Annotated in this window: 46 protein-coding genes and 4 pseudogenes (2 of these 50 running past the window's edge); 23 read left to right on the forward strand and 27 right to left on the reverse strand. The window is 44.9% G+C overall.

Annotated features, from left to right (window positions below; all coding sequences use genetic code 11):
* Together QZW82_RS02845 and QZW82_RS02850 are read right to left on the reverse strand one after the other, a co-directional pair.
* A protein-coding gene (locus QZW82_RS02845) for an ATP-binding protein (protein ID WP_293144282.1) crosses the window boundary here: on the reverse strand, positions 1-809 show its start. 1,123 nt of this gene lie to the left of the window's left edge; only the first 809 of its 1,932 coding nucleotides appear in the window; it begins with the start codon at positions 807-809; its stop codon lies beyond the left edge, outside the window.
* A 248-nt stretch (positions 810-1,057) separates the two neighbouring features.
* Positions 1,058-1,924, reverse strand: coding sequence for a substrate-binding domain-containing protein (locus QZW82_RS02850; protein WP_293144285.1), 867 nt, complete (start codon positions 1,922-1,924; stop codon positions 1,058-1,060).
* A 278-nt stretch (positions 1,925-2,202) separates the two neighbouring features.
* On the opposite strand from QZW82_RS02850, the gene QZW82_RS02855 reads away from it, so the two are divergent.
* The 3 genes from QZW82_RS02855 to QZW82_RS02865 all read left to right on the forward strand — a co-directional run bounded on the left by QZW82_RS02855 (position 2,203) and on the right by QZW82_RS02865 (position 5,104).
* Complete coding sequence (locus tag QZW82_RS02855) at positions 2,203-3,213, forward strand: endonuclease/exonuclease/phosphatase family protein (protein WP_293144288.1); 1,011 nt, start codon at positions 2,203-2,205, stop codon at positions 3,211-3,213.
* A gap of 1,119 nt (positions 3,214-4,332) precedes the next feature.
* Positions 4,333-4,611, forward strand: a complete 279-nt coding sequence (locus QZW82_RS02860) for a hypothetical protein (RefSeq protein WP_293144291.1) — start codon at positions 4,333-4,335, stop codon at positions 4,609-4,611.
* An 88-nt stretch (positions 4,612-4,699) separates the two neighbouring features.
* Positions 4,700-5,104, forward strand: a complete 405-nt coding sequence (locus QZW82_RS02865) for a hypothetical protein (RefSeq protein WP_293144294.1) — start codon at positions 4,700-4,702, stop codon at positions 5,102-5,104.
* Here QZW82_RS02865 and QZW82_RS02870 read toward each other — a convergent pair.
* The 3 genes from QZW82_RS02870 to uvrB all read right to left on the reverse strand — a co-directional run bounded on the left by QZW82_RS02870 (position 5,097) and on the right by uvrB (position 7,779).
* Entirely contained in the window at positions 5,097-5,459 is a 363-nt protein-coding gene (locus QZW82_RS02870) for a DUF5615 family PIN-like protein (protein WP_293144297.1), read from the reverse strand. The genes QZW82_RS02865 and QZW82_RS02870 overlap by 8 nt on opposite strands.
* Positions 5,456-5,686, reverse strand: coding sequence for a DUF433 domain-containing protein (locus QZW82_RS02875; RefSeq protein ID WP_293144587.1), 231 nt, complete (start codon positions 5,684-5,686; stop codon positions 5,456-5,458). Before QZW82_RS02875 ends, QZW82_RS02870 begins: the two co-directional genes overlap by 4 nt.
* Positions 5,687-5,766: 80 nt before the next feature.
* On the reverse strand, positions 5,767-7,779 hold the full coding sequence (uvrB, locus tag QZW82_RS02880) for an excinuclease ABC subunit UvrB (RefSeq protein WP_293144300.1): 2,013 nt from the start codon (positions 7,777-7,779) through the stop codon (positions 5,767-5,769).
* Between the two features lie 171 nt (positions 7,780-7,950).
* On the opposite strand from uvrB, the gene QZW82_RS02885 reads away from it, so the two are divergent.
* Positions 7,951-8,424 carry a hypothetical protein gene (locus QZW82_RS02885; RefSeq protein ID WP_293144303.1) on the forward strand — a complete coding sequence of 158 codons (474 nt, stop codon included), beginning with the start codon at positions 7,951-7,953 and terminating at the stop codon, positions 8,422-8,424.
* 421 nt (positions 8,425-8,845) lie between these two features.
* Here the strand turns inward: QZW82_RS02885 and QZW82_RS02890 are convergent.
* From QZW82_RS02890 to QZW82_RS02930, 8 genes and pseudogenes are all read right to left on the reverse strand, one after another.
* Positions 8,846-9,080, reverse strand: a pseudogene (locus QZW82_RS02890) (DUF433 domain-containing protein).
* A 326-nt stretch (positions 9,081-9,406) separates the two neighbouring features.
* Positions 9,407-10,614, reverse strand: a pseudogene (locus QZW82_RS32170) (ISAzo13 family transposase).
* 152 nt (positions 10,615-10,766) lie between these two features.
* On the reverse strand, positions 10,767-11,057 hold the full coding sequence (locus tag QZW82_RS02905) for a helix-turn-helix domain-containing protein (protein ID WP_293144306.1): 291 nt from the start codon (positions 11,055-11,057) through the stop codon (positions 10,767-10,769).
* Between the two features lie 265 nt (positions 11,058-11,322).
* On the reverse strand, positions 11,323-12,102 hold the full coding sequence (locus QZW82_RS02910; protein WP_293144309.1) for a thioredoxin domain-containing protein: 780 nt from the start codon (positions 12,100-12,102) through the stop codon (positions 11,323-11,325).
* A 360-nt stretch (positions 12,103-12,462) separates the two neighbouring features.
* Positions 12,463-12,975: a hypothetical protein gene (locus QZW82_RS02915; protein ID WP_293144311.1), complete on the reverse strand. Its 513-nt coding sequence runs from the start codon at positions 12,973-12,975 to the stop codon at positions 12,463-12,465.
* A 116-nt stretch (positions 12,976-13,091) separates the two neighbouring features.
* A complete protein-coding gene (locus QZW82_RS02920; protein ID WP_293144314.1) occupies positions 13,092-13,535 on the reverse strand; it encodes a hypothetical protein in 444 nt (147 codons plus the stop codon).
* Positions 13,536-13,613: 78 nt separating this feature from the next.
* Positions 13,614-13,796 carry a CsbD family protein gene (locus tag QZW82_RS02925; protein WP_293144317.1) on the reverse strand — a complete coding sequence of 61 codons (183 nt, stop codon included), beginning with the start codon at positions 13,794-13,796 and terminating at the stop codon, positions 13,614-13,616.
* A gap of 652 nt (positions 13,797-14,448) precedes the next feature.
* A complete protein-coding gene (locus QZW82_RS02930) occupies positions 14,449-14,655 on the reverse strand; it encodes a hypothetical protein (protein ID WP_293144320.1) in 207 nt (68 codons plus the stop codon).
* A 578-nt stretch (positions 14,656-15,233) separates the two neighbouring features.
* Between QZW82_RS02930 and urtA the strand changes: the two genes are divergently transcribed.
* The gene (urtA, locus tag QZW82_RS02935) at positions 15,234-18,107 is read left to right on the forward strand and encodes an urea ABC transporter substrate-binding protein (RefSeq protein ID WP_293144323.1); all 2,874 of its coding nucleotides are present in this window, start codon (positions 15,234-15,236) and stop codon (positions 18,105-18,107) included.
* A gap of 80 nt (positions 18,108-18,187) precedes the next feature.
* Here the strand turns inward: urtA and QZW82_RS02940 are convergent, their stop codons facing one another.
* Positions 18,188-19,435, reverse strand: coding sequence for an ISL3 family transposase (locus QZW82_RS02940; RefSeq protein WP_293144326.1), 1,248 nt, complete (start codon positions 19,433-19,435; stop codon positions 18,188-18,190).
* Positions 19,436-19,694: 259 nt separating this feature from the next.
* Between QZW82_RS02940 and QZW82_RS02945 the strand changes: the two are divergent.
* Positions 19,695-20,723, forward strand: a pseudogene (locus tag QZW82_RS02945) (IS4 family transposase); the annotation flags it as partial.
* Between the two features lie 321 nt (positions 20,724-21,044).
* Positions 21,045-21,398 (forward strand): annotated as a pseudogene (locus tag QZW82_RS02950) (IS4 family transposase); the annotation flags it as partial.
* A 674-nt stretch (positions 21,399-22,072) separates the two neighbouring features.
* Here QZW82_RS02950 and QZW82_RS02955 read toward each other — a convergent pair.
* Positions 22,073-22,948, reverse strand: coding sequence for a DNA adenine methylase (locus tag QZW82_RS02955; protein WP_293144329.1), 876 nt, complete (start codon positions 22,946-22,948; stop codon positions 22,073-22,075).
* A gap of 432 nt (positions 22,949-23,380) precedes the next feature.
* On the opposite strand from QZW82_RS02955, the gene QZW82_RS02960 reads away from it, so the two are divergent.
* Positions 23,381-23,584, forward strand: a complete 204-nt coding sequence (locus QZW82_RS02960; protein ID WP_293144336.1) for a DUF751 family protein — start codon at positions 23,381-23,383, stop codon at positions 23,582-23,584.
* A 403-nt stretch (positions 23,585-23,987) separates the two neighbouring features.
* Positions 23,988-24,380: a PadR family transcriptional regulator gene (locus tag QZW82_RS02965; protein ID WP_293144339.1), complete on the forward strand. Its 393-nt coding sequence runs from the start codon at positions 23,988-23,990 to the stop codon at positions 24,378-24,380.
* A gap of 333 nt (positions 24,381-24,713) precedes the next feature.
* Here the strand turns inward: QZW82_RS02965 and QZW82_RS02970 are convergent, their stop codons facing one another.
* Entirely contained in the window at positions 24,714-25,877 is a 1,164-nt protein-coding gene (locus tag QZW82_RS02970; protein WP_293144342.1) for a transposase, read from the reverse strand.
* Positions 25,878-26,047: 170 nt separating this feature from the next.
* On the opposite strand from QZW82_RS02970, the gene QZW82_RS02975 reads away from it, so the two are divergent.
* Both QZW82_RS02975 and QZW82_RS02980 read left to right on the forward strand, forming a co-directional pair.
* A complete protein-coding gene (locus QZW82_RS02975; protein WP_293144345.1) occupies positions 26,048-26,584 on the forward strand; it encodes a cofactor assembly of complex C subunit B in 537 nt (178 codons plus the stop codon).
* Positions 26,585-26,610: 26 nt separating this feature from the next.
* Entirely contained in the window at positions 26,611-26,781 is a 171-nt protein-coding gene (locus QZW82_RS02980; protein WP_293144348.1) for a hypothetical protein, read from the forward strand.
* Positions 26,782-27,046: 265 nt separating this feature from the next.
* On the opposite strand, the gene QZW82_RS02985 is transcribed toward QZW82_RS02980, so the two are convergent.
* Positions 27,047-27,370, reverse strand: a complete 324-nt coding sequence (locus tag QZW82_RS02985) for a DUF3155 domain-containing protein (RefSeq protein ID WP_293144355.1) — start codon at positions 27,368-27,370, stop codon at positions 27,047-27,049.
* Positions 27,371-28,152: 782 nt separating this feature from the next.
* On the opposite strand from QZW82_RS02985, the gene QZW82_RS02990 reads away from it, so the two are divergent.
* From QZW82_RS02990 to QZW82_RS03000, 3 genes are all read left to right on the forward strand, one after another.
* The gene (locus QZW82_RS02990; protein WP_293144592.1) at positions 28,153-29,340 is read left to right on the forward strand and encodes a transposase; all 1,188 of its coding nucleotides are present in this window, start codon (positions 28,153-28,155) and stop codon (positions 29,338-29,340) included.
* Between the two features lie 50 nt (positions 29,341-29,390).
* Entirely contained in the window at positions 29,391-30,776 is a 1,386-nt protein-coding gene (locus tag QZW82_RS02995; RefSeq protein ID WP_293144594.1) for an ATP-binding protein, read from the forward strand.
* Between the two features lie 149 nt (positions 30,777-30,925).
* Positions 30,926-31,609 (forward strand): hypothetical protein, encoded by a 684-nt coding sequence (locus tag QZW82_RS03000; protein ID WP_293144358.1) that lies wholly within the window; start codon positions 30,926-30,928, stop codon positions 31,607-31,609.
* A gap of 219 nt (positions 31,610-31,828) precedes the next feature.
* On the opposite strand, the gene QZW82_RS03005 is transcribed toward QZW82_RS03000, so the two are convergent.
* Together QZW82_RS03005 and QZW82_RS03010 are read right to left on the reverse strand one after the other, a co-directional pair.
* Positions 31,829-32,827 (reverse strand): Npun_R2479 family HD domain-containing metalloprotein, encoded by a 999-nt coding sequence (locus QZW82_RS03005; RefSeq protein ID WP_293144360.1) that lies wholly within the window; start codon positions 32,825-32,827, stop codon positions 31,829-31,831.
* 129 nt (positions 32,828-32,956) lie between these two features.
* The gene (locus QZW82_RS03010) at positions 32,957-33,094 is read right to left on the reverse strand and encodes a hypothetical protein (protein ID WP_293144362.1); all 138 of its coding nucleotides are present in this window, start codon (positions 33,092-33,094) and stop codon (positions 32,957-32,959) included.
* A gap of 390 nt (positions 33,095-33,484) precedes the next feature.
* On the opposite strand from QZW82_RS03010, the gene QZW82_RS03015 reads away from it, so the two are divergent.
* From QZW82_RS03015 to QZW82_RS03035, 5 genes are all read left to right on the forward strand, one after another.
* Positions 33,485-35,524: an AAA-like domain-containing protein gene (locus QZW82_RS03015; protein ID WP_293144365.1), complete on the forward strand. Its 2,040-nt coding sequence runs from the start codon at positions 33,485-33,487 to the stop codon at positions 35,522-35,524.
* Between the two features lie 40 nt (positions 35,525-35,564).
* Complete coding sequence (locus QZW82_RS03020) at positions 35,565-36,341, forward strand: DUF4058 family protein (protein ID WP_293144368.1); 777 nt, start codon at positions 35,565-35,567, stop codon at positions 36,339-36,341.
* A gap of 375 nt (positions 36,342-36,716) precedes the next feature.
* Positions 36,717-36,944 carry a RusA family crossover junction endodeoxyribonuclease gene (locus tag QZW82_RS03025; RefSeq protein ID WP_293144597.1) on the forward strand — a complete coding sequence of 76 codons (228 nt, stop codon included), beginning with the start codon at positions 36,717-36,719 and terminating at the stop codon, positions 36,942-36,944.
* Positions 36,941-37,552 (forward strand): hypothetical protein, encoded by a 612-nt coding sequence (locus tag QZW82_RS03030; RefSeq protein ID WP_293144371.1) that lies wholly within the window; start codon positions 36,941-36,943, stop codon positions 37,550-37,552. The genes QZW82_RS03025 and QZW82_RS03030 overlap by 4 nt, the downstream gene beginning before the upstream one ends.
* 52 nt (positions 37,553-37,604) lie before the next feature.
* A complete protein-coding gene (locus QZW82_RS03035; protein ID WP_293144374.1) occupies positions 37,605-41,114 on the forward strand; it encodes a GAF domain-containing protein in 3,510 nt (1,169 codons plus the stop codon).
* 400 nt (positions 41,115-41,514) lie between these two features.
* On the opposite strand, the gene QZW82_RS03040 is transcribed toward QZW82_RS03035, so the two are convergent.
* The 3 genes from QZW82_RS03040 to QZW82_RS03050 form a co-directional block, all read right to left on the reverse strand.
* Positions 41,515-46,392, reverse strand: coding sequence for a CHAT domain-containing protein (locus tag QZW82_RS03040; protein WP_293144377.1), 4,878 nt, complete (start codon positions 46,390-46,392; stop codon positions 41,515-41,517).
* Between the two features lie 180 nt (positions 46,393-46,572).
* A complete protein-coding gene (locus tag QZW82_RS03045) occupies positions 46,573-46,731 on the reverse strand; it encodes a hypothetical protein (RefSeq protein ID WP_293144380.1) in 159 nt (52 codons plus the stop codon).
* A 459-nt stretch (positions 46,732-47,190) separates the two neighbouring features.
* On the reverse strand, positions 47,191-48,468 hold the full coding sequence (locus QZW82_RS03050; protein ID WP_293144383.1) for an FAD-dependent oxidoreductase: 1,278 nt from the start codon (positions 48,466-48,468) through the stop codon (positions 47,191-47,193).
* Positions 48,469-48,747: 279 nt separating this feature from the next.
* Between QZW82_RS03050 and QZW82_RS03055 the strand changes: the two genes are divergently transcribed.
* Complete coding sequence (locus QZW82_RS03055) at positions 48,748-50,064, forward strand: glycoside hydrolase family 10 protein (protein ID WP_293144386.1); 1,317 nt, start codon at positions 48,748-48,750, stop codon at positions 50,062-50,064.
* 311 nt (positions 50,065-50,375) lie between these two features.
* Positions 50,376-51,356 carry an aldo/keto reductase gene (locus QZW82_RS03060; protein ID WP_293144389.1) on the forward strand — a complete coding sequence of 327 codons (981 nt, stop codon included), beginning with the start codon at positions 50,376-50,378 and terminating at the stop codon, positions 51,354-51,356.
* Positions 51,357-51,592: 236 nt separating this feature from the next.
* Here the strand turns inward: QZW82_RS03060 and QZW82_RS03065 are convergent, their stop codons facing one another.
* The 3 genes from QZW82_RS03065 to QZW82_RS03075 form a co-directional block, all read right to left on the reverse strand.
* Complete coding sequence (locus QZW82_RS03065; RefSeq protein ID WP_293144392.1) at positions 51,593-52,804, reverse strand: M20 family metallopeptidase; 1,212 nt, start codon at positions 52,802-52,804, stop codon at positions 51,593-51,595.
* A 464-nt stretch (positions 52,805-53,268) separates the two neighbouring features.
* Positions 53,269-53,976 (reverse strand): dethiobiotin synthase, encoded by a 708-nt coding sequence (gene bioD, locus QZW82_RS03070; protein WP_293144395.1) that lies wholly within the window; start codon positions 53,974-53,976, stop codon positions 53,269-53,271.
* A 58-nt stretch (positions 53,977-54,034) separates the two neighbouring features.
* Complete coding sequence (locus QZW82_RS03075; protein WP_293144398.1) at positions 54,035-55,732, reverse strand: serine/threonine-protein kinase; 1,698 nt, start codon at positions 55,730-55,732, stop codon at positions 54,035-54,037.
* 292 nt (positions 55,733-56,024) lie between these two features.
* Here QZW82_RS03075 and QZW82_RS03080 point away from each other — a divergent pair, with 292 nt between their 5' ends.
* On the forward strand, positions 56,025-56,258 hold the full coding sequence (locus QZW82_RS03080) for a hypothetical protein (protein WP_293144401.1): 234 nt from the start codon (positions 56,025-56,027) through the stop codon (positions 56,256-56,258).
* Here the strand turns inward: QZW82_RS03080 and QZW82_RS03085 are convergent.
* A complete protein-coding gene (locus tag QZW82_RS03085; protein WP_293144404.1) occupies positions 56,197-56,655 on the reverse strand; it encodes a GatB/YqeY domain-containing protein in 459 nt (152 codons plus the stop codon). The genes QZW82_RS03080 and QZW82_RS03085 overlap by 62 nt on opposite strands.
* 80 nt (positions 56,656-56,735) lie before the next feature.
* Entirely contained in the window at positions 56,736-56,996 is a 261-nt protein-coding gene (locus QZW82_RS03090; RefSeq protein ID WP_293144407.1) for a hypothetical protein, read from the reverse strand.
* A 161-nt stretch (positions 56,997-57,157) separates the two neighbouring features.
* Here QZW82_RS03090 and QZW82_RS03095 point away from each other — a divergent pair, with 161 nt between their 5' ends.
* On the forward strand, positions 57,158-57,671 hold the 5' portion of the coding sequence (locus QZW82_RS03095) for a ribose-phosphate pyrophosphokinase (protein ID WP_293144410.1). Its footprint extends 479 nt past the window's final position; only the first 514 of its 993 coding nucleotides appear in the window; the start codon lies at positions 57,158-57,160; the stop codon falls past the right edge of the window.

Genomic DNA, 57,671 nt, shown 5'->3' on the forward strand with positions numbered 1-57,671 from the left:
ACCACAAACCACAATCGTTGTTCTGCTTGTTCGGTTTCTGTGACAGACTTGAGTATGGCGATTTTGAGAGTTGCCCGATCGAATCCTGGTAGCCCGATCGTTTTAATCAAGTAGTTTTTGCCTGCTATCTTTGTCAGTACAGGCACAGACTCTGGCTGGGGAGCTTCCCAAGGGCGATCGCGATTAAGCTGTAATGTAGAAGCAGTTATGCGATCGCCCCCGAAGGCAACCAAGTGCATTGATGTGTTACCGCGCATTTGCTGAAGTAGTGCGTCGTCAATCGCACTCCCCACAACCAAGCCAGCCAAAATTTGTGTGGAGGATTTGATCGAGATCAATCCTACCAGGGAGGGTGCAGCGCCTTTTTCTGCCAGCAAAATGCCCGATAAATTTAGTCCAGCACGAGCGGCACGATTGATGGCAGTATCTTCTAATATTGCTTGTGTAAGTGCTCCCTGCTGCGAAGATACTAAGAGTTCACCATTTGTGTCTACGATTCTGATCAAATCCAGTTTTAAGGATGCCTGGATTGGTAACATGGTACGGAGCAATAAAGGGCGATCGCCCGCAGCAACGGCCCTGATTACATTCCTGTCCTCGCTCACCCAACGAGCTTTTAAGTAGAGCAATTCTTGCTTTTGCTTCAGATCTTGTTGGAGTAAAGTAGCCCTATCTTCTATCTCCTTTTGCGCCGTTTGTTCTAAGTTCTTTCTGGCAAAATAACCAAAACCCAGGGTTCCAACCGTCCACAGGCTAAGAAATGCCACCAACAAAGGAGACAACAGCTTGACTGAGATTGGGAGTCGCACATATCTGAAGCCCTGTAACATATCTACTTCAACCTAGGATTGAGTGTAGCTAAAACGATGTAGTGTCAATTTAAACGTCGAGTTGTTTAATAAATCTAGCTTACCGTGCACTCTCGATACCAGTAAATATTTCTTAAAAAGGGGGAATCGATCGTCTAGTCCCCTCTTAACAAAGCTGGATAGAGAAGGATCGAGAAAATTGTCAACTCATCAGTAAGCTGACACTAGGTTCGCAGCTCAAGTTGATGCTATTTACTAACAACAAACCCAGACTTCTCCAAAGCAGTGGTTCCTGACGGGCTAAAAATATATTTAATCAGTCCTTGAGTAGACTCCGAAGCATTTTTATGCCAGAGAATTTCGATCGGGCGTACCATTTGATATTTGCCTGCTTTGACATTTTCGGCTGTAGGCTCAACATTGTTGAGAGTAAGACGGTTTACGGGTAGTTTATGGGAAATGGCGTAAGCCAGGGAAAAAGTACCGATGCTGTAGGGAGTGCTTTGAATCGCCTCGATTAATTCTCCTTCTTTTCGTAATACCACTGCTTGCGGTGAACTTTTCAAATCTTTTCCGAGATAGTGTTTGCGGAGGAGGCGTTTTGCTGATTCATCTTCTGGGCGATCGAGTACCACAATCTTAGCATCGGGCCCGCCCAGTTCCTTCCAGTTGCTCAAGGTGCCGCTGTAAATGGCTTTGAGGTCTTTAGTGGTCAGGTTTTTTACCCCTGTGACGCTGGGATGAGTAGCAACGAGAAGGGCATCGTGGGCGACTTCACGAAACTCTAATGTGCCATCATTTTCCTCGGGCTTTAATGTTTTAGAAATTGCACCAATATCAATAAGTTGTTGTTTGACTCCTGCAATGACTGTTTCAGATTGTCCCGGCTCTAACTGAGTGATTTTGGTGTTTTGGGAGGTGGATTCGTAATTACTAGCTAGCGTCTGAATGACACCTACTGTGCTGCTTGAACCACCGATTTTGAGGGATGCTGAGGTTGAAGCTGCTGTTATCGGAACCGTTGTCGCCGTGGAGTTACTGGTGTTTGTTGAGCAACTGGGCTGGCCAAAAAGTGCGATCGCCCCTAAAGTCATGATTAATAAGTGCGGTTTCATAGTCTAAAATTTTTGGGTAATATGAACAGCGGACTAAATTCTTTATCAAATCCGAGGGTAATTATTATTTTAGTAGTTCCCTGGCTTGGCATTACCATAGCAGCAATAGGTAAAAATGGTTGTAAAATTAAGGTTTCTTTACAAAAAATAGCTCACAGCGTCGGCTGAAAAAGCCGTAAGTGCGATCGAATAGGATTTTTTGATATTTTCACCTCATTACCTAATAGTTAAATACTCTAATATCGATATTAAATTATCTCGAATCCATAATTAGATCGATGTCTGACAAAATAACCAATAACTTAATGAAAATGGAAAATCTGGCGATCGGAACCACAATACTGTTACTCAATTTATTAGCATTATTTGTCGCAATAGCTACAATCTTAGGTTTATTTGGAACTAAATTCTGGATTTTTGAAGTCCTGGATCATCCTCGCCTTCAATATAGCTTGATATTGGCGATCGCCCTAATTGTAGGTGGGATTTACCGACAAAAATGGAGTTTTCTGTTCGGTGTACCGTTCGCACTAAATTTAGTGGCGATTCTACCGCTCTTTTTTCATCCCAACTTGCCAGTTTCCTCAAATTCTATTCCTTTAACTATTTTCCATGCTAACCTCGATCGCCACAATCTCGAATATGCTCGTGCGATCGAGTACGTCAGCAGCCAAAAGGCCGATCTGATTTTTTTGCAAGAAGTGACTCCCACATGGCTAAACAAGTTAAAGTCTGACTTAACCAATTATAAATTACATACAGTATTGCCTTTAGACAATTCGCTTGGTGTGGCGATGCTAGTGCCAATATCTGCTGCGCCGAACATTGAAATAGTCGCATCTCAAATCTTGTATATGCCTGACTATTCGCCGCGGCCGATGATTGAAGTTATTGTCCGCCGGGAAGGCAAAGAAATCGCGATTTTGAGTACATCAACGGCGCGCGGTACTAATAGTAAGGGTGCTTCCGAGTTTCAAAAGATAGAATTTGATGAGATTGCTAAGTGGAGCGTGAATCAGCAGGAAGGACAAAAAAGAGCGGTAATTGCGATCGGCGATTTGAATTCTACTCCTTGGAGTGGTCGATTTCGTCAGTTTGCGGTTGACAGTAATTTAATTAATTCTCAATTGGGTTTCGGCTTGCAAACGAGTTGGCCGGCTAAGTTACCTTCATTGTTCAGGATTGCGATCGACCATTGTCTGCACAGTAAGTCGCTTAGGACTGTCGATCGTGAAATTGGTTCAAATATTGGTTCGGATCATCTGCCATTGTTGGTTAAATTGTTGTAAGGATATGTGAATCGGCGGTTGAAACCGCTTCTACACATACAAAGTCCGCCTTCGCGGACTCAAGAATAAAGAGGGTCAGGACTTACGCATCGGGGCCGAGAAACCGGGTTTTTGTGAAAAATACTTGCTTCGGGCCCGAAGACTCGTAAAAACCCGGTTTCTTTGGCGGAGTGCATAAGTCCTGATTTACCTTACATAAATTTCCATTTCTGGAAATAAGGAAGTGATGCAGCTAGCTGTAGATGAGGATTACATCACGCTGTTAGAGAAGGAGGAGTTGATTCGTCCGGCTTTTGCTAGCAGTACGGATGCTGCGGTGTTGAGCAAGTAGTTGGTTTTGGTGGTGTTTTGGGCGATCGCCTACGAGATAGCTTTGCTTCACGCACATTTTTAATATAATAACGGATAAGTTTCAATCCCTAATAGAGATTTAGCTTAATTGCCACTCAAAAACGAAACCAGTTTCGCTTTTGAAAGAGAATAAAGCTGTTTCGATCCCTAATAGGGATTTAGGTTAATTGTGATGCAGGAGGCTCTCTTGTAATTGTGGCAATATTTTATGGATATATAAAAATAGCGATCGGCCGTGCTCTCAAAAAAGTCTCAACCACGAATTCTTCAACCTGCTCCCGTCGGGTTTTGTTCGTGTAGACGCGGTTTCAACCGCCGAGTTGCTAGTTCAAATCTCTTATAACCCCGTATACACGGCTACTAAGCATCTGCATTTCAGTCCATAATAAAGATTTAAATTATTTTTTTTACAGTTCTCCTTTGAAAACATAAAATCTAGCAAAATATCAAGGTCTTCATTGACAATTCACCTTGCCCATGCTAAGTTTTTAAGAACAAGATAAAACGCAAGTCTCTAACGCTGCCGAGTGTAAAAACCCTTTAATGTCTTGTATTTGTCGCAATACTGAATCCTTGACGCCTGAATTTTCAAATTTGAAAATCCTTGCTCTAAAGTCTTGGATTTTTCGCAATACCGAATCCTGTCTGATACGAAAAAGGCCTGCCTGAACTACCAATTCAGACAATGCCCTCGTTTTAGCTAGGTAGCTCAGTTAATTTGACCTCTGAACGTCAGACCAACACAAGTAAACCCAACTTTTGAAATATATGTTCGACAATTATAACCCACAAGGCGGACAATGGTATGCCAAGCAGAGCCTGACAGCGATCGCCCTCTCTGCTTTGGAGGAGTTAAACCCCGATTGGGCTGAGTGTATCCGCAGTCTGCTTGAGGAAAAGGATGAAACTATCCAAGAACAGCGACAGGAAATAGATGACTTGAGGCGCGAACGTGATTACCAGCCAAATTACTGCGATAACGATGGTTCATCAAACGCAGATTGTCACGATCGCGAATATGCAGCCACAAGACTAGGAAGCTGGTAAAAAGTACGATCGCCCTTCCCATCCAAAAAATAGGACAATGGTAAAGGGCGATCGCACTTGATCCTAAAAATTTTTACTCACAAAACCTATGAGTACAATTCGTTTGCAACTAGCTGAATACCTCAATAGTCGAGGTTTCACCCCTGACAGCTTGGTAGAAGTCATCCCCGAAACAGTCAATCCTGAAACCATCTACCAACTGATCGAAAAAGCCGAAAATCTGCACCAGATAGACTTATCACTTCTAGCTACCGTAATCGATGGCTTGAGCAAACTCAATGGTTTTCCTGTCGGTATTGGAGAAGTGCTCGTACTTTTCCCCGATATTTCGGAGGAAGAGTTGGAAAACTCAACTTGGCGCGAACTTTACCTAGAAGGTGAAATTCCACCCTATGATTGGGGAGATGTAGACCCCATGACAGTTGGTAAAGCCGTGCGCTATGTACCTGGGGTAGGTTGCGTTATTGTTGAAATCGGATCGAACTTTAAATAGGAAGTCGTCGTACTCGATAACGATTATCTTCCACTGTCACAATTGCACCTGTTTCCAAATCTTCACCGCACTCTGACAAAACAGCCAGCAATCTAGAACTAACAAACACTGGAAGAGTATTTTGCAGTCTAAAAATAATCACACTTGGAAGAGATTCAGAACTAATAGCCAAAAGTTCACCAAAATCAAGGTCAAAAGTTAAAACAATTCGTTGCTCTTGGCGTGCTTTTTCCACGATATCAGAATCGGGTAAACGCTCCAATCCTTGCTCGTTTAAGTGTACAGCATCATATCCCTGCTCGCGCAGTGCTTGCACAGTTACAGGAGACACACCCATGTCCGCCAAAAATTTCATGCTGCATTCCCGGTAAATGGACGAATTTGCTCGTTCGTCAAAAATGCCGCATACTGGAGACTAGCTTTAACATCCTCAGCTTCCAAATAAGGATAAGCCACCAAAATTTCCGCTACACTCATCCCATTTGCTACTAAACTCACTACCAAAGAAACAGTGATTCGCATTCCTCTAATGCAAGCTCTTCCTCCCATAATTTTTGGATCGAAGGTAATCCGATCGAACATCATATCCTCCCATTCTTCCTTAACAAAAATCTGTCCTAATTCTTGTGGAGCAGGCCAGACAGCCTGCTCTATACTTGCTTTTAATGCCCTAACAGCTTATCCCGCAAATGCTTAATGCGATCGCGCAACTTACCAGCTTCCTCATACTCCAACTTCTTCGCCGCCGCCTTCATCTGCGTCTCCAACCGCCCGATTAACTGAGGAATCTCGTCTAAAGATAGCTCATCCACCTGTTCGTAAACCTCCTCCAACTGCTGGGAGTTGAGCTTGCGCGACACATCGAGAAACGCCAGAATCGCATTAGTCGATCGCTTTTTCGCGATCGGCTGTGGCGTAATCCCGTGCATCTTATTGTACGCTAGCTGAATCCCTCGGCGCCGATCCGTTTCGTCGATCGCCTTAACCATACTATCAGTCAAATTATCAGCGTACAAAATAGCCTGTCCCTGCACGTGGCGCGCCGCCCGCCCAATCGTTTGAATCAAAGAACGTTCCGATCGCAAAAACCCCTCCTTATCCGCATCCAAAATCACCACCAGCGACACTTCCGGCAAATCCAAACCTTCCCGCAACAAGTTAACGCCAATCAACACATCAAACTTGCCATCCTGCAAATCTTGGATAATTTCGATGCGTTGAATCGACTGAATTTCCGAGTGTAAATACCTGACTCTAATCGCCCTTTCTTGCAAATATTCCGTTAAATCCTCCGCCATCCGCTTCGTCAAAGTCGTCACCAAAACTCGCTCGTCCCGAGTGACTCTCTCCTTAATTTCCCCCAACAAATCGTCAATTTGTCCTTCCGTCGGGCGCACAAAAATTGTCGGATCGACTACTCCCGTAGGGCGAATTACTTGCTCGGCAACTCTGCCTTCCGAGATTTCCATTTCCCAATTCCCAGGAGTCGCAGAAACAAAGATGCACTGATTCTCTTTTGCCCAGAATTCCTCGGCTTTCAAAGGGCGGTTGTCTGCGGCGCTGGGCAAACGAAAACCGTGTTCGATCAATACTTTTTTCCGCGCTTGGTCGCCGTTGTACATCCCCCGAATTTGCGGCACAGTCACGTGGGATTCATCTACTACCAACATCCAATCTTTCGGAAAATAATCAATCAAACATTCGGGCGGTTCTCCGGCATTTCTACCTGCTAAATGTCGCGAATAATTCTCGACTCCGTTACAGTAACCTACTTCCCGCAGCATTTCCAAATCGTAGCGGGTGCGCTGTTCTATCCGCTGCGCTTCTAATAGTTTCCCTTCTTTTTCAAATGCTAGCAGCCTGTCTTCTAATTCCAGTTCTATTCCTTGGCAAGCTGCCTCTAATTTATCATCAGCAGTCACAAAGTGGCGCGCCGGATAAATATTTAAAGCCGTTGTACTTTGGATGATTTTACCAGTTACGGGGTCAACGTAGCGAATAGCATCAATTTCGTCGCCGAAGAATTCGACGCGAATAATTCGATCTTCGTAGGCGGGGCCGATTTCTACAACATCGCCTTTGACGCGAAATTTGCCTCTGCCTAAATCTATGTCGTTGCGGCTGTATTGGACGTTGACTAAATCTCGCAATATTTGTCGCTGGTTGACTTCCATTCCTACTTGCAAAGGGATAGCAGCTTTCAGGTATTCTGCGGGCATTCCCAAACCGTAGATGCAGCTAATTGATGCTACGACAATTACGTCGCGGCGTTCAAAGAGCGATCGCGTGGCGGAGTGTCGCAGCATATCGATCTCATCGTTAATTGCTGCGGTTTTTTCAATAAAAGTATCGCTAACGGCGATGTATGCTTCAGGTTGGTAGTAGTCGTAATAACTGACAAAGTATTCGACTGCATTGTTGGGGAAAAAATTGCGGAGTTCGTTGCACAGTTGAGCGGCCAGGGTTTTGTTGTGCGCTAAGACTAAGGTGGGTCTACCGATTTTTTCGATCGCCGAGGCAATGGTGAAGGTTTTGCCCGTACCTGTGGCACCGAGTAAGGTTTGAAATCGATCGCCCGCTTGGATGCCTTTGACGAGTTGGGCGATCGCTAGCGGTTGGTCGCCCGTGGGATCGAAGGGCGCTTGCAATTGAAAAGATGCTGCCGCAGTTACCATAGGAAAATGTCGCTATTACCGATAAATTTTAACAAAAATTCAGAGATTCTGCAATTTCGTTAAGAAAATAGTTAAACTTTATAATATTATTTTAATTATCGGTTCAAATAGAAAGCAGAAAGCCCAGAAAAGCAGTTGTCCGAACCCAGTAATCAGCAAGGAAAAAAAATTATGGCTCTCACACCCAAAGACAAAGTCAAAGCGAGCCCCCGCGGCGGCAAAGGCACTACCAAGGCCCTACCACCCGCCAGCGAAGCCAAATCAGCGGGCATTCAACTTTATCAGCCGCAACTCCTACATGACAACCGCCCCGTCGGCCCAAACGATTTTACCATCAGCGAGACAGTCTCGATCTCGGGGAATCGCCCGATCGGTGCTAGCACCCTGCACATCAGCGAAACCTACGGCATTGTAGGCAATCGCCCGATCGAAGCCAGCGACTTTGAAGTGGTGGCTACACTCGGCAGACGCCCGATCGGTTCCAGCGCCATGCAAGTCAGCGAAATGTTCAGTATGTCCGGTGCGCGCCCTATTGCCATCAGCACTCTGCACATTGATGAAGTTTACTCCACCATGGGAGGCAACCGACCAATTGCTTCCAACGACATTGACGACAGCTCGACCTTAATGGGATTTTTAGATTAATTATTCATTGGTCATTAGTCATTAGTGCGAGCGTCCCCGCTCGCGAACGCTATTAGTCATTAATGTCTCAATGTTAACTAATGACTAATGAAACAATGGTATCCAAATTGATCGCGATCGCGATTAAGCATTTAATCATCTAAATTGATTGATTTAATCTATTAAATATTTCAAAATATTGAACATCTTGCAATCTCATATAGCGATCCTAAATCATTCATGCAGATATGTAGGGGCGGTGCCAAGAGTGCCCGCCCTCCGAGGATTGGGCAACCACGGGGAGTAGGGGTCGGATTGCCCCTACAAGAATTATGCAAATGGTTTAGGATTGCTATATATTGCCGTGTAACAGTTCTCACACCGAATTTTTCGGTTAACCATTTCGCCAAACTCGGAGGCAATTGAGCATTCAACCAAAAAATCATACTGCTATCCTGGGGAAATCAATGCCCAGAGATGCAAAAAGCAGACACGCTTGAATGTCTTCGGGTTCCAAATCCGGAAAGTCAGCTAGAATCTCGCTAGGGGTTACATTGTCTGCCAGAGTTTCCAAAATATCGAAGAAAGCGAATTCTCATACCGCGAATACAGGGGCGGCCACCACATTTACCAGGTGTTTGAGTAATTCTGGTGAGCAAAGCACTTCTATCCGTCATATCTTAAATTCCTATTTTTCACATAATACAGTAATTCTAAATCAATACAGTTATGATCGGACAGTCCCATCGGCAAAACAAGACTGAAAAACAGATACGCTCGATTGCTTCTTTCCTCGCTAGCGATGGGAGCATCTCATTTTTGTAAAAAGTATTTTTTCTTTGAGCGCTGTCCTCGCTCGCGTATCATACAATACGCGAGCGAGGACAGCACTATAATAATAAATAAATGCAAAACAGAGATGCTCCCCTACTAGCGACAACCGCTAACTGAAGCATATTGAATTCTAAATTACTAAGGAATGAAAATTTAATAACTTCATTATCTACTCATTTGTCGGAACAGCACGGTAATTCCATTTTGGCAAATATTCATCAAAAATAATTTTCATTGTACTCTTAAATCCATCTGCTACTTTTCTACCAGTTTTATAAATTTTATCAAGCACATTTACCAGCACAGAAAGTCCGGTTTTTGTGTGGTTTTTTTCATGAGCTCTTTGACCAACTCAACAGAAGTAAAAATCACTCCTTGACAAGCTCTCGTTACATGAGGAAATAAGCGATGCTCAATTGGATTATACTCCAATGTATAGGGAGGACAATGTGCTATTCTGATTCCTATATTTAGTTCATTGACTAATTTTTGTAAATCCGATTTAAAGATATAATAATTAGAATTGTTACTGCCACCTCCATCGCATTTAATCAAGATTGAATTTGCTTGAGGGTAGAGATAGATCCCGTAATTGATCCACCATGATTTAATCGATTCACAAGCAAATTCACTCGTATCTTTACTGATACCTAAGCTTAAATATCCTCGATTATGTTGCACATCATAAATTCCATGAGGTACTATTTTGCCCTCAGCCAAACTAAAAAAGTCATGGTCAAGTGTGGTAACTGTTTCGGTAGTATACAGAGTTCCTGAACGATATAAGTCTCCAATAAATTCCTTTTTTTTGGTATCCATGCTAATGATAGAATTTCCCTATAACTCATACTATTCAGTGATTCTGGCAAGATTCTCAAATTGTTCGTTACGATTCTTTGTTATTTCTGTTGTTTGTTTTTTTTGATCTTGACGTTTCACATATCCGTGCTTTTTTAATAACTTTTTGACAACCGTTACGCTGACTGTTATGCCATGAACTTTCAGATCTTCAACTATTTCTTCTTGAGTGAGATTAGTCCATTTAATTTTCTCATCCATTGGGCTGCCTGCCGTATAATGTTTTAACACTTCTAAAAAACTTTCATTCAAGCCAGGTATCAGAGACTCGCTAGTTTTTCTTCCTCCTCCTTTTTGACGAATTCTGTGTCGCTCAAAAGTAGTCTCTGATTCACTATTTAATTCCTTAATGCCTTTGGCTATTGTATTTCTGTCTGCTGCCAAAATTCGGGATATGTAACTAATTCCACCATAACCAAGTTTTTGGGCTTCTATTGCTGCATATCTTCGTCGATCTTTTTCAGATAGACATTGATAAATTTTCCGCATCTGAGCAGTAATTTCAGACGAGTAATACATAGATTTACCTGAACAAAATGAAGGAGATTAACTAACCAATTATTAGGGAAACAAAGAAGGTGAACATCGAATAAGGATGAGTTTTGACCACAAAATGAAATGTTACATCCTTTGCAATCACTCATTTGTTTATAGCTTGTGTTATTAAATTTTCATTCCTTATCCCGTCGCTCAAAGAAATTGATAAACTCTCTAGACAAGTTTAGCGACACCGATTGCAACACTTGGCTATAAGGTTCAGCCAACCATCCAAACTCTTTTTTGAGAGCAGGTAGACGGTCGTTTCTCCCTTGCTGGGATAGCCCTTTACCAGTTTGTTTATAAAGTTGATTGGTCATGGCTAACGAATTATTCCAAAACCAACGGGCACAGCCGAATGCTTTTGATAGCGCTACTTGCTGCTCATCGTTAGGGTAAATTCGTACCTTGACTGCGTGTTTCATGTCTCTATCTTACTACGAAAAACTTAAATCAGTAAATAAATATTCTAGGTGGAAGGCAAAGCTAATTGGCTGTTGGATCGGGGAGTTCCAACAGCCGCGCTATCCATCCCCACCGTGTAGACGGATGGGGAATTCCGCTAATCAGTTAAATTTTGATTGTTCCCAGACTTTAGTCTGGGAATGCATCTTTAACGACTCCAAATTGAAATTGCAACGAAAAAGTGAAAAAGACAGAAAAACTAAGTTTGTCGTATCTTTTACCTTGTTATTTGGAGACACTGGCGAGAATCTTTTCCATCTCAGAAAGCTCCAGCGCACCTGAGAAAGTTTGGCCGTTCATGACAAAGAATGGAGTACCTCCAATGCCCAGTTTTTGAGCGAGTTGCACGTCTTTCTGAATGGCGGCCTCGGCGGCGGGGCTGTTGCGATCGGTGTTGAATTTATCTAATTTTAGATTGAGCTTTTGGGCGATCGATCCGTACAATTCCTCACCTAACTTTTTCTGCCCTTCAAACAAAGCGCTGTAATATTCCCAAAACTTACCCTGTTGTTGAGCCGCCCAAGCTGCTTTAGCTGCTGGCAACGCTTGAGGATGTGAAGGCAATGGAAAATGCTTGTAGGCTAAAGTAACTTTGTCCTGGTGTTTTGCCATAAACTGCTTGACGGTATCGTGAGCGCGCGCGCAAAACGGACATTGAAAGTCAGAGAATTCTAAAAGTACAATCTGCTGGGAAGCCGAACCCGTGCTAGGAGAATCCCCGATCGCCGATTTGGGATTTGTTTTCATCTCCTGAAAAAATGACTCCTGCGCCGCTTTGAGAGACTGCTGCTGTTCTTGCTGGTACGCTTGTACCGAATCTAAAATTGCTTGCGGATTTTCCCGGATCACCTGCAAGACTTGCTCTTTCAACTTGGGATCGACTGAATTGCCAGCCGCTGACTGGGCGGGGGAACAACCGATAAATACAAGGCAACCCGCAAGCAGTGCAGCCAAGCAGAAGGCTTGCTGGCTGCGGAATTTTCGCCAAATAGTGGATATGTTCATCTTTTTTCCTGGTTTACAGCAACACTTAATCCTACATTTAATTTTGCGGAGTGTCAGGTGTACCGCAGTTTAGTGCTGTGCAGTTATTTTTAGATACGAGCAATAATTAGTAATTGGCGATCGAAAAGGTTTGATCGTTCGGACTTCAGTCCTTCCTCAATTTAAGGACTAAAGTCCTCACTACAAACACAATCAAAAAGGTTTGATCGTTCGGACTTCAGTCCTCCTCAAATGAGGAGGACTGAAGTCCTCACTACAAACACTCAAAAAGGTTCGTAGTGAGGACTTCAGTCCTTCTTAAATTATTGTGGAACAACCGCATCAACAAGGTTCGTAGTGAGGACTTCAGTCCTACCTCAATTATTTGCGATTGCTGAGCCATTTAGCAGCAACTATTCCCAAAATACCCGCAACCACTGGATTCCCCAAAAACTTCATCAAACTAGGCTGTTGTGCCAACACTTCTCGGAAAATATCCGGGTGATTGTGATAGGTAAACGAAGCCAGCTTGCTAACATCATCAGCAGTCATGCGGCTAGCGTGGTGGGTAGAAAGTCCTAGCTGCTTTTCCAACTGGCGATCCTTCAATCCTCTCTTATCCAACTGCTTGAAGAACTCCCGTGCCACGTCGTCGCGTTCGTTTGGCTTGATTTGGGCGATCGCCTTTTGCAATTCCGGTTCCAACTGTGCCGGCGGGAGAGAGTCGTGATTCAAAGAACGCCCGAATAATTGTTTGCGCTGATCCGGGGAAGTTCTCTGAGCAAAATCGTCAAAATTTTCGTACTCTTCACCCGTTGTCTCAGGCATCATTTCGCGATCGCCCTGAGCCAAATCGCTCATGATTTGTCGCTTGTAATTATCGCTGCTACTCATGGTAATTATTTCCCCAACTAAACAACAGTTCAGTCTCAAATTGAGATTGCTTCGCATTCAAAAAACTGCGGAAGATTAAAGCGTCGCGCTGCTATAAATTCCGCTTTTAAACCAGGTCAAGACTTGTATTCAATCTGATTTAATTGCTGGTCATACTTTGCCGTCAAAATCAGTTTTTTGTCAGGAGCATAAACCAAAACACTTAAATCCTGATTTGGGAAATTGCGGTGAAAACCTTGGGCTAAAGATTTCGCCAAATCTTTTACTTCAGTAGGGCGGACTTGCGGGGTGATTACAACTCCCAATTTGTTATTGTCGCGCACGTAAGCATCCTGAACCAGACCCTTAGCCGTCTTTGTTACCCATTGACCAAAATCTTGACCTGCGACGGTATTCCCGCGTTCTAGCTGCGCGTAATAGCCCTGACTGCCACCAATTGCTACAGGTACGTTAGTCGGTTTTTGGGCGGAAACGCTGGGGGCGCAGGCAGTAGTAACAGCCAGCATTAGAACCAAGAGTAAACCCGCAATCATTTTGCGACTCTGCTGCAATAAACTCACCTTTTTTTCCTCCGTTCTGAAAACAATTTGAAGAATTAAGAGGGTCAGGTTTTTCGACCCTCTTAATTAGTATTAGGCTCAGTCTATTTTCTTTTTGATCTCATCTTTGACATCTTCGACTGTGTGGCTAGCTTCAGCTTGTTTTTGCTTCATTTTGCCTTCAGCTTTATCCTTGGGGTCGCCAGTAACATTGCCGATGGCTTCTTGAGCAGCGCCTTCGATGTTTTTGCCAGTTGCCTTTGCTCTATCGTTAATGCTCATTGGTTTCTCCTTATTTGTATCTAATTTGACGTTTTTTACTTAAATTCATCATAGGTAACAATGAGCTGGGCTGCACTCTACCTGTAGGAAGAAACAAGGAAGAAGTCTAAGGGAAGAGGTTTGACTAATTTAACGGAGGTCAGGAATAGGGAATAAGGAAAAGTTATTGTTGAGTCGAGGATAGACAGGGACTTTCATCGTTACCGTTTTGCGATCTAAGCTGTTAGCTGCAACAAAGTGTTTCGCAGAAAAAACTCGGTGTACAGCCACCCATGCGCTCAGGACTGCTTTGTTCAACCAAAAATACTTTCAAATTCTAAATTTATGTTTAATTCTTCTTTTTTTATTCTTCTCGATCGCTAACAACCAATGACTAACAACTAATAACTATAGTCTTTCTCAGAAACATGAGGTACTCATGGGCATAGGGCATAGGGCATAGGGCATACATCACTTTTTTGAGAACCGCTATAACAACTAATAACTAACAACTAATAACTAATAACTAATGACCAATGACCAATGACTAACAACTAACAACTAATGCCCCATGCCCAATGCCCAATGCCCTGTTTGGCCAATGCCCAATAACTCCAAAAATAGAGTGTGGGCAAGACCTCATCTTACCCACACCTAAAAAACGTTATTGATTTTATTTTGACTTGTGATGACATTCTTCATCTATTTTGTGCTGAAGTTCTTCTTTTAACTGTTCGACAGCGCGCTTAGTTTGAGCCTTTTCTTGTTTCTGCTGGCCGAGGGCTTTTTCTGTTTCCTCACCAAGCAATTTTTCCCTTGATTTTGGTAATGTAACTTCGCGGCCACTTACTACAGTATGGATCGGGTTTTCTTCATTCATTAGTTTTCACCCTAATTTATGCTAAACATATTTTCAACAAGGCTAATTCAAAGTTGACCTTAGCTAGATCCTAAGGTAAAGCACGTAGAGTTCCCTCTGCCTGAAGGGTGATAGGGCTGGGGGAAGAGTGGGTTAGTTTTTAGGTTTGAGTATTATAGTAAAAGCAATCTACGGAGAGTTATATCTCCCGGAAGCAAGATATGGGAAGGAGAATAGTGCATGAGTAGGTGCAGTTAGTTGGTGACTCGCACGCAGCTAGGCGGTGAATGAGTTGGGGAGAGTGTAAGAGGTAAGAGAGGGATAATTGTTCTGCGGCATTGCACAAGTGGGTTCTACCGTTTGTTTGATGAGGCTGCTTAGACCTCCGTCACAGATTGAGATAAAAATCGGTGACAGGTTAGTGCAGAATGTAAGTCAATGCAGGAAGGTTTGACCGTTAAAATCAACAGGATGCAGCAATTGTTAAGTTGTGTGGCGATCGGGTGAAATAATCTGCTAAACCTGAGTTAGCCTCCGGACTAACTTCCCGCAGGATTGAACTAAAATTTCTGTTATTAGTAAAAAGTATCTAAAACCCTATGGGAGCAAGGAGCAGTAACCCCCTCGAAGCAGCCGGCCCAGCTTGTGAGCCGATCAAAATAGGCGTGTTGCATTCGCTGACGGGAACTATGTCCATCAGCGAAATTTCTGTAAAAGATGCGACGCTGCTGGCTGTTGAGGAAATTAATGCGGCGGGAGGGGTACTCGGACGCCCCTTGGAAGCGGTGATAGCAGATGGAGCTAGCGATTTGCAGACTTTTGCTCAAAAAGCTAAGCAATTGCTCCAAGAATCGCAGGTGGCGGTGGTATTTGGTTGTTGGACTTCGGCTAGTCGCAAGGCGGTACTGCCGGCTTTTGAGTACGGCAATGGGTTGCTGTTTTATCCGGTACAGTACGAAGGGCTAGAACAGTGTCCGAATATTTTCTACACTGGTGCGGCGCCGAACCAACAGATTGTACCTGGGGTGAATTACTTGCTGGCTCAGGGGAAGCGGAAAATTTTCCTGTTGGGTTCTGATTATATTTTTCCCCGGACGGCAAATTTGATTGTGAAAGCTCAACTGGCGGCACTCGGAGGAGAGTTGGCGGGGGAAGTGTATCTGCCACTGGGTTCGAGGGAGGTGGACGAGGCGATCGCACATATTTTAGCAGTGAAACCGGATGCGATTCTCAACACTCTTAACGGCGACAGCAATGTGGCTTTTTTCCATCAACTGCGGGAAGCTGGTTTGAAACCGGAGGATTTGCCGGTGATGTCGGTTAGCGTCGCAGAAGAGGAAATACGGGCGATAGGGCCATCTAATATTGCCGGACATTGGGTGGTTTGGAACTATTTTCAAACTGTTGATACGGCGGAAAATCAGAAATTTGTTAAGGATTATAAAGCGAGATATGGGGAAAATCGTGTCACGGATGACCCAATCGAAGCGGCTTATTTGGGGGTTTATCTGTGGAAGGAAGCAGTAGAAAAAGCTGGTTCGATAGATGTAATTAAAGTCAGGGCGGCTGCTAAAAATATTGAGTTTGCAGCGCCTTCGGGCATGGTAAAAATAGATGCTCAAACCCAGCATACTTGGAAAACAGTGCGGATTGGTCAGGTGCGATCGGACGGTCAAATTGAGGAGATTTGGAATTCCGGGGCACCTGTACAGCCGGATCCTTTTCTCAAAAGCTACCCTTGGGCGGCGGCACTAAGTCCGAAGCAGATTTCTGTGGGAACTAGGGCTTCTTTGCTCGGGCTGTTTGTCATCATGGTACTGATTACTTGGATGGCGGTGGGAGTCGGGTGGATGGGTTCTTTGGAGATGAAGAACTCTTTGCTGGCGATACAGGCGACATCAGCTCCAGGGGGGGCTGTGGAGGCAACAATGGCGGTGCTGGCCGAGCAAACTATGGCTGTGGCGAGCCGCACTCAGAGTTGGCTGGTGGGGGCTTTGGTTTTGAGTTCGATCGCAGGTATAGTTGCTTGTGTGTCGGTGTCGGCGATTATTCGGAATTTGGGTTTGCTCCGGGAAACTGCCCAACAGATTGCGAGCGGTGATTTGACTGCTCGATCGCCTGTGGTGTCTAATGATGCGATCGGAGTGCTATCTTCTACTCTCAATACAATGGCTCAGCAAATTAGCAGTTTGCTCAAAGGTTTGGAGGTGCGGCAACGACAGCTAGAAGAGCGATCGAGTGAATTGGAAGTTGCTAAGAACGCTGCGGAAGCTGCTAACCGCGCGAAAAGCACTTTTTTGGCAAATATGACTCACGAATTGCGGACGCCCCTGAATGCGATTATCGGCTACAGCGAGCTGCTGCAAGAAGAGGCTCTGGAACTCGGGGAAGAAGAGTTTGTGATGGATTTGGCAAGCATTAATATGGCAGGCAAGCAGTTGCTGAACATTATTAGTGACATCTTGGATATTTCTAAAATAGAAGCAGGAAAGATGACTCTTTTCCTGGAGACTGTTGATGTCTTGAATTTAGTCGATCAGGTTGTGACTACGGTTCAACCGCTGATGGCGAAAAATGGCAATACTTTGAGTGTCAATTGCGATCGCGATATTGGTACGATCCACGCTGATTCGGCGAAGCTGCGACAAGCGCTGTTGAATTTGGCGAGCAATGCTGCTAAGTTTACCGATCGAGGCAAAATTACACTTAATGTTTGGAAGGAAGAATGGGAAGTTTTGCCTGTGGAGAATTCCGAGGATCTCTCGGATATTGGCTCTGAGTTTCACAGATATTCGATCGTGTTTCAAGTCACCGATACGGGCATCGGCATGACTGACGATCAGATTTCGAGGCTGTTTGGAGCTTTTTCACAAGCGGACGATTCCACTACTCGCAGGTACGGTGGCACGGGCTTGGGGCTGACTATTAGCCGTAAGTTTTGCCAGATGATGGGCGGGGATATTACGGTTGAGAGCGAGTTTGATTGCGGTTCTACTTTTACGATTCGCTTGCCGATGGCGATTAAAATCGAGAAAGAAGCGGAGAAGGAGGCAGCACCGGAAGAAACAAGTCAACAAGAAGTGCGATCGCAAACGCTGGAACTTCCTGATGCTGCTACTGTGCTAGTAATTGACGACGATCCAGACTCGCGGGATTTGATCGCCCGCTGCTTGTCAAAACAAGGATTTCGGGTACTCTCGTCAGCTAGCGGTGAGGAAGGGCTTAAGTTAGCTAAGGAGTCGCTACCCGATGCGATTACTCTAGACGTGATGATGCCGAGTATGGACGGCTGGGCGGTGCTGTCGGCGTTGAAAGCCGATCCGGATTTAGCTAATATTCCGGTGATTATGTTGACTTTTTTGGACGATCAAAATCATGGTTTGGAATTGGGAGCAGCGGAGTATTTGAGGAAGCCTTTGGATTACAAACGCTTTGCTGATTTATTGAGTAAATATCAGCGCCCGCAAAAGTAGTCTGTTGACGGTTGACTGTTGACTGTTGACCATTTGTGACAAGTTAATAAAAAGGGTTCTTCCTTACTTGGTATGCTAAACTAACAATTAAAATGCCAAGTAAGCAAACATCTATTTTTGTAATTTTCAAAATTTCTAAAGCCATATGCCGAACGTTTTATTAATTTAAGCTTGTTATTTATACCCTCAACAACACCACTTGTTGTCCTATTATCAAAGTAAGCAATTATCTCATCTAGCCAATTGGTAATAGTATTTACAGTGGAACCAAAATATTTTTTTGCTCTTTGCTGCCAGATCCCAATTCTCAACAATGCCCTCAACCAATTAGTCTTTGTATTTTCAAATATTTGTCGGAATTTTTCTTTTAATTTATGCATTATTGCGAGCTGAGGACACACTTTTTTAACTGATATTAATTTGTTCCTTTGCTTGTCTTTCAAACTCTCTTCATTCTTTAGTAACGCATATTTGCTGTCATTTATTCCTTCTAATATTTCTTTGTATTCTGCTATTTTTTGAGGTGATTTAGTTTTTTTACTTAAATCTATTACTTCCCTTCTTTCACGCTTTCTTTCTTTATCTAATTCATTATTAACTTGTGCCATTACATGAAATCTGTCCGCTACTACTTGAGCATTTGGCATGAGTTTTTGTACTAAGGTTTTGTAACCTTTCCATAAATCTATACTTACTTCTTCTATTTGTTCTAAAACCTCTAAGCCCCATGAATTAAGGACTGGTTCGATATCTTCTTGTGTTCTTCCTTTGATAATCGTGATTAATTCAGATATTGATAAATCTGTCAATACCGCACAGTAATTTCCTTGACCTTTAGTTAACGCTATTTCATCAATTCCTAGTTTTTTTAAGTCTGATGGTTTTGACGATAATTCTCGTGAGGCATCTAACAACATTCTTTCTATTTCTTCTGTTGTTACTACTCCTTGTTTTGCTACACTATTGATGTCACTTGATAAGACAGACTTGATAATTGTATCTGCTAGTCGTTTTGTATAAGTTCTTCGGTTATTTACAAAATCCAATTTTTCGCTAAATGGTTTGCCACATTTTTTACATTTAAACTGTCGTCTGTTTATTTCTAAGAATACTTGCTTTTCGGCCCATGATAAATCTTTTACTACGTATCGATGGTTTTGATGCAATCTATTACTTTTTGTCCCGCAATGATGACAATAACTTTCTTTATGGATTGACTCCACCTGTAATATTATTCCAATTCCTGGTACTTGATTCATTTTAGTTACTTTAATTCCTTGTATATTCAGTAGCTCCGTCAAAACTTTAGTACTCTTTTTTGTCGTCATGACTATAATTCGCTCCCAAAAACTATTGTGACTATTTATATTTAACAATCAAATTAGCTTGAATGTCAAGCCTGACAAGGACTTGATTTACATTTTGACATATTTGTTGAATTAATTTAACGGCTTTAACTATTGATTTAGCATAGTAAGTAATGAAGAACCATAAAAAGTGCAAATTGTCAATGGGGTAGACTTGTAAGAGGTAAAATAGGATGAAACCTTGACCGGGTAAGCAGTTGAGCCATAATTGAACCAGTTTATGAGTAGCAAAAAACGCATCAACCGAGATCGTGCAAAGAAAAAAAATCGTCCTCAAGTAGAAAACGAAGCGATCGCGAATTACCTGGAAGATTTATTAATTCCAGCAATGGCAGCCCAAAAAACTTTTTATCGCCAACTAAATTTAAGAGATAGAATTTTAACACTACCCATTAATGATAGCCTCCGTATTAAGTTTATTATGGCGAGACGTAGCAGGAGTAACAGAATTAACCAGATTATTAAAGAGAGAAGGCTTTTTATGGTGTCAGCCACCAGAAATTAGCCAACAAGCATTATCACTCAGATTTTTAACTTTTCCAGCTATTTTGTTTGAAAAAGTATTTAAAGAATTACTACCTCATTTTCGACAAAAATGGTTAATGAGAAAGTCGAGACCATTACCAGATAGCGTACAATTTGCTTTAAAAAACTTTGAAAATATCTGGATAGCAGACGGCTCAACATTAGAAGCATTATTTCGTAAACTAGAAAGTTTATCAGATGTTCCAATTGGTCAATTATCCGGAAAAATGTGAGTAATAATAGACCTAGTAACTCATCTTCCCGAAGAAATTTGGTTTTGGACAAATCCGAAACAAGCAGATACCCATTGGGAAGAAGATTTACTAAAAACAGTTAAGCCAAAAACTTTGCTGTTACTGGATCGAGGCTTCTATCACTTCGCTTTTTGGTCAAAATTAATTGAGCAAGAAATTGGATTTATCACTCAAATTAAGAAAGGTGCATCTTATCAAGTCAAGCGGTATTAACCAATACTTATGATGTCAAAGACCAGATAATCCAGATAGGTGCAGGGACAAAAAAAACACCAGCTTTGACTATAAGATTAGTACAAATTCGCTCAAAAAATGGCTGGCGTTCTTATCTGACGAGTGTCCGAGAACCCGAAATATTGCCTCCCTATGTAGTGGCAGATTTATATCAAAGACGCTGGCGAATTGAAGACGCCTTTTGTATAGTAAAGAGACTCCTAAATTTAAGTTATTTATGGAGCAATACAGTTGACTTAAGAAAAATCTGACTTGCTCAAAATGGCTATATTGCCAGAAAATCGTCAGATGAAATTCATCAAAAGCATTAAGTAAACCGTATTGAAATACAATCCACTCCATCAAGAGAAGAGTTTTGAACCGTATTGGGGCGCTTTTGGCGCAGAGGGAAGAGTATTGCGAGGGTTTTGGATGTCGTAAAAAACCTTTTATCCCTCCCCCTCTCTGTGTTCTCTGTGTTCTCTGCGGTAAAATCTTCTTAATATTTACTTCACCTCTTTATAATCCAAAAATCGTCAGATGAAATTCATCAAAAGCGTTAAGTAAACCCTATTGATTTATGGACAGGTTCTGTCAACAGAATCCAGCTCCAAATCTGGGCTACCTGGCTATTTTATGCGGTTTTGGTAGACTTAGGGGATGCTGTTGCAGATGAATTAGGAGTACCAATTGAACGTGTTTCATTAGAAATGATTTATCGTGGAATGTATCATTTTTCTGTTGCCTATCAAAAAGGATTAGCTTTTGACCTAGTTAAGTATTTTGCTGACCAGAAAAATCAAGATTTAGGGATTCGATCGCGACTGCGAAAACCTCATGTCAGGCTAATTATTTCTCCTTTCCCTGGAACTCAAAGAAGTCCCGAACAATTTTTTTTCAATAATAAGGGAACAAATGGAGTCATCTTTTAATTGGTATCTCGGTAAAAAAATGAGTAAGATTACTCATTGACAACACTGCTTTTAGCTTAACTTGTGAGTAATGGGCAAGGTTCGATCGACTGGTTTAAAAAGCAAATTCCCTAAAATCAAAATCTTTTGGGGGCTCACAAGCTCCAAGCTTTCATTACTTGGGCTAACAAACATCTCTAATCAGGCATTACCGATCGCGATCGCCATTTTCCCCTTCCCTACAGTTGCTTTTTTTGGGGAAACTGCTATTATTTACGATAACGCAGCATTCAAATATTTTAATTTTATTAAAGTGAAAAAAATCGCCCTTTTTTTCGAGTTAACCGCTTGACTCTGAAGTTTTTTGGAGGTACAATTTAATAATGGGAATAGTTGCAAAATTAAAATTAAACTTACCACTTCCATTATCTAAAATATACCACCTAAAGTCCAGACAAGTCAATAGGTAATAATTCCTTTTTTTTGCCAATTTTTTGACACTGTTTCTAAACTTTTTGTGGTTGATATCGACGAAAAGCATTGCTATCCAAAAATGGGTTTGTTTCCACAGGCCGTGCAATCACAGGTGTGGAACGGTTACATTATCAATTTTTCTTGAGGGATTTTCGGTGGTGGCGCACCCTACACCTACTAACTCAACTTCGACTAGATAGAGAGTGGATTTTGGTGTTTAGTTAAAATGAACTTATTAATAATTCCTTGACTTTGCCGCGCTTGCAACTCTTAGAGTTAATTCCCCTAGACGCTGATATTTCAATTTGCTTAGGGACATGAGCTATTTTAAAAGCTTCAGTATCGCTGTATATTTTTTCGATGAAATCGCAGTTAGAATTAGACAGCATAATTTTGACACCCCGTTGGGCAAGTTCTGCAAAAACATCTCTAAGCTTTATCTGTTCGGCTTGTTTGAAGTTCTCGCGGCTGTAAGCTGTGAAATCGCTAGTAGAACTGATAGGATAATAAGGTGGGTCAAAATAAACAAAGTCTTTGCTGCTTGTAGCAAAATCTAAAATTCGATCGAATTTTCTCACTTCAATTTGAGCGGGTGCGAGTAGAGATGAGACCGATCGCAATAAATCGGGTTGACAAATGTTAGGATTTTTGTATCTGCCTATGGGAACATTAAATTCACCTTTGGAGTTTTCTCTGTACAGGCCGTTGTAACAAGTTTTATTGAGGTAGATTAGCCGTGCTGCTTTTTCTGTATCTGTGTTGTAGGATCGCGATCGCACCGAGTAATAATAGGCTTGATTGTCCTTACTGTGCTCTGAAGCGTGATCTAACAAAAGCTCAATCAGATCCTCAACTTTATCCCTGACACAGCGATAAGCATTAATCAACTCAGGATTAATATCTGTTAACACAACTTGCACAGAAGGGTGCTGTTGTGCTAAGTAAAAAAATACGGCTCCGCCGCCCAAAAAAGGCTCGTAGTAAGTGGTGAACTTTTTAGGAAAATAAGGTTGATATTGTCCAATCAACCTTGTTTTGCCTCCAGCCCATTTCAGAAATGGACGCGGCAAGACGAAAGAAGGTGCGGCAGCAGACATTTAGGTAGAAATAACAGCCCTATAATATTTATCACAACTACAACTCACAACTACAACTGAATAGAAATACTTCTCTCATTCGTTACCAGAAAGAATTGGTTGAAAGCCGGAACGCTTTGAGGGAGAAATTAAAATCAGACTATTCATTACTCCAATCCTCGGACTTATAGGTAGAGGTCGCTCTCAAACTGTCCCCGGTCAACTGTCCCAGGTCAACTGTTGAACGGAGGTCGCGTTCCGGCATTGAACAGACTCAGACCCGATCGCTCTCACAAAACTTTTCGTTAGAATTATATATGTTAGCATCGCCCTTGAAAAATGCCCGATCGCCCGATCGGCAGATTTAGCTCCGGCTGTGCCAAAATTGTCTAACTCGCTCACAAGTGTTACCAGTCAAAGATCGAGCTGTAACACTTTACCCCACCGGTGCTCATGCAAGATTTCATTAATAACATCTCTCGCTACCCTCGTTTTTTGATTACTGTGTGTCTGGGAATCTTTTTTTTCCTGTTCGAGCGACTCAAACCTCTGCTCGATCGACCGGCAACTGCGATCGCCCTGATTACTTCGATTGTAGCGACTTTTGTGTTTCTAACTTTTACACTGCGCGCCATGTTAGGTCTGAGTCCGGTTTAAAGGCAAAATTTCTGCCAGAAAAAGCCGGCGAACTCTGACAAACCATAGCCCACAAACGAGTAACGTAGAGGGTTTGGGGGTTGCGACTTCTGAGTTTGAGTTGAAACACTAACCCCCGAAATAAGTGCAACTCTTCCGTGCGATCGCACAATTGGCAATAGTCGCTGCGATAGATTGGAAGAGGAAGTAAAGTTACCCTAGTTATGTGAGCGCTCCTCAACCTTGGCGCAAGCAAACATTACCGAAGTGCAGCACAACAGTTCCGGCTATCAACACAACTGGGGAAATACTGCACCTCTGTTTCCCCCACTCCCACTTAATCCTTAGGAAGCGGCACACCCCGCCCCGCTTTCCTCTCCCGTTAACCTGACGGTATCACGAGAGTTTCCAGCGGACAAGACAGATGAAATTTGAACATATCTATCAATTTTTTCAAGACCCACCTCCTGTTTATCTAAACAAGGAACTGGCAGTGTGCTACATTCTCTCGGTGTTATTGCGCGGAGATTCCTACGGTACAGAACTCATCGGACAACTAGAAAGGGAATTTCCCATCTACCGACTTTCTGATACCGTCCTCTACAGCGCTTTGAAATTTCTCGAAGATGAAGCCGTCATTACCGGTTACTGGAAAAAAGTAGAAGGACGCGGCCGCCCCCGCCGGATGTATCAAATCCTCCCTGAGTGGCGGCATCAAGCTCAAGACCTGGCTCGTCTGTGGCACGAGTACATCGGTCAGGGAAACGGCGCGTCTGGCCGTCGTCCCCGTGCCTTAGAAACTGGTCACACGGGTTAGCAGGCGTTGAAATCGGATGCCTAAACCCTTGAGATGCGGTGCTACTAGCAAAGCGAATTGTCCGATTGCCTTCGCTTTGCCAGCATCGCCGCCGCACAGCGATTAGAGTAGCGATTCACTACGTCAGGACTTACGCATTGTCACTTGAGAATTAAGGATGATGGGGAGATATGGAAATTGGGTGATGGGGAGAAAAACGCATTGCTAGAAAGCTTGCCGAGAATTTGGGTTGAAAAGTGTCTGCGTAAGTCCTCGATCGTTTTCTTCTTTGACACTCCCGGGCTTGAACGCACGGGGATTCTTGGTTCAATCAGTCAACTTGCTTTCTTGATGTCACCACCAATGGGTAGAGGTCGGTTTCCAAGCGTTAATTCCGGTGTGTCCCACCGTATTTGAACTAATTCCTGCTTGTCTCAATCCTTTGGTCAGAATATTTAAAGCTGCATTGTGGTCGCGGTCTAACACGGCACCACACAGGCAAATATGAGTTCTGACTGAGAGCGATTTCTGAACGCGATTGCCGCAACTTGAACAATCTTGGGAAGTATACCCAGGGGCAACAGCAACCACTGTTTTACCGTACACTTTCCCAAAATATTGCAACCATTGGAGAAATTGCGACCATCCTGCATCACTAATAGACTTAGCAAGCTTATGGTTTTTCACCATATTTCTGACTTGAAGGTTTTCGTAGGCTACGAAATCGTTTGATTTCACTACGCACAACGCTGTTTTAATAGCGAAGTCTTTGCGCTGCCTACTGACTTTTAAGTGCTTTCTACCTAACTTATTTATCGCTTTCTTACGATTACTCGAAGCTTTCTTTTTCCGAGACACTCGTTTCTGCAACCGCTTCAAAGCTTTTTCACTCTTACGGAGATGCCGAGGATTTGGAACTGTTTCTCCGGTACTATTGGTGTAGAAATGGTTCAACCCCACATCTATACCAATCGCTTTCCCCGTAGGAACTATTTCTTCTGTTCGCTCTACATTAATACAGAACTGAGCGTAGTAACCGTCAGCACGACGAATTACCCTGACTCGCTTGATTGCGTTGGGTGAATAGAAGTGCAAATCTCGACTACCGAGTAATCTGAAGGTTCCCGCAGCAAAACCGTCCGTGAAAGTCAGACATCTTTTATCGACCGAAAGCGCCCATCCTGATGTTTTGTATTCTACGGAGTGAGTGTTTTTTTTGAACTGTGGGTACCCTTTTTTTCCTGGTTTCTTAGCTTTGCAATTAGAGAAAAAACGTTGAATAGCAAAAATGGCACGCTCAGCCGAAGCTTGACGCGCCATTGAGTTGAGTTTTCCGGCCCATTCAAATTCTTTCGCCATGATGGCGCATTGTTTGTATAAATCCGATAGTTTAACTCTGGAATTGTCGATCCAATATCTGAGAGCTTTGTTTCGGACAAACTGAGCTGTGCGGATCATTTCGTCTACGATCCGGTATTGCTGTGGCTTGCCTTTTAACTTGAACTCTAGTACAATCATGGAATGATTTTATCACGCTTACGGACAATAGTGGCTATAAGCATGATAGATTCAACAATCTTTATACTCGCAATTAAAGCCGTCCTAAAAGGACGAGGCTTTAGACCCAATTTTTTGCTAAACTTCTGTAAAGTAATAGTAGATAATTTCAATTACACAAACTTCTACCGATGGATACTACTGTTCTTTCTTCCACCTTTGTGATGACGCTGCTGTTGGCTGTTGGCTTGTTTTTCTTCATCAAGGCCTCAGTCAAAGATCGCATCGAACAGGTCAAGCTTGCTTCCGAGAGCGCCCAAGAGTCACTGTTAACCCAGCTACAAGAGTATTTTGCTTCTAGGGCTTACCGAGTTGCAGCGGTTGATGCCCCCAACTATAAAGTCACTTTTGAGGGTTTTGTGCGGCCGAGTTGGTTTTTAGCTGTCTTTTTAACTCTGTTGAGTGCAGGCGGGGCTCTCTGCTTGGGACTGGTTTTGGGAATGCTAGTACCGCAGCAAGGTCAACTTTTCCTAGGTTTGGTACTGCTGTCGCCCTTGACGGGAGTATTTTATTGGAAAAAAGCCGGACGTTCCGAGCAAGTCCTTCTCAAACTTGAATCAGTTGCTGACTCGGAAAGCCCAACTAAGAGCTTTGTTACTGTCAGAGCTCACCGCGACGAACTAGCAACTATGCAAAAAGCTTTGAATTTGAAACCGCTGCAAGATTAAAAGTTTGGTGCGGAACGTTTTTTGATATGCTAGATGCCGTGCTTCGACTTCGGGCCGACAAACGGATTGCTGCTGGCAGTTGTCTGGTTGGCCCGAAAGTTCGATCGACCGGCACGGTCAAACGATATTTAGATTGTGAGATTTTAGATTTGAGATTTATTCTACAGATGAATCTGGGAGCTTTAATTTTCGTCTAAAATTGGGAGTGGTTCGCGACTCGATTCCGGGCTGGTATCAGTTTGTTGGGCAGAGTCAAAAAAAACCATTATCCTGAGAGTGCCAATTGTGCCGATCGCCCGCTGTGACGATCTATCCTGTTGCGATGGCTCCTTATACCTTAACTTCCTAAGGATTTTTCGCGTAAATTTCAGTTGGCACTCTCCAGACAATGAGATCTCTCGCGCTTTTGTTAAAAGAGCCAGAAAAACATTGCTGTCAATGTTTTGACCTAAACATTTCGATCTATGCGCGACTGGCGGACACCGCAGGAATTTTTTCTGCGGTTGCTTCCAGCATCACCTTTAAGCTGGGAAACAAGAAATGGTTCTCTTCTACGTATTGGGCTCCGAACAAACCTTTTTCAGCCCAGAAGTATCTGTCGGTGGTATGCTCGTTACGCTTGACTAAGAGTAAAGCTGGGGGAGCAATGCCTTCGGCATGGATGAACTTGCGAGCCGCTGTTACGGGTTTATCTTCGCCGCTCTCGATGCTATATTGAGGCACACACTCTAAAATTCTGCGTCCTTCTTGTCGGCGGCGACTTTTGCGCTTGCGTCTCCTGGCCAATTTCTTTACCTCCTCTGTGAGCAGACAGTGTGAGCAGACAGTATGAGCAGACAGGTTTTGACATACTCCCCAGCCATAAAGACATGGGGATTTTGGATTCAAACAGCTTTCCTCAAGCACAGCTTGTCTGATATTGCCGAGCATCCTAGGTTGATGCCCCAACCTATCTCAGATTTTTTGGATTATAGAGTTGAGACCGGATTTTTACATCTGGCGAATCAACAATACATGATTCAATCATCAAAGCTGTCCCGATCGGACGTGGCTTTTAATCCAATTTTTAGGTAATGATAGCTACCAAATCCGAGGCCAGTATATCCGTTCTAGCTCTAAACTTCAACTGTTTTTAATATATCGACATAATCTTAACATTCGTGCCGATCGACAAAAGTGCAGCGGTTGTGGTAAAGTGGGCCGCAACTTCCGGCAGCAGCCAAGCTTGGGACTCTGGGGAAGCTATGCAGGCGGGGCTTTAAAGCAATTGTGTTTGTGAAAGCTGAATCCTGGGAACCGATCGGCCTGCCATCAAAGCCCAGATACTAGAAATTTAGCTGGAACAGCAGAAGCCCCACGTCTGTACGCGATAGGGTCAGCGTGGGATGAATGCGCGTGAGGCGACGATTGCCCGTCCGACAAAACCGACAATCGGCAGATCTTCGGTTGCGAGGACGGGCATGAGGAGACGAACAAAATCCCTTGCTCTGCCATTGTCTCTATGTTATCATGATTCCAGTAACTGCGATAAAAGTCTGAAATGTTAAAGCCGGTCAAAGTCAGAATTTATCCAACCATCAAACAACAAAGTCACGCTTGCTGGAGCCTTTGGCTGTGTAAGATGGGTTTGGAATCAATCTCTGGCTACGATGTCTCAGACCTATAAAGAGACTGGGAAGGGCATATCGGCTTTGACAATGAAGAAACAGATTCCTGTCTGGAAGACTGAGCATGAATGGCTCAAAGAATGCTATTCTCAATGCCTCCAGTCCTCTGTACTTAACCTGTCTCAAGCTTTTATCAATTTCTTTGATGGTCGAGCGGCTTACCCTACCTTTAAAAAACGCCAAGGTAGACAATCGATGCAATACCCTCAGAATGTCAAAATCCTGAGTAATAGTGAGATTAAATTCCCTGGCAATCTTGGAGTGGTTAAGGCTAAAATTCATCGCGATTGTATTGGTACATTAAAGACTGTGACGGTATCTAAAATGCCTGATGGTCGTTACTATGCCTCACTATTGATGGATGATGGTGCTGAAAGTCCAGTAACTAACGGTGATGGAAAAGCTATCGGTCTAGACCTGGGCTTAATTGATTTCTGTGTTACCTCCGAGGGGTCTAAATACCAGAACCCTCGACACATCAAAAAGTATGAATGTAACCTTAAACGCAAGCAGCGTAAACTGTCTAGAAAGAAAGATAAAACTACCAATAAACGACGCAAGGCGAAATGTGCTGTAGCCAAAGTCCATGCAAAAATAGCTAGAGTCCGGGTCGATTTCCGACACAAACTATCCCGTAAGATAGTTAACGAAAACCAAGTTATTGTTGTCGAGAATCTGGCAGTAAAGAACATGGTAAAAAATCATAATCTGGCTAAAAGTATTGCTGATGCTGGCTGGGGAATGTTTGGCACGATGTTAAAGTACAAAGCGGAAGCAGAAGGCAAAGTCTATCTAGAAGTAGGTCGATTTTTCCCTTCGTCTCACCTGTGTTCAAACACTTTACTGTCGTTGCCAAAAATGGATTTATCTGTGCGTGAATTTAACTGTCCCCACTGTTCTAAGCGGCACGATCGAGATATTAACGCAGCAGTAAATATTAAAAATGAAGGCTTACGGATATTGGCGTTGGGAACCAGCGTTACTGCCCTTGGAGGCAATGTAAGACCAAAACAGTATGGGCGCAAGTCCACTACTGCCCTTGGCGGTTGCCCAAGAAGAGGGAAGCCCACACTCTACCCGATAGGGTGAGTGTGTGGTAGTTCACTTAAAATTCCGTAAAAGATCTTAATGTGGCACTCATGTTAATGCCAGCCAGTTCAGAATTTGTCAAGCTTTGTCGATCGCAGGTGGCGATCGCCGTCAGTTTGGGCGCGACATTCAGCGCAGTATACCTGACACAAGAGCTGGTAGAAGGCAGCGAGGCAAAGTTAGTGCCGATCGCAGTTTACCCAGAAACCTCAGTCGAACCAGAAAATCAAGAGTTGAGGCTCGAACCGGCTTCAAGCTCGACAGTGAAATCGATGCCGCGGCGGCTGGCTGCGCCGGCTTTGGCTGTGGAAGCATCAACCGTGGGCGCGATCGCACCCGAGCCACTGCCCGGTTTTGAAAACAGTTCCAATCAGTGCCAAGGCCCGGGGAATGTGTGGCAGCAACGGAGGCAAATAGTGACGCCTCTGATACACGAGGACGCTGTCCTGGGACTCCTGGTCAGCGGTAGGGAAGACAGGGCTTGGAACGATCGAGAGGAGGCTCAGATCCAACAAATTGCTCGCACTTTGGCCCTAGCGTGCATTTTAGACCAGCGATCGCAGTGGATGCATCAGGAATTGGGATCTTCCCGGCAAATCCAGGCTCAGGTTTATGACACGATGCACAACTTGCTGCACCAGTTCAAGAGTCCGCTGACAGCGTTGCGAACTTTTGGCAAACTGTTAGCGCGCAGGCTGGTACCAGAAGACAAAAACCGCAATGTGGCTTTTAGTATTGTCCGAGAGAGCGATAGGCTCTCTGAATTGCTCGGCCAGTTCGATCGCACAGTAGATACCGGCGAAGCAAATCTCAGACTCCCATCAGGCACTTCAGAAACAGCAACTTCCAATATCCAATTAATCCAGCATTCTCCTCTGTCGCTGTTACCAGTGGCCAATTTGGACGAATCCTGTGTAGTGACATTCGTCTTAAAACCCCTGTTAATTTCCGCCGAGGCGATCGCATCGGAAAGGCATCTGTCATTGTTAGCCGACATTCCGGCGGATTTGCCACCAGTCTCGGCGAGCGATCGAGCTTTGCGCGAAGTTTTGAGCAACCTAATTGACAATGCTTTGAAATATACCCCCGCCGGCCGCCAAATTTATATTAAAGTAAGCTACGAAGCGAACCACCGCCCCTTACCTGCCATAGCAGTTGCAGTCAGCGACACAGGTTCCGGCATTCCCCCCCAGGATTTAGAGCATTTATTTGAGCGGCACTACCGGGGAGAAAAAGCCCAGACAGAAATTCCCGGCACAGGATTGGGTTTGGCGATCGCCCGCGATTTAGTCCGCCAAATGCAAGGAGAAATCCAAGTATTTTCCCCAGTAAATCCGGAATGGCTTCCATCTAGTGCAGCTCATTTATATCCAACGGATAGCGGCACTACATTCGTCATTTGGCTGCCGGTGAAGAAGGAGAACAACTGTTTGTAGTGCGGACTGAAGTCCGCAATATTGAGCGGACTGAAGTCCGCACTACAAGCCTTACTTATTGGGATCAATAGATCGGACATGATATCATTGCCAATCTAAAATTTAAAATATAAAATAGTCTCACAAACTCTATACCTGGGAAAAACCATATGAAGCATCTGCCTTTATTCGATAAAATTCCCAACTTTTCAAATCTTTTAGAAAATCTCAAAAAACACTTTTTTACTGTACCATTTTTAGTTATTTTCAACACTCTGACTGTCCTGATTTTAGGCGGGCTGAGCCTATACGCCAAACTCAACAACCAGGGAGACGGAGTTGAACGCCTCTTTAGCGATCCTTTTAATTCCTGGTTCCCTTACGAAGGCCTCCTAACCGGAATTTCCGAAGTCCTCTGGTGCATCCCAGTCGCAATTTGTGCATTTACATTCGGAGTCCTGCGCCAAAAAGACCCCCGCAGTCGATCGGCAATATTCTTCTTTTTTAGTGCTTTACTGATGGGAGTCTTTTTCTTGGATGACAGGTTTCGGATGACTTTGATTCTTTCTCAGTTGGGAATATCTAAGAAATTAATTTATTTGTGTTATGGTACTGGCGTTTTCCTTTACGGAATTAAATTTTGGCGATACATCAAAACCACTCCTTACCTGCCCTTAATTGCCGCATTTCTCTTATTTGCTATCTCGCGGTTTGAGGATATTATAGACACTGGTAGTCTAGGAGTACACGCCATGTTAGAAGATGGCACTAAGTTATTAGCTCTTCTGAATTTGGCCATGTATTTTTGGCACGTATGTTATCAAGCAATTTGTCAGTTGACAGTTGACAGTTGACAGTTGACAGTTGACAGTTGACAGTTGACAGTTGACAGTTGACAGTTGACAGTTGGCAGTTGGCAGTTGACAGTCATTGGAAGCAATTACTAATTACCAATTCCAATCCGCAATGCCCAATGCCCAATGCCCCATCCCTCCGCTTCGCTTCGCCCTGTTTGGCCTTCTTCCCAATGCCCTGTTTGGCCTTCTTCCCAATGCCCCATGCCCCATGCCCCATTACCGATTCCCAATTACAAACAAACTTTTAATGTTTTGTTTATTCTTCTGGCTAAAACTGTCAGGCAATCCGCGAAACCCCTGGAAATTCAGAAATTGAAACCCGCGAGTATCAGTCAGTAACTTTTGCGTAGAAGGTTTTTGAGCCGAAGTTGCAGCATGAGAGGCAATTTCTTTCTCTACTGTTAACACATTTCCGTAAAGATTGGCAATTATTTCTTGACCTCCGGCAGTCATTTTCAAATGCTGCAATCCTTCTTGAATGTAGGGATAGACAACATTCCAAAAAAACTTGGGATAGCCCGATCGCAAATCTGCCGGATGGCGGTAGCCTAGATTTTTATTACTACCTATTTCTTCAAATTCATAAAACAGCGCCGGTATTTTTTGCAAGTAGCGGGGGTCGCTGAGTTGACCGAGCAAATCTGCTGCCCGCACTAAGCCGGGATAATTGCCAGTACAAGAGTGTTCTTCGTCGTTCGGTACGGGAAAGCGAGTCAATTCAATATTGCGTATAATAGCCTCTGAATCAATCAAATCGTGACCTAAAAAATGTTCTTGTACGAACATTTTACCCCGGTCTATATGATAGGGAGTTAAGCTAGCATCAGTTGTACCCGATTCTAGATAAATTGTATTGCTGTCAGTGCCTGTCGCATACAATCTTTCGCTTTGTCTATCTTGGGGGCAGATTCCTTTGACGTAACCGATATCGTGGCACAGCCAAGAAACGATCGCCTCTAGCCAATTTTCTGGGGAGATGTTTCCTTCGCTGAGGTATTTACCGCGCAATATTTCTTGCCCTACTAAGGTGACAAGAACTGTATGTTCGACGTTGTGATAAAGAGCGTCGCTGCTGGCAATGTTTTCTAAAGCTAGGCTGACAACCTGTTCGATAAGTCTGGCGCTGTCAGATTTAATGTTCCCGTAAGTGTTTCGGTATCCGGCTTTTAAGCTTTCAGTTAAGGAACTGATGATGACTGTGGTGGGGTTCAACATTTGTAGTTACCTTGATGGCGGGTGATTGCGAACTATTGCATATTTGCAATTAGTTTGTCAGAGGAGTATTTTTTTTCCAAGAAGTCATTTGTGCAGTCAATCTAAAATCTAAAATCTAAAATCTAAAATCTAAAATGGATCGACTGGCTGTTGGTTTTTATTGTCACCGATCGCAATTGGCGATCGCAACCAGAAAAGCTCATAAGTTTGACAGTTTTTGCGCCTCAGCAATTTCCCGCTGATTGGGGAGCTACGGCAATACCTCATAAAACCTCATAAAACCTCAGGAAAGCAAAGGAGCAGCTAACTCGACTCGGAATTTGCCGTGCAAGCCCTCAGCTCGGCTGCTGGCTTGAATGTTGACCCGGGAGGTTATACAATTTATAAAAAGTCTTGCTATGAATGAAGTGTGGGATTTTTTTCCTAAAACCAACCTACAGCAGGCAAGCTCCCAAGCCCGATCGCCATCAGTGATTCCCAAATCTAAAATCTAAAATCTACAATCTATAGCAATCCTAAATGATTTGTGTCATTCTCTTGTAGGGGCAAACCCCCCGTGGTTGCCCGATAGATAGGGGTAGGCACGGGGGCACTACCCCTACAAATATTCATGAATCATTTAGGATGGCTATACAATCGAAATACGTTAGTACAAAAATGAATATTCAAGAAGCTTTAGAATTTATAGAAAACTCAGTTCACCTCAAAACAGGCAAACACCTCAACGATTTGGAAAGGCAGGTTTTTATCGGGACTTGGCAAGGACAAACCTATGAGCAGATTTACCCATTAAACCCGGAATATGTCGAAAAAGATGTAGGTTACAAGCTGTGGCAGAAGCTGTCAAGTATCTTGGGAGAGAAAGTTACAAAAAAGAACGTGCGAGGAGCCATAGCTCGATCGATCGCGCGACAGGAAATGCGATCGGCAGAACATCTAAAACAGCCTTCCCAGACTGAACCGAGGAATGGGACAAATCAGGGAAAACGAGTTTTTATTAGCTATTGCAACCAAGAACCCGATCTGAGTTTGGCACTGGAGCTTGCCGAAGGCATAAATGCAACGGGACACCAAGTATTCGCTGCCAATATTGGGGCGGTTTATCCCGATCGCGAATCAGCAAAAAACTGGCTTTCTCAAGTTGACTTTCAATTAGAACAGTGTGACTATTTTTTATTGTTGCTGTCCGGAGAAACGGCAGTTAGTGAAATAGTTATGGAAGAATTGCGGAAAATCAAAGAATTGCGCTACAGACGGCAAAATCCGGCCCCTGCCGTGTTGCCAATTCGAGTCAATTATCCTCCCAGCATACGGCTAAACCACGACTTGCGGAACTACATAAACGATACTCAGCAGCGGGAGTGGACATCACCGGCTGACACGGTACTGCTCCTACAAGAAATCAACCAAATGCTGTTAGAAACAGTCGCTGGGGAAAGCACAGTACAGCCAGCAGGTACATCGCAAACAGATACAGAAGATGACATATCCGCAGGATTTATAGTTAATTTAAACCTGCTGGCGGCAGAGCATTCTTTCCCTAAAAGTGCGACTCAGACTGTAACCATTTCTCGGACTCTGCCGCTTTCAAATCCTCCATCACCCGCCGCAGAGCCGCAGATTCCCCAAGGACAAGTCAGGCTGGATTCGGCTTTTTATGTCGATCGCGTTCCCTGGGAAGCTCAGTGTTACAAGGAACTTTTGCAGCCGGGAACTTTAATTAGGATTAAAGCACCGAGACAAATGGGCAAAACTTCGTTAATGGCGAGGATTCTTTATCAGGCAAAAGAACAAGGCTATCGCACTGTTCCTCTGAGTTTTCAACACGCAGATGCTGCGTCATTTGCCAATCTCAATTCACTGCTGAGGTGGTTCTGCACCAAAATTACGCGCAAGCTGCGTTTGCCTCACCAGATTGACGATTATTGGACGGATACTTACGGCAGCAAAGATAATTGTACGGCTTATTTTGAAGATTTTTTGTTGTCGGAAAACAATGCACCGCTGGTCTTAGGATTGGATGAGGTCGATCGCGTTTTCCAGTATCCTACAATTGCCGATGATTTTTTTGGGCTGCTCAGGGCCTGGTACGAAGAAGCCGGATATGGCGACAGCGACAGCGAACTGTGGGCAAAACTGCGTTTGGTAGTGGTGCATTCAACAGAAGTTTACATTCCGCTGAACGTAAATCAATCACCTTTCAATGTGGGATTGCCCATAGAATTGTCCGAGTTTAGCGCCGAACAAGTGGCAGATTTAGCGAGAAGGCACGGGCTGAATTGGCAAATAAATATGGTGGAAAAATTGATGAATATTGTGGGGGGTCATCCCTATTTGGTGCGGGTAGCTTTATATCACATTGCTCAAGAATTTGCTCTTTTCAATCGCCGATTTTCAGGTTCTGCAAAAGAACAAAAAGATTTAGAGGAAACTTTAGATCGACTTTTAGAACTTGCTCCTACCGAAGCAGGAATTTACGGCGATCATTTGCGCCGTCATTTGTGGAATTTGCAAGAACATCAGGAGTTAGCAGCGGCTTTTAGCAGGGTAGTAGCAGCTAATGAACCTGTAGAGTTAGAATCTGTGCTGGCGTTTAAGTTGCACAGTTTGGGGTTGGTGCAGTTGCGGGGAAATGAGGTAACTGTGCGCTTTGAGTTGTACCGTCAATATTTTAGCGATCGACTAAAATGTATTTAAGATTAATCTAACTTACAACACTCTTGCGGGAGGTAATAAAATGCCGTCTCCATTTCCCGGGGTAGACCCTTACTTAGAAAATCCTGAATTTTGGCCGGAAGTTCATCACCGCTTAATTACGGCGATCGCCATTGCGATCGGGCCTGCGCTGCGCCCGAAATACCGATCGGCAATTGAAAAGCGGATTTATTTGAGCGAGGCCGAAGATAGCGATTTGTTGGGAATTCCTGACGTGAGAGTATTCGATCGCCCGTCCACCGCCAGCCCATCTGTTATGACTGCAACGCTCCCCCATTCCGAACCGATGACAGTTACGGTACCAATATTAGAAGAAGCTAGGGAAGGCTATTTAGAACTCCGAGAGGTAGGTACAAATCGGGTCATCACAGTCATAGAAATTCTTTCCCCAAAAAACAAACGGACTGGCAAAGGTCGAGAGGAATATGAAAACAAGCGGCAAGAAGTGTTGAGAAGTGCCTCGCATTTAATAGAAATTGACTTGCTCAGGGCGGGGAGACAAATGCCTGTAACGGGCGGGACTAACACGGATTATCGAATTTTAATTAGCAGGGCAAATCGCCGCCCAAAAGCTCAGTTATATGCTTTTACGCTACGAGAAGAAATTCCCCCATTTTTCTTGCCATTGCAGCCGGGAGATACAGAATTTCAGGTAGATTTGCAAGCTTTGTTCGGCGGTGTTTATGACAGAGCGGGATTTGATTTGTCGATCGACTATGCTCAGCAGCCTGTACCGCGACGGTCGGAAGAGGATGCTGTTTGGGCACAGGCGCTGTTGCAGGCAAGGGGATTGGGGTGAACGGGGAGTTATTTCGGGCGAAAATATCATGTGTAGGAGTAAAATAATTGATTCCCTTTGATTTTATTGTCACTGGTTCGCCAGTTTCTCTACAAACAAATAACCGAGCCAAGCTTCAAGAGTGGAAAGCCAAAAGTCGCGAAACGGTTGCGGAAGCATTACCGCTCGGAATGGAAGCTACTAGCGAACAAGTTCAGGTTATTATCATACCAATTTTTTATGAGGCTGCTCCCGAATTCGGATCCCCCCTAACCCCCCTTAATAAGGGGGGGACAAGATTCTTTTCAAAGTCCCCCTTCTTAAGGGGGATTTAGGGGGATCGAGATATGTGCAACGACCCATTAAATTGGGATTGCTCACTATTGCATTACTCAAATATCTGATTTAGATAACATTATCAAGCCGATTGTAGATGCGATGAAGATTTTAGTTTACGTGGATGACAGACAAGTTACCGATCTCACTGTAAAACGGCGCAAACTTACGGAATTCCTCGATTTTACTGCGATATCTCCTTTGATAGCTGAAGCTTTAGCTGCGGCCCAAGAATTTATCTATGTTAAAATTGACCTACCAACCGAGCCGATGGAGCTAAATCAATGATAGCAGCCATAGAAAAATTAGAAGCAACAGAAATTGCAGAGATTGTCGATAAATATCGCCAGCAAGGTTATCAAGTGTTAGTAAGCCAGAGGAATTATGACTGGCAAAAGTTTATTCAAAATCAGGAAATAGACTTGATTATTTGTACGGTTCAAGAATCTGTCATCGCAGCACTAAAACCGCGTCCTCCTGAGTCAAAAAGTCAAAAGACTTCCGAAGAAGAGATGATGCAACCCTCCTATGACTATCGCCAGCACGATCTATACGATATTCAGGTTTACATGGTAAGAGCATCAGAAATGATGAGAAAGGGTAACTTCGAGCTTGCTACTTGTTCGATCGGATCTATTACTGAATCAGTGATGCGGATGGTAGCCGAACACCACTCGATTGATTTTGAAATTCAAGAACCGCCAATTTTGGCTCAAACATTCCTCGCTCATGGTTTGATGAATGGGGAGGATTATGAGTTTTTGGTGGCGGCGCTCGAAATTCGCGATCGCGTGATTTTTCAGCGAGAAAAAGTTACTGTTGAACTGAATTTGGCGCGCCGTGCTTTTGAAGCATTGCAGCGTCTTTTAAGTCAATCTGGACAAGTTGAAGGGTAATTAGGCTCTCAAAGGGCGATCGGCTGTGTATTCTACTCATTTAAAACAGGTTATGTATCAAGAAAAAAGCTCAGCCTACACTTACAAAGTTGGTGGACATTTGCCTCTAGATGTTTCCACTTATGTAGTGCGACAAGCAGATTCTGAACTTTATCAAGGCTTAACAAATGGTGACTTTTGTTACGTGCTGAATTCTCGCCAGATGGGTAAAACTAGCTTGCGCGTGCGAACTATGCACAAATTGCAAGCAGAAGGTATTGCTTGTGCGGCGATCGATCTAACTAAAATCGGTTCTCAAGATATCAATCCCGATCAGTGGTATGCGGGGGTGATCAGGCGTTTAGTTACCAGTTTTAAGCTAGATCTGAATTTGAGATCGTGGGTGCGGGAGCGAGAATTTTTGCCGCCCGTACAGCGCTTGAGCGAGTTTATTGAACAAGTTTTACTAGAAAATGTTCATGGTAAAATTGTAATTTTTATTGATGAAATAGACAGTATTTTGAGTTTGAATTTTCGGGCGGATGACTTTTTTGCATTCATTCGTGCTTGCCATGAATTCGATCGCCTGACTTTTGCTTTGCTGGGGGTTGCGACTCCTTCGGACTTGATTCAAGATAAATACTGTACGCCTTTTAATCTCGGTCGCGCTGTCGAATTGTATGGCTTTAAACTGCACGAAGCTCAACCTTTGGTACAAGGTTTAGCAGGGAAAGTTAGCTATCCTGAGTCTGTTGTAGAAAATGTGCTGATTTGGACGGGAGGACAGCCGTTTTTAACTCAAAAGATTTGCAACTATATTTGGCAACAAGCCGAAAATTTTCCGGCAAAAATCCCTCAGGATAAATCTTCGATTGGAGACTGGGTTGAGAATTTAGTGCAGACGCAAATTATTGATAATTGGGAAGTTCAAGACGAACCGCCACATTTGAAAACAATTCGCGATCGCATTCTCAGAAGCGGACAGCGTACCGAAAATTTGCTGAAAATTTACCAGCAAATTTTAATTGCTTCTGATTCGTGTAGCGAAGCCAAGATTCCGGCTGATGAAAGCCTCGAACAAATGGAACTGCGATTGTCTGGTTTGGTTGTGAAAAGAGGGGGAATTTTAAGCATTTATAATAAAATTTATGCCTCTGTATTTAATCGAAATTGGACGAAAAAAGCTTTGGCTGCTCTCCAACCAGACTTTAAACAATTAGTTGCACATCAAGAACACAAAGTCCTATCTATGCTCAACAGTATGGAAGGCAGAGATTTTGAGGATGTGCTCTATGAAATTTTGGGTTCGATTACTATTAAACTAGGGGAATTGATGAGTGTCGATCGCATTACCATATTTTTTATAGATAAAGATAAAAATGAACTGTGGTCGATTATTGCCAGAACGACAAACAGCAGTTCGACAAAGATTCAAATTATGGCAAACAATCCAACAGCAGGCAGAGTGACTATTTATAAAAAAGCTGTCAGCATTCCCAGCGATTTATCGGAAACTTGGTATTCCGATGTCGTGGAAGAGCAAGATAAAAAGACTGGTTACAAACTTTACAGCAATTTAACCTCACCTATGTTGAATGAAAAGGGAGATATATTTGCTTTTGTGCAGTTAGTTAATAAGTTAAAACAACATCACGATCCGGCAGGAAATTTTTCTGACAAAGTCGAGATAGAAGGGTTTACAGAAGTCGATCGTACTTTGATCGGAGAGTATGTTCCAGCTATTCAGCGGTTGTTGGAAAGGTGTCAATCTTGTTATAAGTTAACTCAAAGATTGCAAGCTTCGGAAGCTTTAACGGAAGCAACGCGATCGGTTTCTCAAAGCAGCTTAGATTCGGAAGAAATTATCACTAAAGTGATGGAGGCTGCTAAAAGATTGATGAATGCCGATCGCAGCACTCTTTGGCTGTTAGAACGCGAGACAGGGCAACTGTGGACAAAAATCCGCTTTGAAGATGGCTCGGTTCGCGAACTCCGGATCGAAGTCGGACAAGGTTTTGCGGGTCAAGTTGCTGACAGCGGCAAACCTGTAAATATTCCCTTCGATTTGTACGAACATCCCGAATCAATAACCGCGAAACAAACTGACCAAAAAACAAAATATCGTACTTGCAGTTTGCTGTGTATGCCTGTTTGCAGTCCTGACGGTGAATTAGTGGCTGTCACTCAATTAATTAACAAAAGAAGACCGGGAGATTTCCCAGAATATGACCCGGAAACTTGGCCGGAAGCACCGGAATGCTTTCAAGACAGCTTCGATGCTAACAGTCAAAAATATATGCAAATTTTTAACACTCAAGTCGGGGTGGCACTGCACAATGCGAGACAATTTGCAGCGATGAAACAGCAGGCAGAAGATCACCCGCAAAATGTAGTCAGCCAAACTCTGGCAATGCTAAATCAGGTGATGGACGGTCAGGGTTTTGATGATATTCTGGATGCTACTTTGCGATCGATTACTTTGAAAATGGGTAAGTCTTTGAATGCCGATCGCACTAGCATTTTTCTGTTAGACGAAGAAAAAAATGAGTTTTGGTCGATTATTGCTGAAGCCGATGCTGAGGGCGATCGATCGCTAGAAATTCGCGTTCCCGCAGATAAAGGTATTGTCGGTCATGTGGCCTCTACCAAACAAAGCATCAATATTCCGTTTGATTTTTACGACGATCCGCGTTCGCAAACGGCAAAAGCATTAGATATCAAAAATGGCTATCGAACTTATACTATGTTAACACTTCCTTTGTTAAATGACGAGGGTAATTTAGTAGCTGTAATTCAGCTAATTAATAAAATCAAAAAAATCGATCGCTCCAGCTTGTCCTTGCAAGAAAAAATTGATTTGGAAGGGTTTACAAAACTGGATGAACAGCGGTTTGCCGAAGACGCGAATTTGATTCAAATGATTTTAGAAAGTTTCCGTACCTTTCACAAAACAGCCCGAGGACAAAGAGTTGCGGCTGCGTTGATGGCGGCTACTCGTTCTGTCAGCCAAAGCAGCTTAGAAATTGATTCGATCCTGCAACGCGTGATGGAATCGGCTAAAGAATTGATGAATGCCGATCGCAGCAGTTTTTGGGTAATAGATAGAGATGCCAATCAATTGTGGACAAAGATTATTTTGCCAGACGGTACATTTTTTGAGTTGCGTGTGGCGATCGGGCAAGGTTATGTAGGGCAGGTGGCCCAAATGGGAGTTCCTTTAAATATACCGTTCGATCTTTATGATTATCCGGGTTCTGAAACTTCTAAAAAGACGGACGAAAAAACCGGATATCGGACTTGTAGCTTGCTTTGTATGCCTGTTTGGAATCCAGACGGGGAGTTGATTGCTGTGACACAGTTAATTAATAAAATCAAATCGGATGGCGACGATCAATCAATTGAATTATCGAAGAAAAATGTGCCGGAGCGTTTTCGGGCAAGTTTCGACCAAAGCGATCAAAACTATATGAAAATTTTTAACAATCAAGTGGGGGTAATTTTGCAAAATGCAGAATTGTTGGCGGCGGTTAAGCGGCAGGAACAAACATTGCGAAATAATTTGAGTTCGATCGGCGGTGATTAGCCGGTTCGTAGTGAGGACTTTAGTCCTTCTTTCTGAGGACTGAAGTCCTCACTACAAACTAATTACTCATGATATCGTTTCTGGTTTTATCGGAATGATTTAACCGCAGAGGACACAGAGAACACAGAGAGGGAATAGAGAGATTAATAGGGTGCATCTGGTATTTGGCAAGGGCGAAGCATTTCGGCACATAATTTATGAACCAGAACCACAGATTTACTGCCGAAATGCTTCGCCCCTACAAATATATTTTCAAAAATGAGATGCACCAGATTAATAATTCCTATGTAACCGGATTTGATATTACCAGGGATTGCCAATTATAGTGAAGGATGCCCAGGTTCGTAGTGAGGACTTTAGTCCTTCTTTCTGAGGGCTAAAGCCCAACAACGTACCTCGCTTACCAGGGATTGCCAATCATGGTGAAGGCGGCCCAATAATAGGGATGGGAAAGGATTCGATCGCCCCGCGCGGCAATTTCCGGAGGCAAAATTAGAGGTAAAGCCAGCCCTTCGACTCGCAGCAGCCCGTCTTGAATCCGCACGCGCCCCCGCAGCATCTCCAATTGCGCTTGCCGCAAAGCCTCGGCTTTAATCGTCACATTCCCCTCGCGTCTGGGGGCGCGCAACTGCCGGTAAAACCCTGTCATCAGCCCCAAAGTTCCCTCATCGCTGACTTCCCACAAACTCGCTAAAGCCGATCGCGCACCGCTAGCTACCGCCAAACCCGCAAACCCCAACTCTGCCTCTTCGTCGCCCAAAGCGGTACTGCACGCGCTTAAAACTAAGAGATTCACTGGCGGTTCATTCCACCCCAACTTCGGCATTTCAGTGATGAGCAACTTAGTATCCCACAATTGAATGTAAGAATTAGTCGGTTGCCCGGGCTGGAATTCGCTGTGAGTTGCTAAATGAATGATACCAAACGGATGATTTGCCCGCTGAGCTTGCAAGTTTCTGAGGGTAAAATCTTGATTCAAAAATGATTTTCCGCGATCGGGCGGCGCGATCGACTCTAACTCCACCGGTACCGCCGGTAATGGCGCTTTATCTTCAAATACCGACGCGCCCATCGCCAAAACTTCATCGTCAGCAATATTCTCGTAGCGGGTATCCGTCAAACTCAGACTCGGGATGACGCTAATGCTGTATTTTTCTACTAAAAATTGTTTGCCATCGTGAAGGGCAGCAAAGGGCAAGCTTCGCAAACCTGCTGCCGGAATTACAATTAAATTGTCAATTTTTAAAGCTGCCAATTCTGTCACTATTGGCGCAATTAACCACCGATAAATCTTTTGGGCTGCATCCAAATAACTGATGCTGTTTCTTCTTCTGGGATTAGTTATTTCGGTTTGCAGGGATTCTGCTAGTTGCAATACCTGCCAGCGGGTTATTGCGGGAACTAAAATGCGTATTGGTTGAGCGTTGGCTGTGACTAACACTAATTCTAACTGCTCCCCGTTAGGGATATCGGAAATTTCTTTGTCGGCTGGTTGGAGGCTCTTTCCTAACTTGTTTTCTAAGGATATAGGAGACTCGGATGTGAGGTTTTTGATTGCAGGAAATACATTAGATAAATTCCGACTTGCCACCAGCACCGAACTATTTTCTTTCGCTGCCCCGTTGGTTCCGCTGACCCAATTCATATAAATGATTGCCGATTTTACGCGGGTAATTTGTTCGTTTTTGCGAAGAGTTTCGTAAATTACCGACATATTAGTTATCGGCATTCTGGCGGGCAGTTTTAGATGTTTTTCGTACTCACGAGTGAAGGTTCTCTCAAATGCTAACACTCCCGAACCTGCCGCATCGTATCTGCGAGAAGGAGTGAAAATATCCGGGCTAATTGGAGAATGCTTGTCTCGATTTGGCGATCGCAATTCTACTTGCAAAGATGCCGGAAGCGATCGCCCAGGCTCAGGATTTACGGACACTGGAGTTGATGCGGGAGTTGATGCCGGAGTTGGTGCGGGAGTTGGTGCGGGAGTTGGTGCGGGAGTTGGAGTTGGAGTTGGTACGGGCACTGGAGTTGGTGCGGGAGTTGGAGTTGGTGCGATCAGGGAAATCAGATTTGGTAAACTTCCTTGGGTGTAAGTTTCCCCAAAAGCAAGACTGGGGAAAATGGTGTTTCCCTCGCCAGAATTAATGCTTCCCTTGGTTCCATTGTCGATCGCGCCGCCAACTAGAAATGGTCGATTGCTACCGCCTCCGTGCCGAATTGCGATCGCGCCGCCTCTAGCACTTCCGGTAGTAGAAATACTGCTGGAAACATTGCCAGATGTATCGTCGGTGAACACATTGTTCGATCGAAACAAACCGAGGGTTGTCACATCAACGTTGCCACCTGTGCCGTCTTGTTGGCCACCTCTAGCATCGATAAAACCCAACAGAATGTTACCAGTCGCGCTGAGGGAGACGGTGCCACCGTTTCTCTGAGTGCCGCGGGAGGTGAGATCGAGAGCGGAAATTCCGGCTTGGGAGGTGAGGTCAATATTGCCGCCGATCGCTCCCGAAGCGTTCACAGAGCCGGCAGTTAAAGGGCCGGCATTGCTTTTGAGTGCGATCGCGCCGCCTGTTCCCGTTGCTGATGAAGAGTCGATCGCACCGACAGTAACAGTATTTCCCTCAACTCGAATGCTCCCGCCGTTGGAGGTAATATTGCCAGTTTTCAATTCGCGAGTTGCTTGCAGGTTGATGCTGCCGCCATCCGTCCTTAAATTGCCTTCTAAGAGTAGGTTTCCTGCGTTGATATCGGCTGGTAAACTGGCCCTGTTGCCCCCTCCGAGGGTAGCCGGATCTCGGGCGTTTAGGGTCAAATTGCGCGCGGTAATTCTCGAAGTCGCCGTGATGCTAGCAGCGTCAGCCGAGAGCTGGCCAAAGCTCTGAGTTTGACCGACGGAGCCCCCAAAAGTAATGTTGCCGCCAGCGCGCAGGGTCAAATTATTTGCGCCATCGGGGGTGCTGTCGAGGGTATTGGCAAAAGTGATATTGCCGGTACTGGCGGCGAGGGTGGCGGTGCGATCGACTGTGACGGCACTGTTGAAAGTGATGTTGCCCGCAGTCGCGATCGCACCGGATAGCTCGGTAGTGCGGCCGTTGACAGTCAAACTAGCTAGGGGCGCAGCTTGACCGACTGTACCGCCGAACAGCACTCGCTGAGCGTCAAGTCTCAGGGCGCGAGTTCCGTCTAGGTTGCCGGAGAACAGAATGTTGCCCCGAGCTTGAGTGCTCAAAGCTACATCAGCATTCAGGGAGAAGTTGCCTGTCAAAGTGAGATCGGCGCCGGATGTCGAAATGTTGGCGCCGATCGCAGTTTGGGACGCGTCGAGAGTCAAACTAGCGCTACCGGTTGTTCTCAGGGGATTGTCGATCGCGATCGAGTTGCCTTGAAGTGTCAGCGAACTGTTGAAGGTAATGGGTGTGACGATCGCGATCGAGCTGCTGTTGGGACGCCCGATCGCGATCGAGCCAAAATCCGCTGCCAAAGCAGCGATATCCGTTGCCGTTAAGTCCAAAATCCCTAAATTATCCCCGGTGCCACCAATCCGAATTTGTCTGCCGTCGTTGGGTTGCAAGCTAATTGTTCCCCCCGCACTGCTGACGGAATTGTTGCCGCCCCTGAAGTCAATGCCGTTAGCAGTGAGAGCAATGTTACCACCGTTGGCATTCACCCGTCCCAGAGAGATGCTGCTAGCAAAAATGTTGATGTTGCCGCCTTGAGTCTCGATTAAATCGTTGGGATCGTTGACAAAAAAGACTCCGCCGGCTCTAAATGTTACGCTGTCTCCCCTTCTCGCTTGCAGGGAAAGTTGGTTGTCGGGCAAATCTTCGACGGTGATGAAGCCCGGAGTCTCTAAAACTACGTTGCTGCCAGCAGCCATCTGTTCCAACTGCGCGTCTGAGATCGATGTTTCAGTGGCCGATCCTGTGGCTTGGAGTTCCCCACCGGTCGATCGCGCGCTGGGAATGCCGTTACCGCTGACGATGGTAATATTTGACGGATCGAGCAACAAATTGCCGATCGCCCCGTTAGGCGCGCGAGTATCGACTTGTCCTTGGAAAGTTAGAGCATTTTTGCCGGAAACTTCGACTCTGCCGCCGTTACCTGTGGCAGTGCCGCCGCGAGCAGTAATATTGCCGAAGAAGCCAGTGGTATTGTCCGACCAAATTACCGCTGTGCCACCGTTGCCGCGGTCGATCGCGTTTGTGGCGATCGTAGAATCAGGACTAACATAAGTTACCTGGGCATTGAGCAGCGGTTCGAGCCCCTGGAAACCGCCTCCAACGCGCACAACACCTCCGCCATCAGTCCCCGAAGCATTAATATTTGCGCCGAACAATCCGACTTTTTCGCCTAAAATATTTACCGTGCCGCCAGTCTGGCCAGCAGGAGCAAATACATTTAGAGTACCCGAGACGATCGCACTTCCGGCAGTTACCGGCACTGTTTGGTTGCCCGTCAGTACCAATTCACCTTGTGCGTTGGTTGTTAAACCTGTGGCTGAAGCTACTCCTGGGCCCGTCAGCAACTGAGGCAAAGCAGCCGGGGCGATCGCAGATTTTTCTGACGGCAAAGATGGAGTAATTTCTAAACTTAATAAGTTACCCGTTTGACTGATGCGGACTGCATTTTGTCCCGGAACAGCAGCCACTGTAATTTGACCTGCCGGCGCCGATAATTGCCCGCTATTAATTACTGTACCGCCCAGCAAAGTTAAATTTTGACCGTTGCCAACTGCCAAACTTCCTGCATTGACAATTGCACCGACTTGTGAGTTATTAAAATTAAATTGATTGGGATTTCCCAGTAAAGCTTTGTAATCATTAATTCCTGCCGAATTAAACCAGCGGTCGCCGAAACCGATACCTGTAGCAGTTGTGGCGAAAAAAGAACCAGGCACGTTTAATCTGGCATTTTGACCGAAGACAATTCCCGCCGGATTCATCAAGAATAAATTTGAGTTGCCGCCGCTTACAGAAATCAGACCATTAATGACAGAAATATTGCTGCTGGAAATCCGCCCTAAAATATTTTGAATATTTGGATTAGTGAGAAAATTTGCGATTTGACCTTCGCTGAGATTAAATTGGCTGAAGCTGTGAAAGAGATTGGCGCCGTTTCCCGACACTTGTCCGCCGCTAATGTTTAAGCGATTTTGCTCCTGATTGACAACAGTATTAGTGCCGTCATTCGCCGGAACGACAGATTGCGATCGCACTGCTATCGGTAGCAGCCAAAAACCTAATGTCAAAATTAAAGCAGAGCGAAAATAGGTCATTAGTCAGTTGTCAGTTGTCAGTTGTCAGTTGTCCGTTGTCCGTTGTCCGTTATCATGGGAGCAATTATCAATTCCCAATTCCCTGTTTGGCCGATGCCCGATGCCCAATGCCCAATTACCAATTCCCGATTCCCGATTCCCGATTCCCGATTCCCGATGCCCAATTCGCAATTCCCAATTCTAATCTATAGTAGTTTTGATTTTGTTTGAGCTGTAATGTTCCGGGAAAGTGCCAATAAACTTAAAAATGTCGATCGCCCGCCGGCACAGGTAGTTTGTCTGCTGAGTGCCAAGGGTGCCTCGTTCAGTCGATCGCACTTTCAAAGCGCCCGCTGCCATAATATCGGAAATATCATACAGATTTAATATTTATCTGTAGCAGGTGTCTTGACAAAACGATCGCTTTTGTGGTGTACTGATTGGATAGAAGAGCAGTCAAACCACGAAATCACTCGCTCCTGTGACGAAGAGTAGCCCCCGCTCAGGAAAGGAGCAAGAGGATAAAACCGAATTCATATAAAAGTAGGCATCTGGATTTGTAAATTAGTATTATAACGATTCAAAAAACGATAAGATGAGGTACAACTTAGATTTTAGATTTTAGATTAGGTGATTCGAGGATTGGGGGATTCGAGGATTGGGGAATTGTTCATTAATTGGTGAATATCTCATCTTTCCGAGAAGCACTATATAGCCTTTCTCAGAAAGATTTAGAATTGGGAATTGGGAATCGGGAATCGGGAATTGGCAATTTCTTGCCATGATAACTGTCAACTGTCAACTGTCAACTGTCAACTGTCAACTAAATTTTTGCATGAATTGGCGATCGATCCAATCTTTCCAGTACCACAGTAGCGATGATTCCCACATCCACGATCCGCGAGATGCGATCGCCCTTTTATTCCCAGTACCGATTAAGCCTAAATATTTTTCCTGCGGTGCAAAGGGTTTCAGCGGTTTTGCCAATAAACACTGCTGCAAATTTTCAAACAGCGGTTTGCCCTGACGCACGGCAAACACGCCTGCTTTGGGAAGGGGATAATTAACCATCGCCGCGATGTCTCCAGCCCCAAATACGTTGGGATGAGAGACTGATTGCAGGCAATCGTTGACTTGCATAAAACCGTTTGAGTCAGTTGCTAAACCCGATTCTCCGATCCAACGGGCGGCGGATGCTTGTGTCACCCAAAAAATGCGATCGCACTCAATCTTCAAACCAGATTCACAGTATATTTGGTAAATGGGCATCGGGCATCGGGCATCGGGCATCGGGCATCGGGCATCGGGCATCGGGCATTGGGCATTGGGCATTGGGCATTGGGCATCGGATGTTATTTGCATCATTTCTTGCTTTTCTACAGCACTGACTTTTTCCATTAGATGCAGTTGAATGCCGCGACTAATCAGAATTTCTTTCAGGCGGCGACGAACCCGTTTGTTGTGTGCAGGCATCAATTGTGCACCGCTATGAAACAAATGAATTTCTAATTCTTCTTGATTGACTCTTCCGTCTTCCCTCAATATCCATCCGTTAAATCCGTTGCCGAACCTTTCTTTTTTCGCAAGACGAGATTGCATATTCAATGCTAATTCTACGCCGCCCGCGCCGCCACCAACGATCGCGATTCGTACAGGTTTTTCTCGATAGTTTTGCGTAGCAGAGATTAACTGATTCCAGCTAGCTAAAAACTCCGGTACAGGTTTAGCTGGAATTGCGTATTCTGCCGCACCCGGCACAGATATAGTCGCGGGAGTGCTGCCGATATCCACAGACAGCACGTCAAAGTTAATTGGAGGGCGTGTTTGACAAATTACTAAATTTTTGTTAAAGTCGATCGCGATCGCCCGATCGACCAATATTTGACACCCGGCAAATTCGGCGAGCGATCGCAAATCGATATGACATTCATCATAATCGTAAAACCCGGCAACGTGTCCCGGCAACATCCCCGAATAAGGCGCGTACAGGACATCGCTAATCAGAGTCAACCGCACGGAGGGCAGCGGTTTGATGCCGAACATTTTCAATACAATAGCATGACTGTGACCGCCGCCAATTAAGACTAAATCTTTCACAATTACAAATGTTCGATCGAAATATTCCTTTCCACGATATTGTACAGCACTTGCACTTCCGCAGACAGGACTGTCCGGTCAGGAGAGCTGGCGGTGTGTAATTAAGATTGGCCAGCACTTTTGACAAAATGCTCTCACTTACCCCCCGCCTACATCGCAGATTTTCAGCGATTGTACGATCGCACATTCAGCACAAATGGCTGTAGACTGTAGAGCGAGCAAATTTGATCGCCAAATTATGCCGGGGTGTGTTTGAAAGCTAACTCACCATTGATAATTATGACATTACGGATCGTGCCTCGCAGTTGGTCGCCATCGATTAAACGTTTGTTCCCACTGCTGTTTGCCCTCTCATTCATTATAGTATTGTTGGTCAATAATGCGATCGGGGCGATCGCCCAGCAACCCCGCCAAGAAATTCGCGGAGTTTGGATGACGACAAACGACAAAGACATCCTCAGAGATAGGCGCAAAGTAGCCGAGGCTGTCAGCCAATTAAAGCGATTAAATTTTAACACAATCTATCCCGTAGTTTGGAACTCTGGCTATGCAATGTATCCCAGCCCAGTCGCCCAAAAAAGAGACATTCAACCCTTTGTTTATAGAGGGTTAGACGGACAAGATATGATCGGAGATTTAATCGCCCAAGCCCACCGCCAAGGCCTGCTAGTAATTCCTTGGTTCGAGTTTGGTTTCATGACTCCTCCCACCTCAGAATTAGCATTAAACAATCCCGATTGGCTGACTCAAAAACAAGACGGCACTCAAACATCAAACGGTGCAGGCGGCGAAGTAGTTTGGCTCAATCCCTTTCATCCCGAAGTCCAGAAATTTATTACCGAACTCGTACTAGAAATCACCACCCAATACAACGCCGACGGCATCCAATTCGACGACCATATGAGTTTGCCATCGGAATTTGGCTATGATGAATACACAGTAGCTTTGTATACCAAAGAAACGAAAAAAGCACCTCCAAGCGACTCTCAAGATCCAGCATGGGTGAAATGGCGAGCTAATAAAATCACCGCTTTTATGTCCCAACTAAATCAAGCCGTCAAAGCAGCCAAACCCAAGGCAATTTTCTCGATTTCTCCCAATTACTACGAATTTGCTTACAAACATCACCTGCAAGATTGGCTGGCTTGGGTGCGTTTGGATATTGCCGACGAATTGATCGTGCAAGTGTACCGTCCCAACCTAGAATCATTTGTGGACAAGATTAACCGTCCAGAAATGCGAGAAGCACAGCAAAAAATTCCCACTGGAGTTGGGATTATGACAGGTTTAAGAAATCGGCCAGTAGCGATAGGGCAAATTAAATCCCAGGTGCAAGCAGTCCAACAATACGGCTTAGGTGCCGCTTTCTTCTACTACGAAAGCTTGTGGGAAGATGCACCCGAACCAATTGCAGATAGACTTTCTCAATTTAGCGCCTTCTTCCCGTCTTCTGCATTCCGCACAGCGCTACAAATACCCAGACGCGCGGCAACTTTTCCGCCGCCGCCCCCACCCAAACCAGACCCCAAAAATAAGCCAGGACAACCTACAAAAAACAGCCCACCTTCGCCCTCACCAACCACATCTAAAAAGTAAAAAGTCCTCATATCAAATCCGGTTACATCCGGATATTGTAGCCCTCGCGAGCGAAGGTTACGCGAGCGGGGACAGCAATAAAATCGGAAAATTATTGTTCGGATGTATAGCGGTTATCAGAAAGATGAGGTATGTTGTTGGGATGCGAGCCCTATAAGTCTAGTAGTTATATAAGCTGTCAGTGATACCTCATCTTTTTGAGAAAGGCTATAAAAGAAAATAATATCATTCGTCAATCTCTTCCTAGTGCTGTCCCCGCTCGCGCGTTCAGTATACCTTACCCTAATATCAATCATTAATCATCAATAAAAATGTCAAACAATCAAAAAATTATACTACCAAAAATTGGCTGCGGCACTTGGGCTTGGGGTAACAGATTACTCTGGGGTTACGATGAAAGTATGGACGAGGAATTGCAAGCGGCTTTTAATCTTTGCGTTAACAATGGAGTCACTTTATTTGATACAGGTGATTCCTACGGAACCGGGAAATTAAACGGACGCAGCGAGCAACTTTTAGGGCAGTTTTCCCAACAATATCAAGGTGCAAATCAAGCCAATATTTGTATAGCGACAAAACTAGCGGCTTATCCTTGGAGACTGACGCGACAATCCATGATATCTGCTGGAAAAGCCTCGGCTTCGCGGCTCGGAAAGAATGTAGATTTAGTGCAAATGCACTGGTCTACAGCCAATTATGCACCTTGGCAAGAGGGGGCTCTTTTAGACGGTTTGGCAGACCTTTACGAGCAAGGATTGGTCAAGGGAGTGGGTTTATCTAATTACGGGCCGAAACGCTTGAAATGGGTGCATCAAAGATTTAGTTCGCGCCAAGTTCCTATTGTGACTTTACAAGTGCAATATTCGCTACTTTCTACCTATCCAGTAACAGAACTCGGATTGAAAGATGTTTGCGATGAATTGGGGATAAAATTGATTGCTTACAGTCCTTTAGCGTTGGGGTTGCTGACTGGGAAATATTCGGAAAATGGCGCTCTTCCTAAGGGTATCAGAGGTTTGGCGTGCAAGCAGTTATTACCGGGAATGCAATTACTTTTGGGCTGTTTGCGAGAAATAGCAGATTTCAGAAATAAGACGGTTTCGCAGGTGGCGATTAATTGGTGTATCTGCAAAGAAACGATGCCGATTCCTGGGGCGAAATCGGCGGCGCAGGCGGCCGAGAATATTGGTGCTTTAGGTTGGAATTTAGACTCTGGGGAGATTGCAGAATTGGATAAAGCGGCGGCAAGTGTAGATAAGAAGATGGTGCAGAATATCTTTCAAACGAGATAACCCGGTTTGTAGTGAGGACTTTAGTCCGCATCAAAGAGGTTTGTAGTGAGGACTTTAGTCCGCATCAAAGAGAGGACTGAAGTCCTCACTACGAACCCATGAAGAAAGCTAATTGCAAAACTTTTCTACGCAATGGTGCAGAATATCTTTCAAACGAGATAACCCGGTTTGTAGTGAGGACTTTAGTCCGCATCAAAGAGAGGACTGAAGTCCTCACTACGAACCTATGAAGAAAGCTAACTACAAAACTTTTCTACGCAGCGCACAAACATTTCTACACCCATCCCCAACGCAGTTTCATCAAAATCAAAACGCGGGTGGTGGTGCGGGAAAGCCAAGTTTTTCTCGGGATTAGCCGAACCTAAAAAGAAATAACAGCCGGGGACTTCTTGCAAAAAGAATGACATATCCTCCCCGCCCATTGTTTGACATTCCGGTACTATTCCCGCAGGAGTTTCTACAACCGATTCTGCCACGCTGCGTACTAAGTCAGCCATGCTGGAATCGTTGATGACTGGCGGATAAATCGAAGAATAATCTAGTTGGTAAGTTGCGCCGTGACTCTGACAAATTCCGGCAATTACTTGCTCGATTCGCTTAGAGAAATAACCTCGATATCTGGGATTGAAATAGCGCACTGTGCCGCCGATTTGGGCGGTGTCGGCGATGACGTTGTGGGTGTGCCCTGCGTGGAATTTGCCGACAGTGACTACCGCTGAGTCGATCGGGTCAACGTTCCGTGCGACAATTGCCTGTAGGGCGCTGACAATTTGGGCTGTAACGACGATCGCATCTACAGTCTGATGTGGCATTCCACCGTGCCCACCTTTGCCAAAAATCGTGCAATCAAAAACTTCTACAGCCGCCATCAGCGCGCCGCTGCGGACACCTACAGTCCCTAAAGGTAGATTGTTCCACAAATGCAAGCCGACGATCGCCTCAACGTCAGGATTCTGCAAAACTCCGGCTTCAATCATCGGTTTGGCGCCGCCCGGGCCTTCTTCGGCGGGCTGAAAGATGAACTTTACCTTACCCGAAAAACTGTGCTTGTGTTTGGCGAGATAACAAACAGTCCCCAGGGCGATCGCAGTGTGACCGTCGTGACCGCAAGCGTGCATAATACCATCATGCTGCGATCGATAATCCACCTCATTTTCCTCTTGAATCGGCAAAGCATCCATATCCGCCCGAATTGCCAAAACTCGCCCCGGCTTCCCGCTGTCGATAGTTGCGACAACACCCGTTTTAGCAATATTAGTTTGATGCTCAATTCCCCATTCCTGCAACTTTTCCGAGACAAACTGGGCCGTTAAATTCTCATCAAAACCCAACTCCGGCTTTTGGTGCAAGCGGCGCCGCCATTCGACTAGCTGAGGCTGTAAATTTCTAATCTCCAGCCGCAATTGAGATAAATCGACATCTGTTAAATTGGGTAAAGTAGAAACCATATTAGTTGTTAGTTGTTAGTTGTTATTTGTTTACTTTTTAACTGACTCTACCAGATAACCAGTTAAACAATCTGTAAAACTCTCTCTTTTTCTTCTCTGTGTTCTCTGTGTTCTCTGCGGTTCAAATAAAATCTTATCTTTTAACCACAGAGGCCGCAGAGTACGCAGAGAAAGAGAAGATGAAAAACAGTTAAATAATCTGTAAAACTCTCTCTTTTTCTTCTCTGTGTTCTCTGTGTTCTCTGCGGTTCAAATAAAATCTTATTTTTTAACCACAGAGGCCGCAGAGTACGCAGAGAAAGAGAAGATGAAAAACAGTTAAATAATTTGTCAAACTCTCTCTTGTTCTTCTCTGTGCTCTCTGTGTTCTCTGCGGTTCAAATAAAATCTTATTTTTTAACCACAGAGGCCGCAGAGTACGCAGAGAAAGAGAAGATTGGAAAACAGAAGTATTTAGAATACGGTTATTTAGCAATCTGAGGTATTAAGTTTGCCCCCGGAAGTAACCGCTCTAAATCTAATTCTGATGCTGATGCCGCTAATTTTTTCAGGTCATTTGGATCGTCTAAATGTGGCAAAGTACCCAACACGGGAATTTGAGTCAGAGACTGGATTAAATCGATCGGCGCAAAATCGGCAATTTCTTGTTCGGAACAAGCTTGAGGGCAATTGAGGACAATGCCTCTAAGCTGAAAACCAGTGTGTCTGGCGAGGGCAACGTTTGCTACAGCTTGCCCGATCGCACCTAACCTCACAGGTACCACCAAAACGCCCCTCAGCCGCCAATCTCGGGCAATATCCGCCACCGTCAGTTCCCGCGTTACCGGCGAACCCAGCCCTCCCAAAGCCTCTACCAGCACAAATTTCTTGCGCTCAGTCAGGCTTTGCAGCGCCGTCCAGACTTTTTCGAGTTCGATCGGTCTCCCCTCGCGTTCGGCAGAAATCGGCGGTGCTAGAGGCGCGCTAAAGTGCAGCGGATTGAGTTCTTCGGGGGATTGGTCGAGGCTAAACAAACGGGTGTAGAGTTCTCGATCGCCCGTGCCGGTTTGCAACAGCTTCATAATTCCCAAACTGCGATCGGGAAAATACATTTGCCAATAAGCAGCCAAAGCACTGGTCAAAACAGTTTTGCCCGCGTCAGTATCAGTTCCAGCAATCAGCAGCGAGTTCATTGGCGAATAGCTAGTAAGTAATTGGCTTCAACTTAAGTCTAGAGGAATTTTGCCAGAACTAGGGTGAAGGCGAAGGTGCGGGAGTTGGTGCAGGTTCCGGTGAAGGCGCAGGAGTCGGTGCGGGTTCCGGTGAAGGCGCAGGAGTCGGTGCGGGTTCCGGTGACGGGGCAGGAGTCGGTGAAGGCGCAGGAGTCGGCGCAGGAGTTGGTGCGGGAGTCGGTTTGGGTGCGGGAGTCGGCGCGGGTGTCGGTTTCGGCGCGGGAGTCGGTGCGGGTGTCGGTTTGGGCGCGGGAGTTGGCGCGGGTGTCGGTTTGGGCGCGGGTGTCGGCGCGGGTGTCGGTTTGGGCGCGGGAGTTGGCGCGGGTGTCGGTTCAGGTGTTGGCGTGGGTTCTGGCGCTGGCGTTGGTTCAGGTGGTAGCGATGGTGTGATTTCTGGCGAAGGTTCTGGGGTGATTTCCGGCGAAGGTTCTGGTGTGATTTCCGGGGAAGGTTCTGGGGTTGGGCTTGGTGAAGGTTCTGGAGTTGGGCTTGGTGAAGGTTCTGGAGTTGGGCTTGGTAAAGGTTGCGGGGTTGGAAGCGGAGTTAGTCTCGGCGCCGGAGTTATGACTGATGGCGGTGTCGGAGTGGCTGTGGGCTTCGGTTTGCTGTTGAGAAACGAGCCTACTAATGCCCAGGAACCAAAGCCTGTCAAGATGACTAAGCCCGTTAGCAGTCCGATCGCAGCGGCGGGATTGTCCCAAAAAGAGCCACCAGCAGGCTCAATTAGCGGATCTGGCTGGTTTTGCGGGCCGGCACTTAGGGGCACCATCGGCTCGGATTCGAGCGGCCTCCCCACGGCTACAGTTGCGATTAGCGAAGGATTGGGCTGCACGACTGCTGATGCTGGTGGTGCAGTGGGCGCGTTAGATTGAGGGTTAGGATTAGTTTGGGCGTCAAGTGCTTGAGCGACTTCGCTGACAGATTGATATCGATCGCCCGGAGAGCGATTTAACATCCGATTCAGCACCAAAGCCAAACCAGCGCTCACCTGTACTTGCTGCTGCCAATTCCAATGCAACGTTGTTTGATCCAGCAATTCCTGCGGTTCTTTGCCTGTCAGCAGGACGATCGCCGTTACAGCTAAAGCATACAGGTCGCTGCTAGCCGTTGCGCGCCCGCTTTGCAACTGTTCCATCGGCGCGTAGCCAATTTTACCCACAGTTGTCGCGTGGGCTGTTCCTTCGGGAGACTGAACCTTGGTAGCAAGTTCTTTCACCACTCCAAAGTCAATCAGTACCGGCAGTTGGTCGTTTTCGCGGCGGATGATATTTTCTGGCGAGATGTCGCGGTGGATGATGCCCCGGGCGTGGATGTGAGCCAGTACCGGCAACATTTGTCGGAGAAATACTAAAACTTCGGCTTCGCTGAAGGTGCGACTTATAGAAGGATCGAGCAACAGTTCGCGGTAAGTCATCCCTTCCACGTAATCCTGCACCAAAAACAAACGTTGATTCTCTTCAAATATTGCCCGAAACTGGGGAATTTGGGGGTGGGCAATTTGGTAAAGTATTGCCGCCTCTCTTTGAAACAATTCCTTCGATTTTTCCAAAACGTAAGGCCCGCTTTGCATCGGAATCAATTCCTTGAGGGCGCAGCGTTCTTTAAACCGCCCCTCGTCTTCTACTAAATAAGTCCGGCCAAATCCCCCTTGACCTAAAATACTTACCAAGCGGTAGCGGTTTTGTAGGAGAGTTCCAATAGCAATAGGTGGCTGCATAAGTTTTAAGTAGAAATTGTTAAAAAATAGACGATCGCTGGCAGACTTATTAATCCTAGGTCTTTAAATGCCCAAGAGCTTACTTCACTGGCTGTAGTTCCCAATCCCGACCAAAGTTAGCATTTTACGTTTTTTTGAGCAACTTTGAGAAATTGAATTTTTTCCAAGTCAAGCAGGGACAACCTCTAACTCAATGCAGGGACAAACCCCCTGCGGTTGCTTTGCGATCGACCCCTAAACCCCGTCCGCAAAGAGAAACCGCAGGAGATTTGCTGCTAAATTCTTTCTGACTGTGAGGACAACTGCTTTCCTACCAACTGCCTTCCTACCACAAATCAACTGTCAACTGTCAACTGCCAACTGTCAACTGTCAACTGTCAACTGTCAACTGTCAACTGTCAACTGTCAACTGTCAACTGCCAACTGTCAATTGATTAACGCTGTCAACTGTCAACTGTCAACTGTCAACTGTTCAGCTTTGCTTTCACCATCTCTTGAATTCTGTTACCATCTGCTTTGCCTTTAAGCTGCTGCATAGCCTTGCCCATCACCTTGCCCATATCTTTGGCAGAAGTAGCGCCCACCGAAGCAATCACCTCGTCAACCACTTGACTCACCTCTTCATCAGACATCTGCGCCGGCAAATACTCTTCTAGAATTGCCAACTCCGCTTCCTCTTGTACCACTAAGTCCTCGCGGCCGCCTTTGCGGTATTGATCGATCGAATCCCGGCGCTGTTTCGCTATCTGCATCAAAATTTCCAATTCTTGAGCTTCTGTCAGCGTCTCTTGCCCGGAGGGACGGAGGCTGACTTCTTTTTCGAGAATAACTTTCTTGATGCCACGAACAGTTTCCAAGCGAACTTTGTCCTTGGACTTCATCGCTGCTTTGATTTCTGCGTCAATACGTTCTCTTAAGCTCATCGATGTCTACCTTGCTTTGCTATATCAAAAATCAGGAGTATGCTTCCGATTCTTAACTTTTTTTACAGTATTTTGCAAGTTTATTGCCTGTTGGTGGCGTTTCGATCGTCTTGCACCCGGATGGCTTCGGTGAGAGACAGTCTATTTGGGGCGGCAGCACCTAGAGTACAGGCGCGGGCATTGATGCCAAACAAAATTTTTAGGCCTCGGGCCATGCGCTGCGGGCGTTCTGACATTGCCGAAACCCTTGATTTTAGTGCTTCTTCCTCGCCGTCTTGCTTTTTGGGTCTTGCTTCTTCCCTCTTCCCTCTTGCTTCTTCCCTCTGTGCACAGCCCGCCATAAACTCTGTTTATGGGAGATATTTCTGCAAGTCATTTTTCGTTCGCCTAAGTTAACACTTGCCGCCACCCCGAAAGTTAAATCTCTCCAAATATTGGCTGAACATTTCTAATTTCAGATGGTAAGATGGCGATTAAATAAACGTCTTGCAAGAGGCCTGCTGTGATCCGTTCTGCTACTTTACCGCTTCCGCTTCCCGAGCCGCCGGTTTCTGCTCACGACCGTCTGCGGCTGTTCTCCGGTTCTGCTAATGTTCCCCTCGCCCAAGAGGTGGCTCGCTATCTGGGGATCGATTTGGGGCCGATGGTTCGCAAGCGGTTCGCTGATGGGGAACTCTACGTTCAAATTCAAGAATCGATTCGGGGTTGCGATGTTTACTTAATTCAGCCTACTTGCTGTCCGGTGAACGATCGCCTCATGGAATTATTAATTATGATCGATGCTTGTCGTCGCGCTTCGGCAAGACAAGTTACTGCTGTGATTCCCTACTACGGATATGCTAGAGCAGACCGCAAAACGGCCGGAAGAGAGTCGATTACTGCAAAGTTGGTGGCTAATTTGATTACTGAAGCTGGGGCCGGTCGCATTTTGGGGATGGATTTGCACTCAGCTCAGATTCAAGGTTATTTTGACATTCCTTTCGACCATGTTTACGGTTCGCCGGTGCTGTTGGATT

Source organism: Microcoleus sp. bin48.metabat.b7b8b9.023, from assembly GCF_013299185.1.
Taxonomy (GTDB): domain Bacteria; phylum Cyanobacteriota; class Cyanobacteriia; order Cyanobacteriales; family Microcoleaceae; genus Microcoleus.

Coding starts and splice junctions, on each gene's coding strand:
- QZW82_RS02850 (WP_293144285.1), bottom strand. CDS start 1,924: ATGAAACCGCACTTATTAATCATGACTTTAGGGGCGATCGCACTTTTT.
- QZW82_RS02855 (WP_293144288.1), top strand. CDS start 2,203: ATGTCTGACAAAATAACCAATAACTTAATGAAAATGGAAAATCTGGCG.
- QZW82_RS02860 (WP_293144291.1), top strand. CDS start 4,333: ATGTTCGACAATTATAACCCACAAGGCGGACAATGGTATGCCAAGCAG.
- QZW82_RS02865 (WP_293144294.1), top strand. CDS start 4,700: ATGAGTACAATTCGTTTGCAACTAGCTGAATACCTCAATAGTCGAGGT.
- QZW82_RS02870 (WP_293144297.1), bottom strand. CDS start 5,459: ATGAAATTTTTGGCGGACATGGGTGTGTCTCCTGTAACTGTGCAAGCA.
- QZW82_RS02875 (WP_293144587.1), bottom strand. CDS start 5,686: ATGTTCGATCGGATTACCTTCGATCCAAAAATTATGGGAGGAAGAGCT.
- uvrB (WP_293144300.1), bottom strand. CDS start 7,779: ATGGTAACTGCGGCAGCATCTTTTCAATTGCAAGCGCCCTTCGATCCC.
- QZW82_RS02885 (WP_293144303.1), top strand. CDS start 7,951: ATGGCTCTCACACCCAAAGACAAAGTCAAAGCGAGCCCCCGCGGCGGC.
- QZW82_RS02905 (WP_293144306.1), bottom strand. CDS start 11,057: ATGAAACACGCAGTCAAGGTACGAATTTACCCTAACGATGAGCAGCAA.
- QZW82_RS02910 (WP_293144309.1), bottom strand. CDS start 12,102: ATGAACATATCCACTATTTGGCGAAAATTCCGCAGCCAGCAAGCCTTC.
- QZW82_RS02915 (WP_293144311.1), bottom strand. CDS start 12,975: ATGAGTAGCAGCGATAATTACAAGCGACAAATCATGAGCGATTTGGCT.
- QZW82_RS02925 (WP_293144317.1), bottom strand. CDS start 13,796: ATGAGCATTAACGATAGAGCAAAGGCAACTGGCAAAAACATCGAAGGC.
- QZW82_RS02930 (WP_293144320.1), bottom strand. CDS start 14,655: ATGAATGAAGAAAACCCGATCCATACTGTAGTAAGTGGCCGCGAAGTT.
- urtA (WP_293144323.1), top strand. CDS start 15,234: ATGGGAGCAAGGAGCAGTAACCCCCTCGAAGCAGCCGGCCCAGCTTGT.
- QZW82_RS02940 (WP_293144326.1), bottom strand. CDS start 19,435: ATGACGACAAAAAAGAGTACTAAAGTTTTGACGGAGCTACTGAATATA.
- QZW82_RS02955 (WP_293144329.1), bottom strand. CDS start 22,948: ATGTCTGCTGCCGCACCTTCTTTCGTCTTGCCGCGTCCATTTCTGAAA.
- QZW82_RS02960 (WP_293144336.1), top strand. CDS start 23,381: ATGCAAGATTTCATTAATAACATCTCTCGCTACCCTCGTTTTTTGATT.
- QZW82_RS02965 (WP_293144339.1), top strand. CDS start 23,988: ATGAAATTTGAACATATCTATCAATTTTTTCAAGACCCACCTCCTGTT.
- QZW82_RS02970 (WP_293144342.1), bottom strand. CDS start 25,877: ATGATTGTACTAGAGTTCAAGTTAAAAGGCAAGCCACAGCAATACCGG.
- QZW82_RS02975 (WP_293144345.1), top strand. CDS start 26,048: ATGGATACTACTGTTCTTTCTTCCACCTTTGTGATGACGCTGCTGTTG.
- QZW82_RS02980 (WP_293144348.1), top strand. CDS start 26,611: ATGCTAGATGCCGTGCTTCGACTTCGGGCCGACAAACGGATTGCTGCT.
- QZW82_RS02995 (WP_293144594.1), top strand. CDS start 29,391: ATGTTAATGCCAGCCAGTTCAGAATTTGTCAAGCTTTGTCGATCGCAG.
- QZW82_RS03000 (WP_293144358.1), top strand. CDS start 30,926: ATGAAGCATCTGCCTTTATTCGATAAAATTCCCAACTTTTCAAATCTT.
- QZW82_RS03005 (WP_293144360.1), bottom strand. CDS start 32,827: ATGTTGAACCCCACCACAGTCATCATCAGTTCCTTAACTGAAAGCTTA.
- QZW82_RS03010 (WP_293144362.1), bottom strand. CDS start 33,094: ATGAGGTATTGCCGTAGCTCCCCAATCAGCGGGAAATTGCTGAGGCGC.
- QZW82_RS03015 (WP_293144365.1), top strand. CDS start 33,485: ATGAATATTCAAGAAGCTTTAGAATTTATAGAAAACTCAGTTCACCTC.
- QZW82_RS03020 (WP_293144368.1), top strand. CDS start 35,565: ATGCCGTCTCCATTTCCCGGGGTAGACCCTTACTTAGAAAATCCTGAA.
- QZW82_RS03030 (WP_293144371.1), top strand. CDS start 36,941: ATGATAGCAGCCATAGAAAAATTAGAAGCAACAGAAATTGCAGAGATT.
- QZW82_RS03035 (WP_293144374.1), top strand. CDS start 37,605: ATGTATCAAGAAAAAAGCTCAGCCTACACTTACAAAGTTGGTGGACAT.
- QZW82_RS03040 (WP_293144377.1), bottom strand. CDS start 46,392: ATGACCTATTTTCGCTCTGCTTTAATTTTGACATTAGGTTTTTGGCTG.
- QZW82_RS03045 (WP_293144380.1), bottom strand. CDS start 46,731: ATGGCAGCGGGCGCTTTGAAAGTGCGATCGACTGAACGAGGCACCCTT.
- QZW82_RS03055 (WP_293144386.1), top strand. CDS start 48,748: ATGACATTACGGATCGTGCCTCGCAGTTGGTCGCCATCGATTAAACGT.
- QZW82_RS03060 (WP_293144389.1), top strand. CDS start 50,376: ATGTCAAACAATCAAAAAATTATACTACCAAAAATTGGCTGCGGCACT.
- QZW82_RS03065 (WP_293144392.1), bottom strand. CDS start 52,804: ATGGTTTCTACTTTACCCAATTTAACAGATGTCGATTTATCTCAATTG.
- bioD (WP_293144395.1), bottom strand. CDS start 53,976: ATGAACTCGCTGCTGATTGCTGGAACTGATACTGACGCGGGCAAAACT.
- QZW82_RS03075 (WP_293144398.1), bottom strand. CDS start 55,732: ATGCAGCCACCTATTGCTATTGGAACTCTCCTACAAAACCGCTACCGC.
- QZW82_RS03085 (WP_293144404.1), bottom strand. CDS start 56,655: ATGAGCTTAAGAGAACGTATTGACGCAGAAATCAAAGCAGCGATGAAG.
- QZW82_RS03090 (WP_293144407.1), bottom strand. CDS start 56,996: ATGGCGGGCTGTGCACAGAGGGAAGAAGCAAGAGGGAAGAGGGAAGAA.